The organism is Exiguobacterium sp. RIT341, assembly GCF_000632205.1.
Taxonomy (GTDB): Bacteria; Bacillota; Bacilli; order Exiguobacteriales; family Exiguobacteriaceae; genus Exiguobacterium_A.
The window spans coordinates 171,613-229,283 of the sequence record NZ_JFYW01000009.1 but is presented as its reverse complement, the minus strand read 5'-3'; the positions used below and the strand labels follow the sequence as shown (position 1 = coordinate 229,283).

Sequence of the window (57,671 nt, the reverse complement as noted above, 5' to 3'; positions counted from 1 at the left end):
TTGCTCGAAATCTTGGCGCGATGGATTTAACGTTTTTAGGAATTGGCGCCATCATCGGTACCGGAATCTTCGTTTTGACGGGAACAGGAGCGTTGACTGCAGGACCAGGACTTATCGTATCATTCATTCTATCTGCCATCGCCTGTGGTCTAGCTGCTCTTGCTTACGCTGAATTTGCATCAACGATTCCGGTCAGTGGATCCGTCTATACGTATACGTATGCAACGATGGGAGAGATCTTCGCTTGGATCATCGGTTGGAACTTGATTCTCGAATATGGACTCGCCTCCAGTGCCGTAGCAGCCGGTTGGTCAGGTTACTTCCAGTCTTTACTCGCAGGATTTAATATCCATGTGCCAACAGCTCTCTCAGCAGCTCCAGGAGCAGTAGAAGGAGCCAAGACATACTTCAACCTTCCAGCCTTCCTGATCCTCTTTGCCATTACGGCATTGTTGTCGATGGGAATCAAGGAAACGAAACGTGTCAACAACATCATGGTCGTCATCAAATTAGCAGTCGTCGTGTTGTTCATCGTCGTCGGTGTTGGCTACGTTGAACCATCAAACTGGACACCATTCACTCCATTTGGTTGGGGAGGCGTCTTCTCGGGTGCTGCGATCGTCTTCTTCGCGTACATCGGTTTTGATGCTGTTACATCAGCAGCGGAAGAAGTCCGTGATCCACAAAAGAACTTACCACGTGGTATCATCGGTTCACTTGCTGTCTGTACAATTCTTTACGTCATCGTCGCAGCCATCATGACAGGGATCGTTCCTTACAAACAATTCGCTGGTATCGATCATCCGGTCTCACTTGCGATTCAAATGGCAGGTCAAAACTGGGTCGCTGGTTTCATCGATCTCGGTGCGATTCTCGGGATCACAACGGTTATTCTCGTCATGACATACGGAATGGTGCGTCTCGCGTTTGCGATCTCGCGTGACGGGATGTTCCCTAAAGTATTCTCCGAAGTGCATCCGAAATACCAAACACCATTCAAGGCGACTTGGATGATCGGACTTGGTAGTTCACTCGTCGCTGGATTCGTTCCACTCGATGTCATCGCGAACCTCGTCAACATGGGTACACTCGCAGCATTCGTCTTAATCTCTGTCGCTGTCTTGATTCTTCGTAAAACACAGCCGGATCTCCCACGTGCATTCAAATGTCCGGGTATGCCATATGTGCCAATCGCAGCAATCGCTGCATGTCTCTTCTTGATGTTCAACTTGAAACTCGAGACATGGATTGCTTTCGGAATCTGGCTTGCAATCGGTTTAGTGCTTTACTTTACGTTTGCGCGTAAGCGTTCGAATCTACACCCAGGAAACATGCCGGCAGCGGAACTTGCTGCTTCAAAAGAAGAAGAGTAAACACATCAAAAGACCCGGTCGCCTTCAGGCGATCGGGTCTTTTTGTGTTAGGAAAGTGGAACAGGACCTTTGACGCGAACCGCATCAAATTCACGACGAATGCTTTCATTGGCTTTCGCTTCATCTTCTGCCGACCAGCCGAGTTCGCTACGCATCAGGGCAAGAACACCGTCTGCGTATTGTTCAGCATGTGGGAAATCAAAGAAGACGGCTGAAGCACGACGGTTCAAGAAGTCACCGGGTTGCATGACGAGCTCTGCTTCTAGACCATACAGAAGGGCACCGAACCAGTGTAACGGTAATTGATAACGAGCGGCTTCGTCACCGCGTGTCCGAATCAATTCGAAGACACGTTCGACATTCGTACCGTAGCGCTGGATGAGCCATGTCGTCTCATTCGGTGACAACCCAAGTGCTTCGCCTTTTGGTTGTTGTTCCTTCATGTAACGCGCGAATCCTTTACTTCCTTGTGGATGACCACCACCAAGCAAGATATCGTGCGTACGGGAAGCAAGATAAATTCGATTTTCTTCTGTCTTGAATTGCTCCGCGACCATATCGATGATTCGTTCTGCCATCTTCCGGTACCCAGTCAACTTACCACCGGCGATTGACATCAGACCGGATTTCGAAACGAAGATTTCGTCTTTTCGGGACAGTTCACTTGGATCTTTTCCATCTTCATGAATGAGTGGACGTAGTCCAGACCACGTTGATTCGACATGCTCAGGTCGTAACTCGACGTTGAACATTTGATTCGTCGCCTCTAGGATGTAATCCTGATCCTCGACGGTGACACCAGGCTCAAGAATATCTCCTTTATAGTTCGTATCCGTTGTTCCGACATACGTTTTCCCTTCACGTGGAATCGCAAAGATCATCCGACCGTCTGGAACATCGAAGTAAACGGCTTGTTGCAACGGGAAATGTACTTGATCGATGACGAGATGAATCCCTTTTGTCAGGTGTAATGACTTTCCGGATTTCGAACCGTCTTTTTCACGCAGTTCATCGACCCACGGACCCGTCGCATTAATGATTTTCTTCGCCCGAATCGTATACGTTTTGCCACTTAAGACGTCACGGACTTCGACACCGACGACTTTTCCATTGTGGTAGACAAGCGATTCCGCTTTCGTATAATTGACGGCACGTCCGCCGTAACCGATGGCTGCTTTTAACACTTCGACCGTCAGTCGAGCGTCATCCGTTTTATATTCGACATAACGCCCACCGCCGACTAAATGCTCTGAGCGTAACAGTGGTTCGTAACGTAATGTTTCTTCTTTGCTAAGCATCGTCCGACGTTCATGGCGTTTGACACCAGCGAGTTGGTCATAGACACGTAAGCCGATCGAGGTCGAGAAGCTACCGAATGTACCACCTTCGACAAGTGGAAGCATCATCCACTCCGGTGTCGTCACGTGCGGTGCGTTCTCATACACGATGGCACGTTCTTTCCCGACTTCGGCGACGAGTTTAATCTCGAACTGCTTCAGATAACGCAATCCACCATGGACAAGTTTCGTCGATCGGCTCGATGTCCCTTCGGCGAAGTCCTGCATTTCGATCAAGCCTGTCCGCATGCCGCGACTTTGTGCGTCAAGCAGAATACCAGCTCCCGTGATACCGCCCCCGATGACGAGGACGTCTAGAAGTTCTTGTCCCATTTCTTCTAACCATGCTGTCCGTTCCGTACTTGAAAACATCTTGTCTTCCCCCTGTTCGTCTGAAATGGATAGTTAGTCTACTTCTATCCATGTACCCACTTTTGCACTCTTTTGAGCACGATCAATGATTTTCATGACGAGTTCAGCCTGTTTCGCAGAGACAGGTGGTGTGGTTCGCTTACGGATGGCTGGAGCGAGATCCGTATAATAATCCCCAAAATGACCGGAAACAAAAGGGAAGTCTTGCAGAGGTCCATTTGCTTCAGCCAATTGATAGGTCGTCCGTTTTGTATCGACTTCATCAACGAAGTAACTCGCCTGTGTTCCGTGCACCATCAGGGAGGGACCAACAGCTGGAACGATGGAACCGATATGCAAAATAGCGCGTCGCGTGCCAAAGGCTAAAATTAGATGTGTATAGTCATCAACGATCCCATCTTGTCGTTGAATCGTTTGATCACAAAAGACACGGTCTGGAATTTCATCGAAGGCGACGAGTGCTTGATCGATCAAGTGTGAACCAAGGTCGTACAATAGTCCGGCACCAGGAACGTCCTGTTCGCGCCAACGCTCCTGCACATCGGGACGGTAACGGTCATAATGCGCTTCGAACGTCTGGAGCGTACCGAGTCGTCCAGATTTCAATAAGGTCATCAGCGTCCGAAAGTCCTTCGTGTACCGCCGATTATGATAAACTGTCAGTAACCGACCGTATGTCCGTGCTAGTTCTGTCAACGTTTCGGCTTCTTCGAGCGTGACGGTGAACGGTTTCTCGACAAGTACATCACAGCCCGAGAGCAAGGCGAGACGCGCGAGTGGATAATGCAGATCATTTGCCGTCGCGATGACGACTAAATCGATTTGTTCCGCTTCAAGTAATGCTTCAAGTGTCGGATAGACAGGGAGCGTCGCGTCGTACGCAGCGACCGCTTCCGGGCGACTCGACTGAACAGCTACCAACTGATAATCAGGTGCGTGTAAATAAGGCGCATGCAAATGTTCACCGGCAAGACCAAAACCAACTAATGCGGTACGAATCATAGAAAACACATCCTTTTCAAGTTCATACCCTCAATCTACCATAAGGAGGAATACAAGATGATTACCGAGCAACACATCATCGAAAAGATGCGCCAAGCGATGCAACGTATTGACCAAACAACAGGAGCTGCGCAGAAAGAACAGATTGCAGCGATGAAGGTTTACTGTGAACTACTGCTCGAATCCGATTCGACGTCGAGTTCGACAATATCGCTTCCTACGTCAACGCCTCAGGCAACCCCAGCGGTCGATCCGATGTTAGCGCGTTTCATGGGTGTTTCGCAGGAAAAAGAAGAAAAAGGCACTTCATTGCTCGATTTTTGAATGAAATGACGCAATTCAGGGAATAACCATCACAGTTAAAATGAGAAAGGGAGATACGTCATGAAAACAGTCATCGTCATTGGAGCAGGACCAGGAAACGGATATGAAATCAGTAAACGATTCGGGCAAGAAGGGTTTCAAGTCGTTTGTGCGGCGCGGACACAAGAAACGCTTGCAGCCGTCATCACGGAACTAAAAGAAGAAGGTGTAGAGGCGGTGGGGGTAGAATGTGATGCTTCTCGAAAAGCCGATATCGCATCACTCATCGAATGGACAGAGGAGCAGTATGGACAAATCGATGTCTTAGTCTATAATGCTTCGATTTTACATCAAGCATCTGTCCTTGAAGTCTCGGCAGAACAGATTACGAAAGAGTTCGAGATCGATGTTCTCGGTGCACTGCATGCCGCACAACTCGTTGCTCCTTCGATGCAGGAACGAAAAGACGGCGCCATCCTGATTACAGGAGGTGGCGCTGCGATGCAAGCTATCAAATCGTTACCAGGGCTTTCGATTGGCAAGGCAGGCGTTCGTCAAGTGACGCACATGCTCCATGATACGTTGAAGGAAGACGGTGTCTACGTCGGAACTGTCACGATTGCCGGAGAAGTGAAGCGTGGAACGGCACTTGATCCGAAAAACGTAGCGGAAGCGTTCTATACACTCTATACAAACCGTAACGAAGTAGAGACAGTTCTATCAGCAGACTAACTTATGAACAAGGTGACGTATGCGGGTTCGGACATTGACCGAATCCGTATTTTCATGGAAAGGAGAGAAATAGAAATGAGACGATCTGTATTCATAAGTCTACTTTTTTTATTCGTCCTCATCGGTTGTGCACCAGAAGAAACCGATCTGCTTGGCATCAAGCAACCAGACGATGAAAAGATTACGAAAGCGACGGTGCAACGCGTCATCGATGGGGATACATTAAAAGTGAGGCTAGCAGACGGGAAAACGGAGGATGTTCGTTTGTTGCTCGTCGATACACCGGAAACTGTTAAACCGGATACGCCGGTTCAACCTTATGGAACGGAAGCTTCAGCGTTTACAAAAGAGACATTACCGAGCGGGACAGCTATTCGGTTAGAGCGTGATCATTCCCGGACTGACCGATACGGACGACTGCTCGCATATGTCTGGTACGGCGATAAAATGTTGAATCAAGAGTTACTCCGAAAAGGTCTTGCGCGTGTGGCGTTCGTCTATGAACCAGACACACGTTATGTCGATGTGTTTGAACAGATCGAACAGGAAGCCAAGCAGGCAAAGAAGAAAATCTGGAAGCACGATGGCTACGTCACGAATCGCGGATTCAATGTTCAAGCGATTACAGAAACGAAATCCTGCGATATCAAAGGTAATATCAATCGGTCAGGTAAAAAAATTTACCATGTCCCGGGTGGTCAGTCTTACAATGAAGTGAAGCCGGAGCAACGGTTCTGTACGGAGAAAGAAGCACAAGAAGCCGGATTCGTCCGAGCAACACGCTGATAAACCCAAAAAAAGCCATCGCTAGCGATGGCTTTTATCTATCATACAGGTGGTGGCGGTGGTTGATACTGCTGTACGTTATCATCTTCATCAAAGGAGATCGTGACATCGGTGATTCCTTTAAGGATGCGAATTTGCAATTCGAGTCGATCTTTAATGTCGTCCGCTTGCGCAATTGTCAAGTTGGGATCAACTTCAATCTCCGTTTCGACATGGAAGTGATCTCCTTCCTTGATGACTTCAAGTTTTTCGATGTCCCGAACCGCTTCATCACGTAACAAGATTTCACCGATTTTGGCTGTCAGTACTTCATCAACCTCACCGAGCGCACCGGCAGCATTTTGAATAAAGACGTTGTAGACGACATAAAACATCATGAGTCCAATCAAGATGGATGCAATGCCTTCTGCTTGATAAAACGATGTATAATGCGAAATCAGGACAGCTATAATGGCGATGACGCCACCAAGAGTTGCGACAAGATCTTCCATGAAGACAAGACGTGTCGCCGGTTTGGCTTGTCCAAGATGGGCGAAGCTTTGACCAACAAGTGCCAGTCCGCTCGATTTGAGTCCCGTCTCATGCGCGATTTCTTTCATCGCTTTATAGAACACTCCGACTTCCAGTAAGACACCAATGCCAAGTGCCGTCAGGATGATCCACAAACCACTCGTTTTTTCGCCAGGACCGTGTGTGATATGCAAGATGCCTTCCCGAATCGTCTCGTAAGCAAGCAATGCAACGACGATGATCGCAGCAAGTAAGACGAGATTCACAAGGCGACCAAAACCATTCGGAAACCGTTTCGTTGGTGCTTTTTTACTGAGAGCAGAACCGATGTAGACGAAGAACTGGTTCGCTGCGTCACCGATCGTATGCATCATTTCAGCGAACATCGCTACATTCCCAGTTAAGATATAGGCGACGAACTTGATCGCGGCAATGATCGTATTGACGATGGCGGCAGCAAGGGCTGACTTATTTCCGCGACGGATCAATGAGAAAAAAGTGGTCATGAGCGGTTCTCTCCTTGTCTACTCAAAATAGGTTAACCGCGTCCTGCTTGGAAAGACGGATAAAGTGTCATGCCACCGTCGGCAAAGAGTGTGATTCCTGTGACATAACTTGCTTCGTCAGATGCAAGCCATGCGGCAACGGCAGAAATCTCTTCTGGTTTCCCGATGTTGCCCATTGGAATCATGCTCTCGACTTCTTTGCGTTGTTCTGGATCTTCGAATTTTTCAGCGTTAATCGGCGTATTGATCGCACCAGGTCCAATCGCATTAACCCGGATTCCTTTTGGTGCATACTCCATCGCAAGGGTTTGTGTCATCAATTTGACGCCACCTTTACTCGCAGCGTAGTGGACGAATGTCGGCCACGGAATGATTTCATGCACACTCGACATATTGATGATACTACCTTTGACATCATGTTCGACGAAGTACTTCAGTGCTTCTCGTGCCCCGAGGAAAGCTCCTGTTAAGTTGACGTCGATGACTTTTTGCCAATCTTCGAGCGACATCTCGTGGGACGCTGACGGCATCTCGATTCCCGCGTTATTGACGAAAACATCCAACTGACCAAAGTGAGCCACCGTCTCTTTCACAAGATTGATCATATCATCTTCCTTTGAGACATCCCCTTGGACGATAAAGGCTTCCCCACCTTTTTCTTGAATCGATTCAGCGATTTTTTTCGCTTCTTCCGGGTGGCTGCGATAGTTGATGACGACACGCATGCCTTCTTCTGCATAACGACGAACGATAGCTTCACCGATTCCCATTGATCCACCTGTTACGACGGCAACTTTTCCTTTTAAACTTTCATACATGATGCTTCACTCCTTCATTTATTGTTTCGTAAATCCAATCATGATTCCACCAGCAACGACTAAAATACAACCGATAATGACGAAGGTCATCTCTTTCTTCGTTTTCGTTTCTTTCAGCAAGAGGACGCCACCAATGGTTGAGATGACGACACCTGTTTGAGAAAGGGAGAAGCTTGTTGCGACTCCAACTTTTGCCGTAGCAAACAGTAAAGCGACGTTCCCGACAGCCCACATGAGTCCGCCGATGGTATTGCCAGCAGTTTTCTTCGTGAAGAGGTCTCCTTCTCGTAAAGAAAGAAGAATGGCGCTGACGACCATCCCGATCGCTTGCGGTAATACGGCTTCCCAGCCATTAATATCAAACCAGCGGGCGATGACGACGTAACCGACATACCCGACAGTCGAGATGAGAAGGAGCGTCAATCCTTTGCCGATATTCTCATCTTCTTTACTCTTATCTTCCTTATAAGACGTGAAAGCTGCTCCGGCAATGATCAATACAAGCGCACTGATTCCGAGAATCAAGGCAGTTGTCGTTGACCACTCTCCAAAAGCAAGAACACCGAACAACGATGTTCCGACGAGTTGCATCCCTGTTGAAATTGGCATCGTTTTTGAGACACCCATTTGACGAAATGCGGCAAATTGATTTTTTTGACCAAGTGCCCAAAAGGCACCAGAAAAGAATCCGGCAACCCAAGCGGTCGTCGACATCTCTGGGCTGACAAAAAAGAAGGTGACGATCGCGAAAAGTAACGCACCCAGAGTCGTACCGATGATTTGTTGCGCCGTTGAACCTCCGATTTTCGAAACGACAAGCGGCAACGATCCCCACATCAATGCGGGAACGATGGCAATTAGAATATCAATCAAGTGTTTCACCTCTCCTTACTATTATCTCTCTACTTGAAGCTGTACCCTGCAAGGCGATAGGAAAAACCTTATGGTGCGAAGATGAATTATTCTGGAATAAAAAACGTCCACCGAGGTGGACGTCTGCTCATGTGTTATTTAACGGAATGGTTCATCGGCGATCCGGACGATTTGTCGTCCGATCCGGCGACCGTTCCATAAAGCGATGACAGCGATCGTCAAGGAAATGCCCATGACGTCGTACTGCGTAAAATAATAGCCGAGATAACTAAAAGGCAGGCTGATAATCCCGACGAGCGAACTCGTCCACTGTCGGATTTTGAGTGACTCGATGTTCGCAACACGAGAGAACTTTTGTTGCTCCATGATCCGCCAACGTGTCGGTTCGCTTAAGGCATCGTTAACAAGACGCGGGAAGGCGAGCAATCGCGCGCCGTAAGAACCAGCAATCTGTAGGTAACGGTTTTGATTTTTCCCTTCGTCATCGAGCCAGCGTCGAACCATTGGTTTAGCGAGTTCCAGCAGGTTGATTTGCGGTGAAAGAATCTGAAGGATTCCAAGAATCGTTGATGCGGCACGTCCAAAGAAAGCAAACTCAGCAGGAAGCTGGATCGGTTCATTTCGGACGAGCAATTCGATATCGGATAAGACCTTCTCGATCAGTTTTGTATCCACGTTTTCCATATCACTTTCGAGATAGAACGTGACTGCTTTTTCAATTGCTTGTCGGATATTTTGCTTATTCGCATTTGGCAATAAGAATCGTAGATCTTCTAAACCATCGACGATTGCATCGTAATCCAATGTGACGAAGGACTGAAGAATCCGCTGGATCGCTCGCATATCATCGGGCGTCGTCGCTCCGATCATCCCAAAATCAAGCAAGACGATTTTGCCATCGGACTGGACGAGGACATTGCCTGGGTGCGGATCGGCGTGGAATTTCCCGCCGAACAATAATTGTTCTCCAGCGTTCAAAAATAAATTACGTGCTAGTTCTTCACGGTCAATCTGATGTTCGGCTAGATAATCCAGATCCGTGATGCGTGTTCCTTCAATCCATTCCATAACAAGCACCCGATTTGTACAATGTTCTTCATAATAGCTCGGGATATAAATGACAGGGTTTGTTTCATACATCTTTTTAAAGTAGAGACCGTTTTTTAATTCGGTACGGTAATTCAATTCATCACCGATTACGAAGACCATTTGGCGATATAAGCTTTGCAAATCAGTCGATTTGTTTAACGACGTCCGGCGCAACATGGCAATGACGATACGCATGGCACGGAAATCGGTTTTGATGATTTGTTCGATATTCGGTCGCTGTACTTTGATCGCGACTTTTTTACCGTTTGATTTTAAGGTTCCGCTGTACACCTCACCAATCGAGGCAGAAGCGACAGGACGGGAACTGATATCCGAGATGATTTCTTCGATCGGCATCCCCCAATCCTCTTCGATGATCTTTCGTGACTCTCCAAGTTTGCTAGAAGGCACTTTGTCGACGAGTTCGGTCAGTTCCATCAAAACGGATGGGGGGAACAAGTCAGCTCGAATCGATAAGAACTGACCGAGCTTGATCAATAATCCTTCTAACCGTAATGCTTTTTTCTTATAGTCACGCGCAATTCGGATCATGATGCGCTCAAACTCTTCATTGTTCGTACCTGGCCGGTTTTTCCGGGTGAATCGATAGATCGTAAAGATGTAACGTGCGAACATCGTCACGATGACGACGATGCGATAAAGCGCCCAACGTTTCATACGGTCACCTAGCTTCCTGTACAGTTTGTTTCAGTATAGGTTACTTTACCTAAAAACGTCACTCGCAAACGGTCGAAACGGTGACAGAAAATTAATGCTTTACGGAAACTAAAAAGAGAGTATAGTAAGTATTGGAATTTCTTTGTAGAAAGGTGAAATGTGCGCATGTCCTGGGACTTATTGAATATCATCGGCACGGTCGCTTTTGCGATGAGTGGTGCGATCGTCGCGATGGAAGAAAAATATGATTTATTCGGCGTTTGGTTACTTGCTTTGATCACAGCATTTGGTGGTGGTGCCATTCGTAATCTATTGATTGGTGTACCAGTATCTGCTCTCTGGTCGCAAGGTGGTCTCTTTTTAGTTGCGATTCTCGTTGCGTTGTTGATTTTCATGTTACCTCAGTTATTCTTGCCGCACTGGACACGTTGGGGGGTCCTCGCGGATGCGCTCGGATTGTCTGCGTTTGCGATTCAAGGTGCCCTGATGGCGACAGCAAAAGGACTGCCATTGTCAGCAACAATTTCAGCGGCTGTACTGACCGGTGTTGGTGGTGGTGTGATTCGTGATTTACTCGCTGGTCGGAAACCACTCGTCTTGCATAAAGAGATCTATGCGATGTGGGCTGTCATGGCAGCACTCGTGATTGATCGCTTCCAATTGACGAATCCTCTACATTTGTTCACATTGCTCGGACTCATCACCGTTTTACGTATGCTATCGTATTATTATGAATGGAATTTACCAGCACGACGGTTAGGGGGAGAATAAGTATGAAAGTATTCATTATGATTGGCGCGATCTCGATGATGCTATCGGTCGCACTAGGTGCATTCGGTGCACACGCCTTAAAAGATATGTTGACGGAGCGGATGCTTGCGAACTGGCAGACAGGCGTACTTTACCAGATGGTACACTCGCTCGGCATCCTAGCACTCGGAGGACTCCTATTAAAGGCATCGATCCCACAATGGTCATTAGCTGCATGGCTGATGCTCGCCGGAATCGTCTTCTTCTCAGGTAGTCTGTACGTCATGGCATTGACGAATGTAACGAAACTGGGTGCCATCACACCGATCGGTGGCGTCTTGTTCATCGCGGCGTGGATCTTTGTCGCAATTGGTGCCTATAAAGGATTATGAGAACGGACCGTGTTTCTTCAGTCATGGAGAAAGACGGTCTTTTTCATATGAAAAACGCCTACTCATGATAGAGTAGGCGTAGGTATCAAAACGGATTCACCGCTTTGTCGTTTGTGTTTTGTTTAGCTTCGATAATGCTTGCTCATAGCGATCCAGTACACGATCTGCAACCGGTTTCAGCTCTTTTGAAAGCACAGCGAATTGCAATTCACGCGATCGTGTCGATCGGTTCATAGCATTCCCCATGGTAATTCCTCCTTACGTCATTCAACTTACTGTTTTATAGCCGCAAGGAGTATATTCCCATGAGATATTTCAATCAAACGTCATTCAACACATTAAAGTGCAAAATGAGTATTTAATTGTTCACTTTCGAGACGGTTACCAATGAAGAACTCACCGAACTCGCCATATTTCGCGCTGACTTCATCAAAACGCATTTCGTAGACGATTTTCTTGAACTGAAGAATGTCATCTGAGAAGAGCGTAACGCCCCATTCCCAATCGTCAAATCCTGTTGATCCGCCGATGATTTGCTGAATCTTCCCAGCGTAACTCCGACCGATCATACCGTGACGATACATGAGCTCTTTTCGTTTCTCCATTGAGAGTGTATACCAGTTATCGCCATCGCGACGTGACTTGCTCATTGGATAGAAGCAGATGTGCTTCGCTTGTGGCAGGATCGGATAGAGGCGGTCACGCACATATGGATTCTCGTATGGGTTTCCTTCGCCTGAACCACGGTACGTACCAAGTTCGACGACAGAGACATAAGAATATGTTGGAACCAAATAATCATAGAGATCGAGTTTCTGCATCTTGACTTCGACGTCTTGAATTTGTTCCATCGTAGGACGAAGAACCATCAAGACGAGATCTGCTTTTTGACCAATGATCGTATAAAGTGCGTGGCTTCCGTCTTTAGCTTCTTCCACCCCAGAAAGCTCTGCGAGGAAGGCTTGGAACTCTTCAATCATGCGCGCGCGCTCTGTCGCGTCGACTTGTTTTAAGCGTGACCAATCGATCCGGCGAAAATCATGTAATGTATACCAGCCGTCGAGTGTTTCAGCGGCTTGTTGCGTAGCAGTCGGTTCAGATGTTTGGTGTTGCATGGGATGACCTCCTGAGTCTGAAATAAATTGTCTTTTTCCATATCCTATCTTATCACATTCTATATAAAAGGCTTTGTCTTAAAAATTTTTGTCCACGAGATCGTAACACATGAAAAGAGCAGGGAGTGGGTAAAAGGAGAAAGGGACAATATTTTACTTAAAAAAGTCTCTGTACTATTATCTAAAAGGACTGTAATAGTCAGGGAATATGGCTTCAGTGCTTTTGTTAGATAACTTTTTTGCAAATTGTTTTAACAACGATTGAGAACTGTGTATAATAAACGGTGGAAAAGAAAATGGATCAAATCGACGTCGTCGTGTTTACCTAAAAAAGGAGAGAAACTCATGCAATTATTCGATATGTTAGAACAAAAGATTAAAGCGCACCAACCGAAAATCGTCTTCCCAGAAGGAATTGACGCGCGTGTTCTCGGCGCAGCTGTCCGTTTGAAGAAAGACGGTCTTGTCACACCGGTCGTCATCGGACCGCGTGCACAAATTGAAGAAACAGCAACAGCGAACGGCATCGATGTAACTGGACTTGATACAATCGATCCTGTTTCTTACGCTGGCATTGATGAGCTCGTCGCATCGTTCGTTGAGCGTCGTAAAGGGAAAGCAACAGAAGAACAAGCACGTGCTGTCATCTTAAAAGACGTGAACACGTTTGGTACAATGCTCGTTCACACTGGACAAGCAGAAGGTCTTGTATCGGGTGCGATGCACGCTACAGGTGATACAGTTCGCCCGGCACTTCAAATCATCAAAATGCAAGAAGGCTATAAAAAAACATCTGGCGTCTTCATCATGGTTCGTGACGATGAGCAATACGTCTTCGCAGACTGCGCGATCAACATCGCACCGGATGCGAACGACCTAGCAGAGAACGCGATCGCATCTGCGAAAACAGCGAAAACATTCGGGATCGATCCGAAAGTCGCATTGCTCAGCTTCTCAACAAAAGGTTCAGCAAAATCAGCAGAGACAGAGCGTGTCGTTGAAGCAACGCGTATCGCAAAAGAACGCGCACCAGAACTTGCGATCGATGGCGAACTTCAATTTGATGCTGCTTTCGTTCCAAGTGTCGCAAAATCAAAAGCACCAGAATCAGATGTCGCGGGTCAAGCGAACGTCTTCATCTTCCCAAGTCTTGAAGCTGGAAACATTGGCTACAAAATCGCACAACGTCTTGGTGGCTTCGAAGCAATCGGTCCGATCCTTCAAGGTTTGAACAAACCGGTCAACGATCTTTCACGCGGTTGTAACGAAGAAGATGTCTACAAACTCGCGATCATCACGGCGGCACAAGCGGTCGAAGAACGCCAAGCCTAAGCACAGTGTGAAAAAGTCTTTACTTTTTCGCTAAACCCCGTACAATGGTAAACATCACGAAAATCACGAAACGTAAACGTATAGCAACGCTCGTATAATAGTGGGAATTGGCCCACGAGTCTCTACCGGATCGCCGTAACGATCCGACTACGGGTGGTGAGTTACTGCTCTCTTTTTTGGCGTACAGTGGCTGCCCCCGGGTAGCGGCTGTACGTTTTTTCGTTTTTTAAAGAGGAGAATGCATGTATGAAACGTCTACACGACATGATTAATCAAGAGGGAATCGTCTTGTCGGATCAAGTATTGAAAGTGGATGCTTTTTTAAATCATCAGGTTGATCCGACGTTGATGTGGGAAATCGCCTATGAGTTCATGGAACGCTTTCAAGATGCTGGTATCACGCGGATTTTGACAATCGAAGCGGGAGGTATTGCCCCGGCAATGATGACAGCACTTCGTCTTGGCGTGCCAATGGTCTATGCTCGTAAGACGAAATCGGTCACATTGAACGAAGGAACGATTTCAGCTGAAGTTTTCTCATTTACGAAACAACAGACGAATACAATCACGGTCGCAGAGAAATACCTGCAACCGGGTGAACGTGTTCTGATCATTGATGACTTCCTCGCAAACGGAGAAGCAGCATTTGGTCTCGCTCGTCTCGTTGAACAGGCAGGGGCAGAAGTCGCTGGATTTGGAATCGTCATTGAAAAGTCGTTCCAACCGGGACGTCAAAAACTGATCGAAGCTGGATTCCGTGTCGAGTCACTCGCGCGTGTTGAGTCATTGAAGGACGGAAAAGCGACATTCGTCGACTCGGTGACCGTATGAGACTATCAAACTTCAAAGCAGCCAGTCTCGGACTTCAGCATGTGCTTGCGATGTACACGGGAGCAGCTGTTGTTCCACTGATCGTCGGGAGTGCGATTGGATTGTCAGGAGAAGAACTTGCTTATTTAGTGGCGATTGATCTTTTCATGTGTGGCGTTGCGACCTTATTACAAGTACTCGTCACGAAATACACAGGTGTTGGTCTTCCAGTCGTACTTGGTTGTACCTTTACAGCAGTCGGTCCAATGATTGCGATTGGAAGTCTTCAAGGCATTACAGCGATTTACGGTGCTTTGATTGCCAGTGGGCTGATCATTCTCGTCATTTCAGGTTGGTTTAGTAAGATCGCAGTTCTGTTCCCACCGGTTGTCCTTGGTTCCGTCGTGACGATCATCGGGATTTCCTTGATTCCGGCTGCGATCAACGATATCGGAGGCGGACAGGGAGCGAAAGACTTTGGTGACTTACGTTACCTCGGACTCGCCGGATTAACGATCGTCTTGATTTTAATCTTGAATCGCTACGGTACGGTCTTCTCAAAAGCGGCAGCTGTCTTAATTGCTGTGATGATCAGTACACTCGTTGCATTTGGCATGGGAATGATCGACTTCAGTCCGGTGGCAGAAGCGTCATGGTTCCAAATGGTGACACCATTTTACTTCGGTGTACCGACATTCAATGCAACTGCCGTCTTGACAATGACGCTCGTTGGTCTCGTCTCGATGGTTGAATCGACAGGTGTGTTCTTGACACTTGGTGAAATCACGGACCGTCGTTTGACGGATAAGGATCTAGCGCGTGGTTACCGAGCAGAGGGTGTCGCGACGATCGTTGGTGGTATCTTCAATAGTTTCCCTTACACGACCTATAGCCAAAACGTCGGTCTAGTTCAGTTGACTGGCGTAAAGACACGCAAAGTCATTTTATTTGCGGGTGGATTTTTGATCTTGCTCGGTTTCTTACCAAAAGTAGCGACGTTTACGACATTGATTCCAAAACCTGTTCTTGGTGGAGCGATGTTGATCATGTTCGGAACGGTCGCGGCAAGCGGGATCCGTATCCTATCACGGGTCGATTTTTCGAAGAACGAGCACGTCATCACGGTGGCACTCGCGCTCGGAATTGGTCTAGGAATTAGCATGAATCCTGAAATCGTAGCAGGTCTCCCATCACAAATTCGCGTTTTGACGGATAGCCCGATCGTCGCTGGTTCACTAACAGCATTGCTATTGAACGGGATCTTCCGATTGACCGGGAAGTCCGAAACAGCAGATGTGCCACTTGCTAAAGTTGAATAACAATTGTAACTTTCCGAAAGGAGCTATCCTGTATACTACATAGTAGCAGGTAGTTCCTTTTTTATACTGCTAACGTAATCAGAATATTCCGAGTATGTGGATTTAGTGAAAAATATACATTGAAAACGTTTACAAAATCGACACATCTTCTTTATACTGACAACGTAGCGGTACGGGGAACTGCTAAGAAACAAACAGAGACTGGAAGGACGTCGTAAAAATGAAACAACAGACAGAGTTGAATCGGGGACTGGAAGAACGTCACATTACACTCATGTCGCTGGGGGCGGCAATCGGTGTTGGACTCTTCCTCGGATCAGCGAAAGCGATCCAATTGGCAGGTCCAGGGATCTTACTTGGTTATCTTATCGGTGGTGTCATCATTTTCATTATCATGCGAGCACTTGGGGAGCTTGCAGTGCGGGAGCCGATCGCTGGTAGTTTTGCGGAATATGCCCGAAAGTATGTCAGTCCATTAGCTGGTTTTTTAACGGGTTGGAATTATTGGTTACTCTGGATTTTTACGTGTATGGCGGAAATCACAGCAGTCGGTATTTACATGAAAGTATGGTTCCCGGATTCCCAGGGGTGGGTATGGGCGCTAGCAGCACTTGTTTTGATGACGAGCATCAACTTCATTGCTGTTAAATTTTATGGTGAATTCGAATTTTGGTTTGCGTTGATTAAAATCGTCGCGATCGTCGCAATGATCATCTTAGGGACATTGACGATCGTCATTGGTCTTGGAAACGGCGGCACACCGGTTGGGATTTCGAACCTGTGGTCACATGGAGGATTCTTGCCAAACGGTTTCACTGGTGTACTTCTTGCCATGCAGATGGTCATGTTTGCCTTCTTAGGGATTGAAGTGATTGGGGTCACAGCAGGGGAAGCGAAGAACCCGAAGAAAACGATTCGAAAAGCCGTCAATAACGTCTTCCTACGAATCTTAGTATTTTATATCGGAGCACTCTTCGTTATTTTATCGATTTATCCGTGGGATCAAGTCGGTGCGAACAACAGCAGTCCATTTGTTCTATTGTTTGAATCACTTGGTATTCCATCAGCAGCTGGTATTATCAACTTCGTTGTCTTAACGGCAGCACTATCATCATGTAATTCCGGTATCTTCTCGACAGCCCGGATGATGATGAACTTATCCGAGAACAGTGAAGCGCCACGTCGTTTCTCGAAAATCTCAAAAAACGGTGTTCCAGCACTTGCAACGATCTTGTCAGGTGTTGCCTTACTCGTTGGTGTCGCTTTGAACTACTTCTTACCGGAAGATGTTTTTGCGATTGTGACGAGTATCGCGACGTTCGGAGCCGTTTGGACATGGGCAATGATTTTGATCGCTCAGATGCGGGCGCGGAAAGTACACGGTTCAGCAGAATTTGGTGTTCCGTTCTTCCCGGTCGCCAACTACCTCGCACTCGCGGCGCTTGCCGGTGTCATCGTCTTGATGGCATTCGATGCAAGTACAAGAATCGCGCTGGTCGTTGGACCACTCTGGTACGTGATTCTGATTGCCGTCTATTATGCAAGAGGAATGCATAAAGAGACACGTCAATCGACGCGTCAGGCATCAGGAGAATAAGCGTATAGATGAATGGAATGGAAACGAGATACGAGATGATCTCGATAAACTGAGTCCGGTAAATACTGGACTCAGTTTTTTATCATTAAAATATATTTTGAAAGCGCTTCATAAATGAGTTGACGCCACACTGATTCCGTCGTATTCTAATAGGGAAAAGAATAAACCATTCAGGATTGTTACTGCAAAAGCAGGCAAAACCTAAATTGATATCTGTTGCGTGTTGCGGCGATAGATATGAATTTAGGTTTTTTCTTTTCAATTCGATGCTCAAGGGTGGAGGTGAAAGATTCCATGCAGATCGTGAAAGTGTTTAATAATAACGTGGTGGCGATTGAATCGAATGGGCAAGAACACGTCGTCATGGGGCGAGGAATCGCGTTTCAAAAACGAATGGGTGATGTGATAGACGAATCACGAATTGAAAAAACCTTTACGCTCGAGAGTAAAGAGAGTCGAGAACGATTTATCGATTTTTTAAATGAGATGCCACAAGCTGAAATCGAAACAGTCAAGGAAATCGTTAAGATGGCAGAAGCGAGGCTCAACAAATCGCTTCATGACACGATTTATGTAACGCTAGCCGACCACATTCATTATGCGCTATCACGATATGCGGAGGGAATTGTGATTCGAAATCCGCTCGTCTGGGAAGTCAAACGATTTTATGGTCCGGAATTTGCCGCTGGAAAAGAGGCAGTTCGACTCATCAATGAACGGCATGCAGTTCACTTGGAAGAAGAAGAAGCGGTCTCGATTGCGTTGCACTTCGTCAATGCGTCGATGTCTGGAGTCAAGGGGGAGAGCCTGCATATCGTTACGGAAATGACGAAAGCGACACAGGCGATCATGACGATCATCACGTATCACTTCCAAGTAGAATTGGATGAGGAATCTCACGCATACGCTCGCTTTTTAACGCATTTGAAATTTTTTGTACAACGGATTGTTTCAAAAACTATGCTAAAAGTTGGTGGAGACGAGGAATTATATGAAATGGTCAAATCCCGTTATCCACTCGCATTTAATTGCGTCGAGAAAATTGCTAATTTGATTACAGGTAAGTATGACTATGAAGTATCGAAAGATGAGCGACTCTATTTAATGATTCATATCGAAAATTTGATGAAACAGAATCAATCCTAAGGATGGTTACCGCATCGACGGGCCAAACCTAAATGATTGCAGGTGTTTTTCCACTTGCCGTCGTTTAGGTTTTTTTATTCTAAAAATACGAATGGAGTGAGTCATATGGGGAAGTATCAAGCTCTTGCGCAAGACATTGTGCGTTTAGTTGGTGGCGAAGACAACGTCAAAACAGTCTTCCACTGCGCGACACGGTTACGCTTCAAATTAAAAGACGAACAACAGGCAGATGCTGAAGCGCTAAAACAAGTCGATGGTGTTATTACTGTCGTAAAGAGTGGTGGTCAGTTTCAGGTCGTCATTGGCAACCACGTCGGTGATGTCTACAACGAACTAAACGGCATTGGTCAGGAGACGTCGGAAGAAGCAGAAAAAACGAGTTTATTTAACCGTTTCATCGATACGATTGCCGGCATCTTCACACCAATCCTTGGTCCGATGGCAGGAAGCGGACTATTAAAAGGCTTACTTGCAATCCTTGTAGCGACGGGGCTGTTGACGCCGACGATGGGGACGTACATCGTTTTAAATGCAACTGCGGACGCTTTGTTTTACTTCCTACCGGTCGTTCTCGGTCATTCAGCAGCGAAAAAGTTCGGTGGTAATCCATATATCGGGATGATTATCGGAGGAGCATTAGTTTATCCGTCGATTGTCGCCTTGCAGGCTTCTGGTGATAGCTTAACGTTCTTGACGATTCCAGTCGTCCTGATGAGTTACGCTTCGTCTGTCATTCCGATCATCTTGGCAACATTCGTTTCATCAAAACTTGAGAAGTTTTTCAATCGTCATTCGCATGAAGCAGTCAAAAACTTCACGACACCGATGCTCGTCATCATGTTGGTTGTCCCGCTGACTTTCCTTGCGATTGGTCCGCTTGCAACGTATGCCAGCCAAGGACTGGCAGCTGGTTACTCGTTCATCTATAACTTAAGTCCAGTCATTGCGATTGCTTTCATCGGTGCGTTTTGGCAAATCTTCGTCATGTTCGGTCTGCACTGGGGACTCGTACCAATCATTATCAATAACTTGTCTGTCAATGGATTTGATACCATCACAGTCGGTGTATTAATGGCAACTTTTGGTCAAGTGGGTGCGGTTTTCGCGATTACAATGCGAGCAAAGGATCCAAAAATCAAAGGACTTGGTACTTCTTCGACGATTGCCGGTATCTTTGGTATTACGGAACCCGCGATGTATGGTTTGACACTACCACGTAAAAAGCCATTCATCTTCGGTGTTGTTGGTGGTGCGGTAGGCGGATTAGTAGGTGGTGCGCTGGGAACAGCTTCCTATGCACTCGGTGGACTTGGAATTTTCGGGGTACCGGTCATGATTCCGCAAGATGGTATCAACCTCTCATTCTGGGGAGCACTTATCGGACTAGCTGTTGCTACAATAGTCTCATTTGGATTGACATATTTCTTTGCACGTGACAAGCAACAAATCACGGAAGAAGTACCGACGATTAGTGAACAAGTAGGTTTACCAGTACTTGCGCCGGTCAAAGGGCAAATTATTTCGTTGGATGAAGTGAACGATACCGTCTTTTCAAGCGGTGCGATGGGGAAAGGACTCGCGATCATTCCGGATGAAGGTGTCGTCTACGCACCATTTGACGGAGAAGTCGTGACCGTCTATCCGTCAAAACATGCGATTGGTTTACGATCTGACACTGGTGTTGAGATTTTAGTTCATATCGGTCTTGATACGGTTCAGTTGAACGGTCAATACTTCGAGTCGCTCGTTGAGAGTGGGAAGGCGATTAAGGTGGGAGATCCACTGATTCGCTTCGATATTGAACGAATTAAACAGGCAGGTTATGACGTGATTACACCAGTTATCGTCACGAATACGGCAAGTTATCTCGATGTATTGCCGACGTATCAAGGTACAGTCGAACCGTCGCGTGATGTTTTGCGTATCTTAGTCTAAACCAAATTAGAGGAGGAATTTTTCATGAAACAGATCAAATCCGATTTTTTATGGGGTGGCGCAACAGCGGCTAATCAACTAGAGGGTGCGTATGCGACAGATGGAAAAGGATTATCAATTGCTGACGTCATGCCAGGAGGAAAACACCGGATGAACGTCATCCACGATCCGCGATTCGATTTTGAATTGAAAGAAGAATACACGTATCCGAATCATGACGGAATCGATTTTTACCAGCATTATAAAGAAGATATCGCTTTGTTCGCTGAAATGGGTTTCAAGACATACCGGATGTCGATTGCTTGGAGTCGAATCTTCCCGAACGGGGATGAGACAGAACCGAATGAAGCAGGATTGCAGTTCTACGATAATGTCTTTGACGAGTTGTTGAAATATGGTATCGAGCCGCTCGTGACGATTTCGCATTACGAACTACCGCTTCATCTCGCAAAAGAATACGGAGGATGGCGTGATCGCCGACTCGTAACGTTTTTTGAACGATACAGCCGGGTATTATTTGAACGCTATCAAGGGAAAGTCAAGTACTGGTTAACGTTTAATGAAATCAACGGTGCCCAGTTCATGCCGATGCTCAGTCTTGGGATGGCAGTGCGTGAAGACGAAAACATGTTACAGTCGACATACCAAGGTCTACATCATCAATTCGTCGCGAGTAGTCTAGCAACGAAAGCGGCTCGCCAAATCGATCCATCGATGCAAATCGGATGTATGCTGATCGCTGCACCCGTATATGCGTACAGTTCGAATCCGGTCGATGTTCAGTTTGCGCTAGAGGAAGAACGGATGATGAACTATTTCTGCGGGGACGTCCATGTCCGTGGTGCTTATCCGGCATTTGCTGACCGTTTCTTTGCAGAAAACGGAATCGAGCTAGCGATCGAAGACGGTGATCTTGATCTGTTACGCGACTATACGGTCGACTTCTTCTCGCTCAGTTATTATATGTCGCGGACGGAAAAAGCAGAAAAAGATGGAGATGAGGCAGGCGGAAATATCATGAGCGGGGTCAAGAATCCGTATCTGAAAGCAAGTGATTGGGGCTGGGAAATCGACCCGGATGGCTTACGTATCATCTTAAATAAATTGTATGATCGTTATCAGATTCCGTTGTTCATTGTCGAAAATGGACTTGGTGCTTACGACGAAGTGGAGCCGGATGGTACGATTCATGACTCTTACCGGATTGCGTATCTTGAAGGTCACTTAAAGGCCATGATGGAGGCGATTCAAGACGGCGTTGAGATGATGGGGTATACGAGCTGGGGTTGTATCGATCTTGTCAGTGCGTCGACTGGTGAATACAGTAAACGATACGGTTTCATTTACGTTGATAAACACGATGATGGTTCGGGAACACTTGCCCGTTCACGGAAAGATTCATTCTATTGGTACAAAGAGATCATTGCTACGAATGGTGCTGCATTAACGCAGACTTCCATCTCAAAATAAAAAGATAAAGCCCTAAAAGCAGACTAGAAGCGTCTGCTTTTAGGGCTTTACTATGTAATGTGGAATTGAACTTAAATGAATCTATATCTTTGTTGTCGATCTCCGAATCATTTGGATTCTGCTTTATAAAATAAGGGGATTCCTATAATACGGTTTCGTTTCGTTTTAACAATAGATTTGCTACACTTACGACAGAACCATACAGGAGGTCATACGAGATGAAAACGATTCATGTAGATGAATTACAAGAGCGATTAGAGGCAGGTGAGGCGTTGCATGTCGTCGACGTCCGTGAGCAGGATGAATACGATGCAGGACATATTCCGAACGTCCGCCTCCTTCCGATGTCTGAGATCGGCGAACGCTATACGGAATTGCAAGAAGGCGAAACCTACTACTTGATCTGTAAAGCGGGTGCGCGGAGCGAAAACGTCGGTCGTTTCCTCGAGCAATATGGATACGACATCGTCAACGTCGAAGGCGGTATGATGAACTGGAAGGGCGATCAAGAAGCATAAGGGTAAACGTTACTAAGGAAGACGACTCGAACTGAGTCGTCTTTTTTCATGTGAACTAGTACACGTTTATCGATTTTTCTATGAACATTTTTCGTTATTCTTCCGATAGAGAAGGTAGAATAGCGAGTCCTTGCACTCGAGAATGGAGTGACACATGGAACAAAAGATCAAACGAACAATGAGCATCAAACAAAAATTAATCGTGACATCGATTCTACTTTTGATGATTCCTGCATTAGTAATCGGCTTTGTCGCATATGACCTCGCGAAACAAAAGATGACGGAACAGATTCTTCAATCTGCTCATAGTGGAGTCGACCGGATGAATGATGAGATTCAAAACATCATTGATCCGATGCGGCGCGATGTCGCCTTTTTTGCGGACCGAATTGACGGAACGCTCTATCAAAAAGGAAAACAAAATGCTGCGTTAAAGGAAAAAATGACTGAATATCTCGATATGCATCCGCAAGCTGCGAACATCTATTTCGCGACGACGGACGGGGATATGAATATTTTCCCGGAACAGGTCATGCCAGATGATTATGATCCACGGGAACGCTCGTGGTATCAATCGGCAGAAGCAGCAGGTGGCAAGGTCGTCATCACGGATCCGTACGTCGATGCTGCCTCGAACAAGATGATGGTCACGCTCTCGCAGACGACTGGTAACGGAAAAGGTGTCGTGGCGATTGATGTCGATGTCGACCGGATCGCGGAAATCGCGAAAAAGATCAAAATCGGAAAAGAAGGATACGTAATGATTCTTGATTCTACGAAAAAAATCGTTACGCATCCGACATTAAAACCAGGTGAGAAAGCGACAGGCAAATGGGTGTCATCACTTTACGCTAACCCAGCAGGGCAGTTTGGCTATGAGTTTGAAAACAAAGGCAAACAGATGGACTTCATGACGAACGACCTGACGAAGTGGAAGGTTGCCGGAACACTGTACGATCATGAAATCACGGATGCGACATCGAGTATTCTTTGGACGACGCTTGTTGTCATCGGCGGGATGTTGCTCGTCGCAGCCATCTTCATCTACTTCATTCTTCGCTCGATTCTTCGCCCACTCGGTCATTTAACACGTGGAGCAGAACGGATTCAATCTGGTGATTTGACGGAGCCCGTCATCGTTGAATCAAATGATGAGGTCGGTCAAGTCGCCCAAAGCTTTAACGTCATGGTTGACTCACTTCGTTCGATCATCATTAATCTCGATCAGTCGATTACACAAGTAGCTGGCTCTTCTCAGGAATTGATGGCGAACTCTGCCCAAACGACTTCCGCTTCTGAGCAAATCGCGGGATCGATTCAACAAGTCGCAGCAGGGGCGGATCAATCGAAACGCCAACTCGATGCGAATGCTGTTTCGCTCCAATCGATTACAGCAGGCATCATGCGAATCGCTGAGAGCTCAACCGATGTCTCGGAATTGTCACGTTCAACGGCAACAGAAGCCGAGAATGGAACAGTTGCTGTGCTGAAGAACGTTGAGCAGATGAAAGAAATCGATGCTTCTGTTCAGAACTTCGGTGGTGTCATCAGCTCACTCGCCCATCGTTCGAATGAAATCGGAAAAATCGTCGATGTCATCAACGGTATCGCTGAGCAAACGAACTTGTTAGCACTGAACGCAGCGATCGAAGCAGCACGCGCAGGCGAAAATGGAAAAGGATTCGCTGTCGTCGCGAGTGAAGTGCGTAAACTAGCAGAGCAATCACAGGATTCAACGAAACAGATTGCACAGCTGATTCAAAACATTAAACAGGAGACGGATCAGTCGGTCACGATGATGAAGGAAGTCTCAGGACAGACGAAAGCCGGTTTGTCGACGACAGAAGCATCAGCAGAGCGTTTCCAAAAGATTCTCGAACGAACGCAGGAAATGACGCCACGGATCGAAGACGTGACGGCGACTGTCGAAGAAATTGCAGCGAACGTCCAAGAAGTATCTGCGTCAGCGACGGAAATCGCACATATCGCGCAAGAGAATTCGTCCGCTTCGAAACAAGTCGCAGCGACGACGGAAGAACAGTTGAGTGCGATGGAAGAGATTTCGCAATCCGCCAAAGTATTATCCGATATGGCGGAAGAACTACAGGTACTCGTTGCCCGTTTCCGTGTTTAAATGATCAAATCAAAAAAAGGCAAGGAAGCCCGTCTTCCTTGCTTTTTTGTCTGTCAACATTCGGTGACAAACGGAACAAATAGCTTATAATCCCTGTGAATCTGGGCTTGAGACAGTGTTAAATCGGGAATTTAATTAGTATCTAACACTTCGAAGGAGGTGGGTACGGTGAAGCAGTTTCGTAAAATAAGAGAGTGGCAAGATGCAGGTCTTTTGGATGAAGCAACTGTTGAACGAATTCTGAACTATGAAAATCAACGTTCAACAAAACAACGTCTGCCTTTGTTATTAATCATTGGAGGTACCTTCGTCGTATTGGCTGTATTCAGCTTTTTGGCTGCTAATTGGCAAGCGATGCCAGTCGGCTGGAAAATCGGACTCGTCGTAGTACTCATGTGGAGCTGTTACATCGTGGCAGATCTTTCGGAACGTCGTCATATTCTTCATCCGATTGTCTTTCGAATCGGTGGAATCCTAGCATTTGGTGCCTCAATTCTCGTCGTGGTTCAAAGTTTTCATTTGCCGATGGAAGGATCATTACTCGGTTGGTGTGTGTTTGTCGCCGCGTTAGTACATTATGTACTTTGGCGTCATGAGGCATACGGTGTCGTCGCCCTTCTTTCCGGATGGACGATCTTCACGAGTCTTGGGGGATTTGGTCAGGATCAGGCGAGTTATCTTGACTGGACGTCCTTTAGTCTTATGATTATACTTTCGTTCAGCTGGTTTTACTTCAGTCAACAGCTGCCGTCGCTTTTATTTAGCTGGCTGTTTCTTTTTTTCAGCGGTCTATCCTTGTTTCTCCTCGTATCATATGACGGATTCCTGTGGCCGATTTGGACGCTATTTTTGCTTGTTCCAGTTCTCTGGCTTGTTCGTGAGGAATCCAATCGCCGTATCGTCGAGATGGTCTATCTGGTCGTCGCTGCTATCAGTTCGATCATCTATTTATCCGTTCGTGCGGAATCAAACGTCGTATTACCCTCCGTGACAGAAGCGGTACTGTTAGCTATCGTCTCCACCGGTCTAGGAATCTTTCTCTATCAAAAACGTCGTGGATTGTTGTTCATCGTACCGCTTGGATTCGTCGGAGTACTCTGGATTGATGAACAGGCAATTCTACTTGCCATTCTCTTTGAATTATCCGCGCTACTGTATCTGTTATATCAAGAACGCCGTCATGCAGTCGTCTGGCCAGCCTTTCTCTATTTCATTCTCGTTCAAATTGCGATATATGTCATATATGCATGGGATCGTTTAAACATGTCCTTATTTTTCCTCATTGGTGCGCTACTCATCTTCTTATTGTCCGGTGTCTTATGGTGGTTACGCCGTAAAGGAGGTGTGGCGTCATGAAGCGTTATCTGATACCAGTATTGCAGACATGCGCCGTCGGTCTGTTGATCGTCAGCTTTTTTGCGACCTCCTGGTTCGGGACATCGTACCGTTTTCGGGCAGAACCGTTTGATCCGTTTGATCCCGTTTACGGCGAATACGTGATGCTTCAGTACCCAGATTTAAAACCTGGTCCGAGGATTCAAAACGGACGTGTCTATGTCAGCTTCAAGACAGATGCTTCCGGTTATGCTCAAATCGATCGGATTTCGAATGAACGATTCTTCGGAAGTGTCGCCGGCGATTATTACGAGCAATATGTATCGATTCCGCAGTTGACGCAGTATTATGTCGAACAGGGAAGCGGAAAACAATACGAAAAAGCAAAAGCACTGGAAGTCCGAGCGGATGTGTCACCATGGGGAACGATCCGGACGACGAATTTAAAGATTTCTGAGTAAAAAACCTTGCGCCAGGAATAAAACGGTTGTACTATTAATTTAAATTTTCAGACAACTGAATCTGTATGTGTAGATGGGAAGAGTAAAGTGATTGGAAATCGATAGAGAGTCTCTGTTGCTGGAAATGAGACGATTTCGATACTTGAAGATGGTCCCGGAGCAGTCGGAAGAACGTGAACCGTGTTCATCAGTAGAACCGACCGGTAGGAAGGATACCGTTAGCATTCCATGGAGTCTCGTACTCCTAGAGGTGGCTGAGCGTGAGTTGAGTCATGAACGAAGGTGGTACCACGTGATCAGACATCACGTCCTGAGAAATAAGGGCGTGGTGTCTTTTTTTGTGGAGACGTTCCCGCAGGAGGAGGATGACGAGATGACAGAGGCATTGGTATTGCAATCAGACTTTGGTGTGAGTGACGGGGCGGTCAGTGCGATGTATGGGGTGGCCCATAGCATCAATCCGGAGATTCGGATTTTTGATTTAACGCATGACATTCCGCCATTCCACATTTGGGAAGCGTCCTATCGGTTACTACAGACGGTGCCGTACTGGACGGAGCAAACGGTGTTCGTTTCTGTCGTCGATCCGGGTGTCGGGTCGAGGCGAAAGAGTGTCGTCGCGCGAACACGGACCAATCAATACATCATTACACCGGATAATGGGACGTTGACGCATCTTTGGCAAGCCGGGTACATTGCGGAAGTGAGACAACTCGATGATCGACGGCATCGTCTGCCTCGGATGGGTGAATCGTATACGTTTCACGGACGAGATATCTTTGCCTTCACGGGTGCGCGATTATCGAGTCACGTCATCACGTTCGAAGAGGTGGGACCGCTTTTACCTACTGAAGAACTCGTCTTACTCGACCGGACATTTGCTTCATCGTCGGACAACGGTGTTACCGGTATCGTCGAGATTCTCGATGTTCGCTTCGGAAACGTCTGGACGAACATCCCGGTCACGCTCGTCCGCCAGGTGGGTCTTGATATCGGCAACCACGTCAAGGTAAGGGTTTCGTACCGAGACCGGATCGTCTACGAACAAACACTGCTCTTCGGTCATTCGTTCGCCGATGTGCCGGTCGGTTCAGGAGTCGTCTACATCAATTCGCTGGATCAGATTGCTCTTGCCTTGAATCAAGGTTCGTTTGCACATGCATTTGAAGTTGGAATCGGAAATGATTGGAGTGTTAGCGTACAACACATTAAAGGAGGAGATCGAACATGAAAGGATTTACGACAAAACAAATCGTCGCAACTGGGATCGGAGCAGCTGTATTCATCATTTTAAGTCGATTCGTTGCGATTCCGACAGGCGTACCGAACACGTCAATCGAGACAGCCTATGCATTTCTCGCATTCATGGCGGTCTTGTTCGGACCGGTTACAGCCGGCTTGATCGGTCTGATCGGTCATGGCTTAAAAGATGCGATTTTATACGGTTCCCCGTGGTGGAGTTGGGTCATCGTCTCCGGGTTCGTCGGGTTTGGTATCGGATTGATTGCTAACCGAATTCGTTTAGAAGAAGGCGGATTGACGACTCGTAAAATCGTTTTATTCAACGCCACACAAGCCATCGTGCAAGCGATTGGTTGGATCATCATCGCACCTGTACTCGATATTTTAATTTACACGGAGCCGGCGAATAAAGTCTTCGTTCAAGGTGCGGTCGCTGCGACATCAAACATCTTGACAGTCGGTGTCATCGGAACGTTATTACTCGTCACGTATGCCAAAACAAGAAGTAAAGCAGGCAGCTTGAAACGCGAAGTTTGACCGAATGAGCTATGATCCTGTGCGAAGAAACGGCAGGGACATAGCTCATTTAGCTTGGGGGGAGAAAGACATGACAAACGTGATTGAATTTCAGGATTTTTCATTTACATATCGGAGTCAGTCGGAACCGACACTCCGGCAGATTCAGTTAACGATTCAAGCAGGCGAACGCATCTTAATTGTTGGACCTTCGGGTTCAGGAAAAAGTACGCTTGCTCAGTGCATCAATGGGTTAATTCCATTCTCGTACCCGGGAACGTGGAAAGGACAGGTTCTGATCAAAGGGCAGGATGCCCGGACGTTATCGTTATTTGATCGTTCGCTGCATATTGGCACGGTGTTACAGGATCCAGATGCGCAGTTCGTTGGTTTATCGGTTGGCGAAGACATTGCCTTTGCGCTCGAGAACAAACAGACAGGGCGACCGGAAATGCACGAGATCGTCGAACGCGTCGCACGAATGACGGACGTCGAGACGCTTTTGCAAGCGCGATTAAATGATTTATCAGGAGGTCAGCGACAACGGGCGGCATTGGCTGGAGTTCTCGTCGAAGATGCGGATATCTTATTGTTTGATGAACCACTCGCAAATCTCGATCCGGTAGCGGGTCAAGAAGCGATGATGTTAATGGATCGACTGCAACGCGATACGAACCGAACACTGATCGTCGTTGAACACCGAATCGAGGATGTACTGGTCATTCCATTTGATCGCATCATCGTCATGGTCGACGGAGAAATTATCGCCGATCATCATCCTGACGTCATCTTAAGTAACGGAAAACTGCAACAAGCAATATTGCGTGAACCCCTCTATGTCAGTGCCGCACGCTGGGCTGGCATGACCGTGGAGTCTGTAGATCAGCCGAGCCGCATCGATCCTTTTTTAGAGCAGTTCAACCAGAAAGACGTGTTAGAACGTTTAGAAGAAGCTCCTCAAAAAGAGGCTGCAATCTCTGATTCATTGCTTGAACTTGAGCAGTTGGCGTTTCATTATCATCAAGGAACGCCAGTGCTTGAAGATGTGACGGCGACTTTTCAAAAAGGAACACTGACAACGATCGTCGGTCAGAATGGTGCAGGAAAATCAACGCTTGCGAAAGTGTTGAGTGGTTATCAACGGACAACACGTGGTCGGATCCTACTTAACGGGACCGACATTACGCACCAACCGATCGCCGAGCGGGCAGGGTCAATCGGATTCGTCCTGCAAAATCCGAATCATATGATTTCGAAGCACCTCGTGCAGGAGGAAATTCGCTACGGGATGCAGACACTCGGATTGAGTGAAGCGGAAGAAAACGAGCGTCTCGAGCAGACGTTACGTCGCTGCGGATTATATCCGTTTCGCAATTGGCCGATCCAAGCACTAAGTTTTGGTCAGAAGAAACGGGTGACGATTGCTTCGATTCTCGTTCGACGACCGGATATCTTGATTCTCGATGAACCGACAGCTGGTCAAGATTACCGGCATTATTCGGATATGATGGGCTTTTTAGAAGGATTGAAACAAGAGGGGATGACGTTACTCATCATCACGCATGATATGCATCTCGTCTTAGAGTACAGCGATCAAGTCTGCCTGGTGCAAGCTGGACGCATCCGTTACGCCGGAACGTCATTTGGACTGCTAAATCAAGAACAGTTGCTGCATCATGCCCATTTAAAGCAAACATCGCTCTTTACGATAGCGAAACATCTCGACATCGATGCGGAACGATTCGTCGAGTCCGTGATTACGGCGGAGCGAAAGGAGCGGGAACAATGGCTGTAGAAATGCTTGGCTATATTGAAAAAGCGTCACCGATTCATCGATTGACGGGAACGACGAAACTAATCGGATTCTTGTTATTTACGACAGCAACGATGTTTACCTATGATACGCGTGTCTTACTTGTTCTTGGTTTAGTCAGCATCGTGTTATTCCGATTGTCACGTATTCAGTTTCGGGAAGTCCGATTCGTTTTGATCTTTACAGCAATATTTGTCCTGATTAATGCACTCGCCGTTTATCTATTCGAACCAGAGCAGGGCGTTGAAATCTACGGTTCGCGTCACGTTTTATTTGAAGGCGTTGGTCACTTTACGATAACATCAGAACAATTGTTTTATCTGTTTAATCTCATCTTAAAATACAGTGTGATCGTTCCGATTGCTGTGTTGTTTCTCGTCACGACCCATCCGACGGAATTCGCGTCCTCGTTGAACCGGATTGGTGTACCGTATAAAATCGCCTTCGCTGTCTCATTAGCGCTCCGTTACATTCCAGACGTACAAGCGGACTTTCGGACGATTGCGAACGCTCAGGAAGCGCGGGGAATTGCCGTCTCGCATGGTTCGCTTTGGCAACGGGCGCGTAATAGCATCCAGATTTTACTTCCGTTGCTGTTTACGAGTCTCGAACGAATTGAAACCGTCAGCAATGCGATGGATCTCCGTGGATTTGGTGCGGGACGAAAGCGGACGTGGTACAACCAACAGACGATGACACGCATCGATTATGTCGCCATCAGTTGTGTAGTACTTTTGACAATTTTCTCGTTTGTCGTCACTTTCCATGACGGCAATCGATTTTATAATCCGTTCTAAGCATGAGATACGAAAAAGGCAGTGGATGCGTCCACTGCCTTTTATCATATAACTAATCCGCTTACGCAGAACGTTTTTGATTTTCCCAACGTGGTGAATTCAATAGTTCAATCCATTTCTTGACGGCTGAGATCGTAATGACGATCGCGAGCAGTCCCATCGTTACGGATAAGACGGTATTCAAGACGCTAAATCCTGGAGAATCTGGATTTGCATAAACGTTTGCGACCATCCAGATATCAGCAAATGTTACTGTGATCAGGAGGTAGACGAGCGGGATGAACGTCGTCAGGGCATAGACTTTTTTATCGGCGATTTTCAAGATGATCGTCGTTCCGATGATCAAGCCGATTGAAGCCATCAGCTGATTTGATACCCCGAATAATGCCCAAATCGAACCGATGTCACCTGAGAACAGGAGATAGCCCCAGAAGAACGTACCGAGTGCTGAAGCAAAGATTGCACCTGGAATCCAGTCGACGCGTTTGAGTGGTTTATAAAATTCACCGAAGAAATCTTGAATCAAGTAACGGGCGACACGTGTTCCTGCGTCGATTGCAGTTAAAATGAAGACCGCTTCGAACAGAATGACGAATTGGAAGAAGAAACCGGCAATTTCTTTGAACCATGGGATGGCGCGGAAGATGAACGTCATACCGACGGCGAGTGAAACGGCACCACCCGTTCGACCTGCAAGGTCGAGTCCGATTTCACGAGATAAATCATCCAAGTAGACCGTGCTCATACCTAGAGTTGCGAATACTTCTGGTGTTGAGTTGATGGCAAAGTAATCACCGACTTCAAGAGATGTCGCAGCAATCAATGCCATGACGGCAACAAGACATTCAACAAGCATGGCACCAAAAGCAACCGGTTTGATGTCACTCCACCGATTGATCATCTTCGGTGTCGTACCAGAACCAACGAAAGCGTGGAAACCAGAGATTGCACCACAGGCAATCGTGATCGAGATGAATGGCCAGACTGGACCAGCGATGATTGGACCACCGCCATCAACGAACTTCGTGAATGCTGGGAATCGAATGTCCGGGTTGATGATGAAGACACCAACGATTAAGGCAAGGAAAACACCGATCTTCATGAAACTTGATAGATAGTCGCGTGGTGCGAGCAAGAGCCATACAGGCAGTGCCGCAGCGAAGAATGCATAAATCGGTAGAGCGATTGCGAGCTGACGAGAGGACAGGTCGAACCAGTCACCGATGAATGTTTCCGTCAACTGAGGACCAAAACCAATCGCAGCTAAGATGAGTAGAAAACCGACTGTTGAAGCAAGGGCTAGGTTACCACCTTTACGTAAGTAAATCCCAACGAGCATCGCGATCGGAATCGTCGAGAAGACAGCGAATGTGCCCCATGGGTTATGTTCAAGTGCGTGCAGGACGACCATCGATAGTCCCGCCATCGTAATCGTGATGATGAAGAGCATCGCAAGACCGGCACAAAAACCAGCGACGGGACCTAATTCTTTTTTAGCGACTTCGGACAACGATTGACCATCTTGACGCATCGAGGCAAACAGGACGACCATATCATGGACCGCTCCCCCGATGACGGCACCGATCAAGAGCCACAGTAAGCCGGGTAGGTAGCCGAACTGAGCAGCAAGGACAGGTCCGACGAGTGGACCAGCAGCAGCGATTGCCGCAAAATGGTGTCCGAATGAGACCCATTTGTTCGTTGGAACGTAATCTTTTCCGTCCGCTAGTTTATGAGCAGGCGTTTCGCGATCATCTTTGATTTTTAAGACTTTCGCGGCCATGAATGTACCGTAGAGACGATACGCGATTAATAAGATACAGATGACAGCAATGACGATGGGAGTAGCGCTCATCTAAAATTCCTCCTCTTGAATGAACTATGATGGATTTAGTATACAAGTTGTGGAAGCGCTTTCTTTGATTTTTAGATGAGTTGTCGATTTTGTACGACGAAAGGTTGAAAAAGGACCTTGAATCACAAAAAAGAAGCGCTCAAATACCGAGCGCTTCTTTCAATAGTTTGACATACGTCCGACTGACCGGCACATCGATTTGGTGAATCTTTAAGTTGTAAGCCCCGTTAAACCAAGGTTCGATCGCGTCAATCGCTGATAAGTTCACGAGATACGAGCGATGAACCCGTAAAAACCGATGATCTTGAAGCTTTCGTTCAAGTTCGAGTAAGGTCTCGTTTGAAGGATACGCTTCATGTTCCGTTACGATTTTCGTTTTCCCATTTTCAGCGACGATGTAATCAATATCTTGCGGAGATAAGAGTTTGAGTCGATCTCCCGTTTCGACAGCTAAACGTTCAAGTCGAGGTGCTTTTTTGGGAAGCGGTCGTGCGACTTTTTCGATGGCGCGCACGATCCGTGCCGGATCATACGGTTTCAAGATGTAGTCATAGGCATTGAGTTCAAAGGCTTCAAGTGCATGAGCATCATATGCCGTTACAAACAAAAGAGCCGGAGGACGTGGCATCGACTTCAATCGTTTGGCGACTTCAAGACCGCTTCCGTCCGTCAGCTCGATATCGAGAAAGACTAAGTCGGGTTGAAGGGAGCGGACGAGTCGTTCCGCTTCTTCGACACTACCAGTTTCTCCGACGACTTCAAGACCGGCTGCGGTCACGTGATAACGGAGCTCGTCACGTGCGAGCGGTTCATCTTCAATCAACAAGGTGCGCATGCTGGTTCTCCTTTCTAACTTCAATGGGAAGGCGAATTGTAATCGTCGTTCCGTTTTGACCGTCACTCGTGATCGTAAACTGTCCTTTTTCACCGTACAGGGTTCGAATCCGTTCTGCCGTATTGAATAACGCGGTACCGGTACCAGAAGATGGAACGACTTCTCGACCGAGACGAGCAAGACGAGAGGCTTCAATCCCGCGTCCGTTATCGACGACTTCGAGGTAAAGTTGATCTGCCTCACACCACGCCGTCACCCCGACATATCCCGTCTGCTCATTCAAAAAAGCATGAAGGAACGCATTCTCGATCAACGGTTGTAAGATAAACGGTGGAACGAGTAAAGACGTCGTCTCTTCCGCTAAATCGATATCGAGGAACGGTCGATTTGGAAAACGAGCAGCTTCAAGGGATGTATACGCTTCGATATGCTCGAGTTCCTTTTGGAGCGGAATTTTCGTCGAGCGTGCTCCTTGGAGGTTACTACGGAAAAACGTTGATAATTCGAGCAACAATGTCCGTGCCTGTTCGACATCCGTTCGGCACAGTGCATAAATCGTATTGATGGCATTGAACAGGAAGTGTGGATGAATTTGTGCTTCGAGTGCCCGGATCTCGGCATCCTTCAGTAAATCAGCTTGGCGCTGTGCGTTCCCGAGTGCCAGTTGTGTAGAAAACAGTTTTGCTAATCCTTCAATGAGTTCGACTTCCACGGCGTCGAGCAGTTCGGCATGCGGATAGTAGACTTTTAACGTTCCAATCGTCGTTTCCCCGACGATGAGCGGAGCGATGATGCCCGCTTGAAGTGGGCAATCCGTTACGGGACAGCCGATATCGAGTCGTTCCGTCACAAGACGAACTTGTCCATCCTGTAAAACATGTTCGGTTGGTTTTGTCGTCCAGTGACTACCTGCTTGATGGTGATCACTTCCGATACCGAGGTGAGCAAGGATAACGGATTGATCCGTCAAGGAGACGGCTTCGGCTCGTGTTTGTTGCAACAGAATTTCCGCGACAGCTTCTGCCGTATGGATATGTAGACCACGCGTCAGGTGCGGAAGCGTCAAATCGGCGATATGCAACGACCGTTCTGCTTCTCGTGCACGGACGGTTTCTTCTTCTCGCGCAGCAAGACGGATGATCGATAAAAATAACCAGACGCCAAGGACGTTGATGAGTGTCATCGGCAAGAAGATAAACTGGACGAGTTCAACAGCCGCGTCAAAGGGGCGGGCGAACAGTAAAATCAATGACATTTCAAATAGCATCAAAAAAGCGGTCAGACAAACAGGTAACAAGGCTTGGCTGCCGAGTCGGTCACGCCAGTAAGGGCGAAGTAATCCACTGACACCACCGGCAATGACGGTCGAAAGCGTACAAGCAAATGCTGTGAACCCGCCGAGGGAATACCGATGAATCCCGACGATCAGTCCAGTCATCAATCCACCAAGCGGACCAGCGAGTAACCCACTGATGACAACGATCATCGTTCGTGTATTCGCGATTGCCGATGTTCCGTCGACCTCTTCGAGCCAAGCATGGGGCAAGAATTCTGCTAAGTCGACTTTGACCCCTGTATAGTTACTTAAGATCCCATACGTCGCAAAAAACAGGACAAGGACACGGAATTGCCAACCTGCTTCCGGTTGACGCAACAAGCGTCGCGTTGGTCCCCACTGGGCGAGGATGAACGCTAAGATGATCATGATACCAAGTCGCTCGAGTAAAAAAGGAATCAGTTCCAACATATGTATTCCTCCATTCGAGTTAAGTGTAAACGCTCGCAAAACGAAGGGCAATGCCGATAAACAAAAAAGCCGTACTCCCTCTAGTGGAGAGGAAGTACGGTGAGCTTGCTTATTGTGCGTCTTTATCGAACGTGATGCGTGCGATTGCATCATGTTGGTGAATCGTTTCTTCGTTGCGACATTCGACGTAGAACGAAGCAATTGGATCCATTTCGTATAGGTCAGCAGCAATCAAGCGCACCATGTCTTCTACGAAACGTGGATTTTCGTATGCCATCTCTGTCACGCGTTTTTCATCCGGACGTTTGAGTACCGGGTGAAGTGGGGCAGAAGCATTTGATTCAGCCGCATCAAGCAATGATTGTTTCCAGTCAAAGTCTTCTGCTTCATCACGTAACGAAGCTTCCATCGTGACGTAGCCACGTTGGTTGTGGGCACTGTACTCGCTGATTTCTTTCGAACATGGGCAAAGTGTCGTGACATTGATCGTCAAGCCGACAGATAATGTCGCTTCATTCGTTTCCGTGTTGACGCTGACCGTTTGCCATACTTCGGCATTCATCAACCCACTAAGTCCCGTTGCAGGTGCTTTACGTGTAAAGAACCATGGGTAACGGATCGTCAATTGACCTTCTGTTTGTTCCATACGGTCCGCTAAATCACGCGCGAATTGAATGAGTGATTCATTCGTAACTGTCCAACCTTCGTTGTGGTATTGATCAAGTTGTTCCGTTAAGCGACTCATGTTGATCCCTTTACGGTCTTGTACGAGTGACGTCGACAACTCGAACGTTGCGACTGTCGCTTGTGTTTTGTCCCCGTCTTGGATGACGACAGGATGTTTAACGTTTGAGATTCCAACAGCGTCAAGTGCGAACAGGAAGTTCTTCGGTGTATTTTGCAAGTCGACCATTTTATCTTTTTCAGTCGGTTTTGTTCCTTTGATTGGTGGTACCGAACCGAACAGCTTATGGCGCTCTTCTTTCGTTGGTAACGTAATCGGGTAGGTAGACATATTTATGGGCCCCTTTGTCCTTTTGTAGTGTTTCAATAGTAATAACATGACAGGAATGCTAGAGACGAGCAAGTCTGATGATTCCGCAAATGTGTTTCATCGTTTCATTACTAGAAGTGTTGTCTTGAATTTTATCACGAACGTTCGATAAACGAAACTCGCACGACTTAAAATCGACACATTCCATAGCCGGAGGAATAACATGCTTGCAATCGGGTATATTATCCTATAGTATATGTTCAGGTGAACGTGTAATTATTGTTTTTGTCATAGTCATACAATGTATTTTTGATTTTACAGATAGTCAGAGAAAGGGATGACAGAGATGGATTGGCAGTTATTACTTCAATATGCCTGGGTCGTACTTGTCTTGATCGCGCTTGAAGGATTACTTTCGGCAGATAATGCACTCGTACTCGCGGTCATGGTTAAGCACTTACCAGGAGAACAACAAAAGAAAGCACTTTTTTATGGATTAGCTGGAGCATTCGTTTTACGGTTCGCGGCACTGTTCGCGATTTCATTCCTCGTCGATATTTGGCAAATCCAAGCACTTGGAGCAGCGTACTTGCTCATCATGGGATTACGGCATATTTATAAGACCGCTAAGGCAAGGAAACTCGGTGAGAATCATGGCGCCGAAAATGAACTCGATGCAGAGCCGAAGTCGGAAGAGCCAGTTTCAAAAGGTGAATTCTGGCGGACAGTCGCGAAGATTGAATTCGCTGACTTAGCATTTGCTGTCGATTCGATTCTTGCTGCAGTTGCTTTAGCAGTCGCACTTCCGAACTGGGGATCGGGCGAAATCGGTGGTTTGAACACCGGTCACTTCATCGTCATCTTAACGGGTGGTTTAATGGGTGTTGTCCTCATGCGTTTCGCGGCCCGTGTCTTCGTGAAATTACTTGCAGAACGTCCAGGTCTTGAAACAGCAGCCTTTGCAATCGTTGCCTGGGTCGGTGTGAAGCTAGCTGTTCTTGCGCTCGAACATCCGAAATACCATGCATCAATCGAAGGAACAGTCTTCGAAGCCTTAAAACTTCCGGAAGGATTTGCTCACAGTACACCGTGGCAGGCATTCTTCTGGACGGTCATGGTCGGTCTTGCCCTTTGGGGTTGGTTCTCTTCACCAAAAACGAAAGCAAATCCAGATGCTGAAAAGAAAGTTGATCAAAACTTATAAGAAATGGAACGATCCGTCGATGACGGGTCGTTTTTTGGTGTTAGGTTTTCTTAAACAATGGGAATAAAACACAAGGTTAAGTACTTCAGTCGAGCTTTCATCTTTTTCTTTCCGATCGACCGGCATATAATGAATAGACTGAACAAAAAAGGGGATTCGTTAGTATGGATATTGGATTAATTACACAGTATGCGACCGTCGGGCTCGTACTGATTATTTTGCAAGGGTTATTATCTGCCGACAATGCGATGGTCATGGCTGTCCTAGTCCGACCGTTACCAGACGATCAGCGCAAAAAAGCACTTTTCTATGGTCTCGTCGGGGCACTCGTCTTACGTTTCGTCGCAATCTTCTTTGCCTCGTACCTAGCGACGATTTGGGAGCTTCAGGCACTCGGAGCGATATACCTCTTTTACGTGGCGTTTAAAGGAATCGTTGAGGCACGATCGAATAAACACCAAGTACCGGACTCGATTGCTTCACAAAAAGCCTCACCGAATTTTTGGTGGACGGTTGTTAAAGTCGAATTCTCTGATTTAGCGTTCGCTGTCGACTCGACACTTGCCGCTGTCGCCATGGCAACGACACTACCGATGATCGGAGGAACGATTGGTGGTCTGAATACAGGTCAATTCTGGGTCGTCTTCTTCAGTGGGATCATTGGTCTCGTCATTATGCGTTACTTTGCGAGTTGGTTCGTTGTCTTGCTCCAAAAGCGACCAGGTATCGAAGAAGCAGCGTTTTGGCTTGTCGCTTGGGTTGGCGTAAAACTCGTCGTCATGACACTTGCGCATCCGTCAATCGACGTCTTGCCGCATGAGTTTCCAGAGAGTACACTATGGCAAACGATCTTCTGGGTCGTACTTGCCCTGATTTTAATCATTGGTTGGTTCCGTAGCGGAAGTAGTTCAACCAAATCAGCAAAATAATACAATGGCGGGCAGGGTACTCTCTGTCCGTCTTTCGTTAGGAGAGATTTTATGCAAAACGGTAATTTCATTCGGATGCTGACGCGGATGCAAAACGTTCCACGGTGGGATGAATATGCACCACGTTTTCCGGATAACGCAGCCAGTCATAGCTTTCGTGTTGCCTTATTCAGTTTGATGGCAAGCTATTTAGAAAAAGCAGACGGGCAAACATCAGTCCACCGTCTGACATTGCTCGGAAAAGCCCTATTCCATGACATGAACGAGGTCATCACCGGACCAATCAAACACCGGACGAAAAAAGAGCCGACGTTACATGCACACATTCAGGCAATGGAACAACAGGCGAGTGAACAGCTCGTCGCCTTACTCTCGAAGTCGCTTCAACCAGCCTTTACGACGTATCTTGTTCATGCAGAGGATGATTCACCGGAAGGACGAATCGTTGAAGCCATCGATACGTTTGATGCGATGTTATATGCACGCCGGGAAGCACGGATGACAGAGTCCGTCTTTTTCGAACAAAAAGCAGCGGAATTACAGGCTGTTCTGGAACGACACCCACTCGCTTCAATCCGTCGCTTGACACAGTCGGTCATGGAAGAGGACGAGATGTCTCATTTTATCGAAAACGTCTTGATGATGGATACGATTCGGCGCTGGAAAGGACGTTTTAATACAATTGATGATAACGACGCGACACATGCGTTTCGAGCAGCTTCGCTTGGTATCTTCAATGGATTGATTGAATCAGAAAAATACGGCGTCACGATCGACATTGAAGAAGTCGTCTCCCGTCTCTTGTGTCATGATCTCGTTGAAGGAACGACGGGAGATGTTCTTGGACCTGTCAAACATGCGACGCCGGTCACGGCAGCAGCCTTCGAAGCTTATGAACGGGCAGAAGGAGAGACGTTGATCAACAATTTACCAGAAGACATCCGAGCACCGTTCCGTCGATTCGTCGTTGAAGCAAAAGACGAGACGTACGAAGGGCAAATGGTCGATGTGATCGATAAACTCGATGCGTTGATCAAAATGAACATGGAACGAAAGTTAAATGGTGTCGAGTATGAGACCGGTTATCGGGCCCAACTCAAAAAGGTACAGATGACATATGAAAATCCATCGGTCGTCTTTTTCCTCGCTTATGTCTTGCATGATTTGGATTACGTGACGTCATGACAAAGACAACGATGACACCAGGCCGCTTGACGTTGATCTTGATCCTCGGTTCACTCGCTGCACTCGGACCGCTCTCGATCGACATGTATCTACCTGCTTTTCCGGATATGTCACGCTCGTTTGATGCGAGTGCGTCACTGATCCAATTGAGTTTGACGGCTTGTATGCTCGGAATGGCGCTCGGACAATTGATCGTTGGTCCGCTCAGTGATGTTCGTGGACGTAAGCGTCCGTTAATGATTGCTTTACTTGCGTATCTGCTCGCTTCTCTTGCGTGTGCGATGGCACCGACGATTGAAGTGTTGATTGCGCTGCGCTTCATCCAAGGGGCAGCCGGAGCGTCAGGAATTGTCATTTCCCGGGCAATCGTTCGCGATCTATTCGAAGGACCGGAATTAACGCGGTTCTTTGCTGCCTTGTCCCTCGTCAACGGAACGGCACCGATTCTCGCACCCGTCATCGGGGGACAGTTGCTTCGGTTCGGTGACTGGCATTTTGTCTTTTACTTGCTGGCGATTTTAAGTACGTTGATGTTGCTCGCTGTTGCACTGCGTTTGCCAGAAACACTTCCACTCGAAAGACGCGTTGAAGGGAATTTGACGACGACGTTGAAGACATTCGGACGTTTGTTGACGGACCGTGTCTTCATCGGCTATGCGTTTGCGCAAGCATTCGTCATGGGCGCGATGTTTGCCTACATCTCCGGTTCACCGTTCGTCTTACAAAATATTTATGGCGCTTCGCCGCAACAGTTCAGTTTTTTGTTCGGCTTAAACGGAATCGGAATCATTTTAGCGGCTCAAATCGCTGGACGTCTTGCTGGTCGAGTTGATTCAGAACGTCTGATGCGAATCAGCTTGACGGTTGTTGCGAGTGCAAGTATCTTTTTGTTCCTCGCTTTAACGTTAACGGACCAATTGATTTTCGTCATGATTCCACTTTTCTTCGTCGTCTCAAGCGTTGGTTTGATCTCAACGCTCGGTTTTACCTTAGCGATGCAAAACTACGGAGCAACGGCTGGAAGTGCCTCGGCACTTCTTGGTTTACTCCCGATGCTCGTCGGTTCGCTCGTGTCACCACTCGTCGGCATCATGGGGGAGCAATCGGCCGTTCCGATGGGGCTGATTATCATGACGCTTGATTGTTTGGCACTCGTCCTTTATTACGGACTAATCGTCCGACGTCCCGACCGCTCATAAATACTTGTTAGTCAAAAACGTTTGTCCTATTTATGGGACGAACGTTTTTTTATTTAATGAAAGGAAAAGAAATGGAATTCATTTTGAAACATTTTCTAGATGGTTTGCGTAGAAGAGGGAGAAAGCCAGTACTTCAGAAAGGAGTGGAGCGATGAAACAGGAGTTGCCGCGTGAACGAGAACCGTCGATTGAGGCAAGATTAGCACGTCATTTTGCCGCGCAAAAAAAATACTTACGTCGTCAAGAAGAGGCGATTGATCAGCGAGACAAAGAGTTGGCTCGTTTATTGTATGAAGAAAACCGGACTGCGTATCAGCGGGCTTATCACGAACTGTATGGTTCACATCCTTACATCGAGGTGAACGAAAATGGACGTTAGTACACTTTATTTATATGCGTTAGCGGCCGCTGCTTGTGGTGTGTTTGTGTCCATCCTATTCTCAGACGTCATTCCGGGTGTCGATCAAATTTTCCATCCTACGTTGATCTTATCTTTCGTCATCATCACGTCAGCGATCGGCTTCGGACTCGAACAACTGAGTCCGCTTGGTTCAATTTTGATTTTGATCATCAGCAGTGTCATCGCGTTGTTGGTGACGACGCTGATGCATATTTTTTTGTTCGTTCCGATGGCACAAGCCGAACAGTCGCTTGGATTTTCGGAACAGATGCTAGAAGGGCGTAGCGCAACCGTCATCGTGCCGATTCCGACTGAAGGATATGGTGAAATTTTACTTGATGACGTCTCAGGACGTGTATCGAAGTCAGCCGTCCTGTTTGAAGGTCCTGCCTTACCACAAGGAACAAAGGTACTTGTTATCGAGATTAAACAAGGCGTCGCGTCTGTCGTGACGTACCCCCAACAATGGAAAAAGGAGATGTTTACATGAATCCAGTGTTAATCGTATCGATCGTTGCAGTCGCATTGATCGTTGCATTGATTGTCCTATTCATCACGAAGTACCGAACGGTTGGTCCGGAAGAAGCATTAATCGTATCCGGTAGTTATCTTGGAGGACGCAACGTTAATACCGATGAGTCCGGCAACCGGGTGAAGATTATTCGCGGCGGCGGAACATTCGTGTTACCTGTCTTCCAACAAGCAACACCACTGAGTTTGTTATCGAGTAAACTCGAAGTCACAACACCAGAAGTGTACACGGAGCAGGGTGTACCGGTCATGGCTGATGGAACAGCGATCATCAAGATCGGCAGTTCGATTTCTGAGATTGCAACAGCAGCAGAGCAGTTCCTCGGAAAATCAAAAGAAGAGCGCGAAGGGGAAGCGCGTGAAGTTCTTGAAGGGCATTTGCGTTCGATCCTCGGTTCGATGACAGTCGAAGAAATTTATAAGAACCGCGATAAGTTCTCGCAAGAAGTCCAGCGGGTCGCATCACAAGACCTGGCGAAGATGGGACTCGTCATCGTTTCGTTTACGATCAAAGACGTCCGAGATAAAAATGGATACTTAGAATCACTCGGGAAACCACGGATTGCACAGGTGCGCCGGGATGCGGACATCGCAACGGCAGACGCGGAAAAAGAGACACGCATCAAACGAGCGGAAGCTTCAAAGGATGCGAAAAAAGCAGAACTCGAACGTGCAACGGAAATCGCTGAAGCGGAAAAAGAAAATCAGTTGAAGATGGCAGACTACCGCCGCGAACAAGATATCGCGAAGGCGAAAGCCGACCAAGCATATGATCTTGAGAACGCACGTGCACAACAAGAAGTCACCGAGCAACAGATGCAAATCAAAATCATCGAGCGTCAAAAACAAATCGAGCTCGAAGAACGTGAAATCCTCCGTCGTGAGAAACAATACGATGCGGAAGTCAAAAAACGTGCCGATGCCGATCGTTACTCGATTGAGCAAGCTGCCCAAGCGGACCGTGCGAAGCAATATGCGGAAGCAGATGCAACGAAATACCGGATCGAGGCATCGGCAAAAGCGGATGCAGAACGAATTCGTCTGGATGGTCTTGCGAAAGCGGACGCTGAGCGAGCACAAGGGGAAACAGAAGCAGACATCATTCGTTTGAAAGGTCTTGCCGAAGCGGAAGCGAAAGAAAAAATCGCGCAGGCGTTCGAACAATTCGGACAAGCAGCAATCCTTGACATGGTCATTCGGATGATGCCAGAGTACGCGAAAGAGATTGCAGCACCACTCGGTAACATCGATAAGATCACGGTCGTCGATACAGGTAGTGGTGAAGGTGGCGGTGCGAACCGTGTCACAGGGTACGCAACGGATTTGATGGCGTCACTGCAAGAGACGTTAAAAGCGTCGTCAGGATTAGATGTCAAAGAGTTGATCGAGAACTTCTCTGGTAAAGGAACAGCAAAGCCGTTAACGGTCAACTTGAATTCTCATGATGCGGTGGCAGCGTCGAAAACAGAAGACTGATATCATTACTATGTACTAGTAGAAGTAGTTTCTGAAAGGATATCTCATCATGGATGGTTTAGCGTTACTGCAAGAGCGTTGGATGTTGTTGCTCCCGTTCGTTGTCGTCTTCTTGATCAACGTCGGGTTATTGACAGCCCTTCTAAAGAAGCGACGTGATTTACCGAAGATGCTGGTCTTCGGAATGGGTGGGATGGCGATCGTGTTCATCGTCTCCTCGCTCGGCTTAAGCGTAGCACTGCTATTCTTTGGCTATAATTCCTAAAAAAACGGGACAGACTCGATTAAGAGTCTGTCCCGTTTTAAATGAAGTAAGAATGAATGCTGTTAACGTGGAAGGTCGTAACCAATGACGACGAGTCCCGGTCCAGTATGTGAACCGATGGCTGCGCCGGCGATCGTCAAGATGACTTCGCTTGGTGAGAATTGTGCTTCAATCAATTGTTTTAACTGTTCTGCCCGTTCGATCGAATCCCCGTGACCAATCATGATTCGGTGTCCGTCAATCGCAGGACGTGCTTCTTCCATCCACTCGACGATCCGGTTCATGACCTTTTTCTGACCTCGGATTTTTTCTTTCGGAATCAGCTTCCCATCTTCGACGGTCAACAGTGGCAAGATCGATAGGAGACCACCAATGAAGGCGCTAGCTCGCGAAACGCGTCCACCGCGCATCAAATATTCGAGTGATTCGACTGTAAACAGATGACGAATCGTATTCACCTTGGCTTCAGCGTAAACCACTGTTTCTTCAAACGAATGCGTTTGTGCATACTCTGCAACGTCGAGAACGAATAGTCCTTGTCCCGTTGAAGCGGTTTTCGTATCGAGCACGAGATAGGGGACGTTCGGATATTTTTCGGCGAGTTCATCTGCGAGCATCTTCGCGGTTTGGTATGTTCCAGATAACTCACTTGAAAAAGCGAGATAGAGGAAGGGATCACCTTGTTCGAAGTGACGCGTGAACACCTCGACCATCCGGCTGACTTCTACTTGGAATGTCTTTGGTGCTGCGCCATCGCGCATCTTATCATACAGTTGTTTTGGAGATATCGATTCTCCGTCGAAGAACGTGTCTTCGTCGATCAATACGCCGAACGGCATGATCGTAAAATCATAAGCATCTAACATGTCTTTTGGTGCATCAGCACCACTGTCTGTGATCAATCGGATCATCACGTTCTCTCCTTTCTTAACCTAGGGCTTTTTCATTTCGATCAAGCATTCGACTCAAGTTGACACCGAACCGCTCGTTCTCGAGTTCCGTCAAAGTCGCTGGTGTTAAATCAGCGCCGAGCGCAAGTAATGCCTCATAGGCACGACGTAAACATTTCTCAATCGTCAATGAGGTACCGAGTAATTCTTCAAGCGAAGCCATCGTTTCCGGGACAATGGTTGGATAGACGAATTTCGTCGCCTCGCCTTGAAGCGCTGCCGCGTAAAAGTCGCGGACTAAAGCGGCGCGCTGACTCCCGCTTCCGTTAACACAGAGGTAGATTTGAACGGCAACTCCACCGCGGACACGACGTTGTGAGATACCGGCGAACTTTTTACCGGCGATCGACAGGTCGTAAGAACCGGGACAATACGATCCAACGACTTCACCGGCGACGATCGCGTCCGTTTCTTGAGCGAACATGCCACGGACGAGCGCAAGCATCGCTTCGTAACCACTGTCGATATCGATGCCGCCACGTTCGGGTAGGACTAACGAAATATTCAAGACACCGGCGTCAAGGACGACAGCAAGACCGCCTGAGTTACGGACGACGGGCGAGAAACCATGTTCGTGCAAAACAGCTACGCCGTCAGCAAGGTGAGGAAGGCGGGCATCCTGGATGCCGAGGACGACAGTTTCGTGGTGAATCCAAGAGCGGAGTGCAGCTCCTTCTGTTGCAACGGAAGCGCATAATGTGTCGTCCATCGCAAACGATTGTGTCGCATGAAAAGCAGTTCCGAGTGACGTTTGATCAAAAATACGATAATATTCTTGTTTTAAGAGTTCGATTCCCATAGGCTCGTTCCTTTATTGTAGATTTGCGACATCATTATAGCACAGGGTGTATAAAGTTTCTGTGCGAAGCGCCGCAGGAGACAGGAATCCTTGGAGACAAAACCGAACAACAACGACATAGACACGATTTAAAGGAGAGAAACATATGTATCAATCATTAGGTCAATTAAAGGAAACGAAGGTCTTCAAAGATCCTGTTCATCGGTATATCTATGTCAGTGATCAGTTGATTTGGCAATTGATTGGTACACGTGAGTTTCAACGACTACGTCGAATCAAACAACTGGGAACATCCTTTTTGACGTTTCATGGGGCGGAACACACGCGATTCCATCATTCACTCGGCGTCTATGAGATCACGCGCCAACTGATCGACGTCTTTAACGGTCGCGCCGATTGGGATGATCAGTACCGGGAGTTGACGCTGGCTGCGGCACTCTTACACGATGTTGGTCATGGTCCGTTTTCGCACGCGTTCGAGAATGTCTTCGGTGTCAACCATGAAACGTGGACAGAGCGAATCATCCTCGGGGATACGGAAATCAAGAAAGTTCTCGACCAAGTGGGAGAGGGATTCGCGGAAGAAGTGGCGTCGATCATCAATAAAACGCACCCGAATCAACTGCTCGTCACGATGATCAGCTCTCAACTCGACGTTGATCGAATGGATTATTTATTACGCGATGCGCACTTTGCTGGCGTCAGCTACGGAAAATTTGATCTTGAGCGAATGCTTCGGGTATTGCGTCCGGCGCCGAATCAAATGGTCGTCAAGCAGTCCGGGATGCATTCGATTGAAGACTACATCATGCGTCGGTATCAGATGTATTGGCAAGTCTACCTGCATCCGGTGACACGATCGAGTGATTACCTATTAAAAGCCATTCTCGAACGAGCACAGGAGCTGTACCTTTCCGGTTATCCGTTTGCGATTGCACCGATTCATTTAATGCCGCTGTTTGATCAGAAGATGGAGTTGCGTGATTTCCTTGGACTCGATGAGACGATCGTCTACTTCTATTTTCAGCAGTGGGCGAACGAACAGGATCCTATCCTTTCTGATCTATCAGAAAGATTCGTTGACCGAAAGTTGTTCAAGTATGTTGATTATCCTGCTGAAAAACGTGAACTCGTCCATGAAAAATTATGCGAGCTGTTTGACGCGATCGGCTTGAATCCGACGTATTATCTGCTAGAAGATAAACTCAGTCGTCTTCCTTACGATTTATATGGAGATAATGGTGAAATCAGCAAACAACCGATCATGCTACAGATGAAGGGTGGGCAGATGAAAGAGATTTCGCAAGTTTCACCGCTCGTTCAAGCCATCGCGACGTCACGCCAAACGGATGAGAAGCTGTTCTTCCCGCAAGAAATTTTGCACGACTTGCGCGAACATGCGAATGAGAAGATGCAAATCGACCAGTTATTGATTGGTAATGTGACATCATGATATCGTCCGTTGTCCTTACGAAAATCTTGCAACAGCTTGGACAGGAGGGAGGAGAGGTCGAAGTCTTAAAAGGCGCGACATCCTCCCTTGTTTTTCGGGTCGGTGAGGGAATTCTTCGCGTCCATACGAATCAGGATTGGCTACATGAGGAGCCTGATCTTGTCTTGCACGAGGTGTTTGCGTTACGAGCAGCAGGTGACTTAGCACCAGATGTGTTGGACTATCAAACAGATGTTAGGGACGAAATACCACCTTGGTTATATATGACGCGTTCACCGGGAGAGATCCGGCTTGATCAGGTGGATGAGCAATATGTCGAACGACTAGCACAGATGCTTGTGGCAATCCATACACTGCCCGTACCAGAATCTCTTTATGTCTATCAGCCGTATGCGACGGAACGTTACGTTCCGACGTGGACGCAGCATCCGGAGAGATGGCGTCAGCTACTGGCGGTCGAACCGATCGAAAGTCAAACAATCCGATTTATTCATCGGGATTTCCATCCGGTCAATGTGTTATACGAAATGGATGGAACGTGTCATACGATTGATTGGATTAATGCGTGTTTAGGTCCCATTGAAGTCGACCTTGCGCATTGTCGTTTGAATCTTGCCTTGCTCGAATCCGTCGAGATGGCGGATCATTTTTTAAAAAGTTACCTTAAACAGACGAACCGTTTGTACGATCACGCGTGGGATATTCGAGCTGTTTTTGATTTTGGACCTGAAACAATTGACGTCTATTCGGGGTGGAAAGCATATGGAAGGCAAAACCTCAGTCAGGACAATGTTCGGGAACGCTTGGAAAAGTTTGTCTTGAAAGTCTATGAAAATAACGAAAGCGGTTACTAAATGAACTTTTTCTCTTGTAGTTCTTCGAAATATTGATTATTCTATTACTTGGAAAGAGATTAAACGTCAGACATCGTACGAATGTACAACTGATAAACAACTAATAGATAGAGGGGTACTTCATGAAATATCTTATCGCACTACTCGGACTGGCTATCGTTTTCGGCTTGGCACTCCTTGTCAGCAGCAATCGTAAAGGCATCAAATTGAAACCGCTTGCGGTCATGCTAGTTCTTCAGCTCGTACTTGGGTTCATTTTACTCAATACATCGTTCGGATATATCGTCATTCGTGGCGTCGCGAAAGTCTTTGAAAAACTGCTGAGTTATGCGGCAATCGGGATTGATTTCGTCTTTGGTGGACTAGCGAACGAAGGTGCACAACCGTTCTTCATTAACGTCTTGCTACCAATCGTTTTCATCTCTGCCTTGATCGGAATTTTGCAATTCACAAAGATTTTACCGATCTTGATGCGCGGAATTGGTTTCGTCTTGTCGAAAATCAACGGGATGGGGCGTCTCGAGTCTTACAACGCGGTTGCTTCAGCTGCGATCGGACAATCAGAAGTATTCATCACAGTAAAAAAACAAATTGGTCAATTACCAGCAAACCGTCTTTACACATTGTGTGCATCAGCAATGTCGACGGTTTCGATGTCAATCGTCGGTGCGTACATGACGATGGTAGAACCAAAATATGTCGTTACAGCAATCGTCTTGAACTTGTTCGGTGGTTTCATGATCGTCTCAATCATCAACCCATACACGGTTGACCCGGAAGAAGATATTCTTGAAATCGTCGAAGAGAAGCAAACGTTCTTCGAAATGCTCGGCGAATACATCATGGATGGATTCAAAGTCGCAATCATCGTTGGTGCGATGTTGATCGGTTATAATGCTTTGATCGGAATGGTCAACGATATCTTCCTGATGGTTCTCGATATCTCGTTCCAAGAAATTCTCGGATACATCTTTGCACCATTCGCATTCATCATGGGTGTTCCATGGGCGGAAGCCGTCAGTGCCGGTAGTGTCATGGCCACGAAATTGATCACGAATGAATTTGTCGCGATGTTAAGCCTTCCTGAGTACACGAAAGAGTTCTCGGAACGTACACTCGGAATCGTTTCTGTCTTCTTGATCTCGTTCGCGAACTTCTCGTCGATCGGAATCATCGCTGGTGCGGTTAAAGGATTGAATGATCGCCAAGGAAGCGTTGCAGCTAGTTTTGGTTTGAAATTACTGTATGGTGCAACTCTCGTCAGCGTCTTGACGTCAATCGTCGTCAGCGTCTTGCTGTAATCGTTACACATGTAAAAGAGCAATGGATCAGCAGATCCATTGCTCTTTTTGTCTATTATTTCGTTTCACCGTGCGAAGCAATTCCGACGCGGACGCGATGGTGGGTTCCGTCACGGTAGACTTCGTAAGCGAACTGCGCGACGTTTTCCCGGGGAATCGGTCCTGTCGATGCAGTGAAGCGTGTCGTCTCAATCAACAAGTCGTCAGCAGCAAGTGCTTTATCTTCCGTCAATTGTGTTGGGCAGATGACGGTGAAGTCGACGTCTGCATCCTTTAAAGTCAAATAAGCTTTCAGGTGATCCTCTGCTGCGATTGTCGAGCGGCGACGGGATTCACTCGATTGGAAACGATACTTTCCAGGCTCTTCTGACGCATCGAGAATACCTGCTGTACCAATGAAGACGATCCGTTCGATACCTGCTTCCTTCATCTTGGTGACGAGATGTGGAATTGCTGTCGAGAGAACCTGCTGTTGATCAGTTCCGAGACAACTGAAGACAGCGGCACTTCCCGCGAGTGCTTGTTCGAGATCGTCCGGATTTGTCGCGTCTCCCGTCAGGATATGAAGGCAATCGTGAACTGGTAAGTCCGATGACACGGAACGCACGAGTGCTTGGACATCGTAGCCATCTTTTAATAAACGATCGATTAGAGGGCGACCCGTTCGACCGGTCGCACCAAGTACAGTAACAGTAGTCATAAGAATTCCTCCTTGGAGATCAAGTAGATGGGAAAAAGAGACGTGCGGTAGCGACCGGACGTCTCTTGTTGATTATTTATCTGCAAACATGACGCCAGCTTGACCATAATCTGTTTTTTCCATCTCTTCGATGAAGACCGTAATGTTTTCTTTTGGAGCATTTGTCGTTTCTGATACCGCTTCCGTGACTTTTTCAATCAAGGCGCGTTTTTGTTCAACTGTTCGACCCGATAACATTTTAACCGTAACATATGGCATGACTTCATTTCCCCCTCTAGCATGATGACGATACGCCATCAGTATAGCGCATTCGATAGGGGATTCGTCAATTCGAACATCGTTTTCGAAAAAGAAGGGTATAAGGTAGGAGCTATTCTTGTCGGAAGCGAAGAAGGTCATACACATACGGCAGAAAAGGAGAGACATAATGGACGCGATCATACGAAAAAAAATTCATACGCTACTGATTTTTGATCGGACGTTACCAGAAGATACAGCTTATCCATTGTCTGGCCCTAAAGGACTCGAGGTTGCAGATATCGTCTTTGAACAGAACATCCCGTTCGGTCGACTCGTAACGGATAAAGAACTCGCTCAACTGCTGAATCAAAAAGAAGCAAAGCGATACGGGATGCTGACATTGCTTGAGGACGATGTACGTTTCAAACCGTTATTTCAAAATCGAAAACCGACAGCCGACATGGAAGAAGAGGTTGAGGCAAAGGTGCGAGAACTGGCGCATCAGTTACGTGCGATTCGGTCGCGGTGTTCTTCGCTGGAACGTCTCTTTTTATTCGGTCGTGCAGCGCAAACCCTGTTTGATCGTGCTTTGCTTCATCTCGAAGAGGTCAATCCCCCAGCCCACGAGGAGATTGCATCCATGACGTGTTATCGTCTCCCGACGATTCGCCGAGCGACAGAGGATCAATTACAGCTACTCCGTTACGAGTGACTGGTTGCAGACACCTCGGAATGCGGTATGATAGAAGCAACAGGAATAAAAGGGGACAAAACACGATGGAAAAAAAGATTAACTTCAATATCATTTCAGATAACTCTACAGACGGTCACGGAGGATTCGGTGTCGGAACACTCAGTTTAAATAGTATGTCACCAGTCATCATTTCTCCGGAAGACGGCGAAGCTTACATTGATATGGGTGCGATGCACGCAAAAGCAGCAATCGAAAAACGCGTCAAGTTCACGACGGATAAAGCCGATACGCCAAACGGTAAACTGTACTGGATCGTCTGGGTGACGGTTGGTCGTAAACCTGAAGGCTTCTATTACGGTGGTGTGGCTGCTTGTGATCTGCTAGTCGATGCAGAAGCACGGCGCGGATTCAAGATTCTCGCTGATCACGTCAATAAGATGGATAAATCTCTCAAAGGACGGATCGTCGTCGATCACATGGATGAGCGTTCAAAGGAATTGTTACGTGATTTCTTGCAGACTCATAAACCTGAGATGTGGGAAAATGCTGACGCTGCTTTACATGAAGCGTTGGTCTAAACAAAAGAACGTGTGCCGCGGCACACGTTCTTTTTTCATGGTCGTTTCAGCGTCAAGACGACGAGTTCTGGATGATTGAACAGACGAAACGGAAACAGGCTGTTCCCAAGACCACGACTGACAATCAGTTCAGTCTGCTGTTCCTGATAGCGGCCTGCCGTCACGGTTGGAAAGAATCCTTGACCAGGCGCATACAGACCTTCCGTAAACGGTAAGCGGATCTGTCCGCCGTGGGCGTGACCGGATAAGACGAGATCAACGGAACGCTCTGCATACAAGGATTTATATTCCGGACGATGCGCAAGCAGGAGCTGGAACGCATCAGGCGATACGTCTTGCAGTGCTTGATCGAGACTTTGACGAATCCCATCCGGTTCTGATAGTCCTTCGCGCCAACGTGTCGTCGTCGGATCATCGATACCGAGTAACGAAATCGATTGTCCTTTATACTCGATGACACGCGTTTCATTCCGAAGAACGGTGACACCGAGCTGCTCAAGCTTCGGTAAAATCGTTAAGTTTCGTCGGACTTCATGATTCCCGGTGACGAAGTAGACAGGGTATCGATCGACGAGCGCTTTCATGAGTGTAAGGGCAGCTTCTTCTCCGTTTCGCCTCGAGTCAATCAAATCGCCAGTCATGACAACGAGATCTGGTGATTTACGACTAATTTTTTTCAATAGTCGTTTTTGATCCGATCCGAACGTTTTGCCATGTAGGTCGGCGATTTGAACGACGCGATAGCCATCAAATGATTTTGGCAAGCGACCCGACGTGACTGTGATCTCTGAGACGTCGATGACGTTATTTTCACGATATAAAAACCAACTACCTAGCGCTAGAATCCCAAGGGATACGAGCCAACGTGTACGTTTTCGCATGAGTCACCTCATTTCTTTCTGTTCAGCATAATTCAGAATAACAAAAAAGACCTCCTTCCGTATGCGACGGAAGGAGGAGTTCAAAACAATTTAAGCATCTTGCTTTAAATCCGTGACTTCTTTTTGGGCATCAGGTTCATCTGATAACTCCTTAAATAGAGCGATAATCATCATACCGACGACGAAGATGAACGGAAAGGCGGCAAGAACTGAAGCAGCCTGCAAGGCGCTCAATCCTCCGGCATAAAGTAAGACAGCGGCAATCGAAGACTGGAGAACACCCCAAGCGAGCTTGATGCGTAAGCTTGGCATGAGACTACCACCAGACGAAAGCATCCCGAGAACATATGTCGCGGAGTCAGCCGAAGTAATGAAGAACGTCGTGATCAAGAAGACGGCGACGATACTGAGGAATGTGCCTAATCCACCGAATGTCTCAAACAGAGCGAACATGCCGGTTTCGACTCCTTTATCGTTAACCGTCGTGATCAAATTGACGTTTTGGAACAGTTCATTCCAAATTGCTGATCCACCAAAAACAGAGAACCAAAGCAATCCGAAAATCGTTGGGACGAGCATGATTCCGATGACGAACTCACGAATCGTTCGTCCCTTCGAGACACGAGCAATAAACGTACCGACGAATGGTGACCATGAAATCCACCACGCCCAGTAGAAGATCGTCCAATCGTTGATCCAACCGCGTTCATCTGGATTAAAAGCAGATGCGCGGAAGCTCATGACTGGTAAATTTTGCAGATAAGCTCCTGTCGTTTGGACGAAGAGGTCCATGATGAAACTAAACGGTCCGAGGAAAAGGACGGCGACCATCAATAGAACAGCAAGAACAATGTTGGCGTTACTGAGACGAACGATTCCTTTATCAAGACCAGATGCGGCACTCATCATATAAAGGACCGAGACGATCACGATAATGATCATTTGTGTAGCAAATGAGTTCGGAATACTACTTGTCAAGAAGTTCAGTCCACCTGAGATTTGTTGCGCACCGAGACCAAGTGACGTCGCGACACCGAACGCCGTTGCGACGATGGCGAGTACTTCGACGGTACCTTTACCGGCTGAAGCGAACTGAGGCTTCATCAATGAAGCGACCGTGTCGCCAATCGTAGCAGGACGTCCTTTTCGGAATGTCGAGTACGCGATGGCAAGTCCGACGATCGCATACAAGGCCCACGGATGTAATCCCCAGTGGAAGAACGAATAGCGCATCGCGAGTCGTGCCGCTTCCGTCGGATCATCCGTTGCGACCGGCGGTGTATGGAAATGCGTCAAAGGCTCTGAGACACCCCAGAAGACAAGACCAATTCCCATACCAGCGCTGAAGAGCATGGCAAACCAAGAAATGAGACCATATTCAGGTCGGTCCGAATCCTTACCGAGTCGGATGGAACCGAAGCGGGAAAAGATTAAAAAGATAGCAATGATTAAAAAAGCACTCATGCCGAGAAGATAAAGCCAGCCAAATCCGCCAGAGACAAAGGATTGTGCTTTAGCTGTGACATTTCCGAGACTAGCTGCACCGATTAGGGATTCCGGTAAGATTCCCCATATGGTAAAGAGCACACAGAAAATGACGGATACCATAAAGACTTTTGTAATCTTACTTTTTCGATTATTTTCCATCGTGTTCCACACCTTCTTTCGAATTTTACATGGTTGTTCTGTATCAAATGATGACAACGACATTATCATTACCCCGTGCATCCGATAACAAAACCTAATCACGCAGGGTACTACCGTAACAAACACTTTGGTGAAAAAGCAAATCGTTTGGGAAATGAAACCATAGAAACTAGGGAATTACCAGAGAGGAAAGGTGTAAAATGGCGGATAATCAAATGTTTAAAATGATTTTTAAATAGTGAAAGGAAAGACGTTAATATTCTTATTTCCCGTTTTACTTAAAAACTAACGTAATGACTAATCTGAGCAAATCAGAGGCGGTCCGAAATTGGATTTGATATAACAAAAGCAGTCATCATTTTAAAGGAGGCATTTCTTATGGGAAAACAACAACAAAAACAAGCGATTCTCGAAGCATTTCAATCTCGTCATGCGACAAAAGCATTTAATGGTCAAATGATCCCAGAAGACGATTTCCGGTTCATTTTAGAAACGGCGCGTCTGTCACCGAGCTCGTTCGGATATGAGCCATGGAACATGCTCGTTATTCAAAATCCAGAAATCCGAGAAGCCTTAAAAGAAATTTCTTGGGGCGCACAAGGACAATTACCGACAGCGAGTCACTTCGTCTTGTTTCTTGCCCGTACCGGAGAACAAATGCAGGCAGATGGTCCGCATGTCACGCAGATGATGGATTTCCTTGGTCTATCCGAAGAAGCGAAAGCCGGACGGACGAAGCGTTACGGTCTGTTTTTAGAAGAGGATTTTGCGATCGGTGATAACCCGAAAGCGATGGAAGACTGGGCAGCTAAACAAGCCTATATCGCACTTGGGAACATGATGTCGACGGCAGCACAAATCGATGTCGATTCATGCCCAATCGAAGGATTCGACCAGCAAGCTGTCGAGCAATTACTCGTCGATCGTGGACTGCTCGATCGTTCTGTTTTCACGGTGCCGGTCATGGTCGCATTCGGTTACCGGGCAGAAGAACCAAAACGTGAGAAGCAACGTCGTCCGCTTGAGGAAATCGTGACGTTCGTCGAGTAAAGACGGAAGACAAAAATTTTCGAATTATATAGAAGTTTCTTTCGAAATTCGGTATACTCGCATTTGTATGATTAAGAAGCGCCGTAAACGCCACTCGCATACGAACAACTTTTGTCTTGATGAAAGAAAGGGGTTCTATCGCAAATGGAACAAAAATTAAAGTTATGGTTCACGGAACACCAAACGGAAGATTACGGTATCACATTCCGTGTCAACCACGTTTATGAGAGCGAACAAACGGAGTTTCAACGCCTAGAGATGGTTGAAACGGACGAGTTCGGTACGATGTTGTTACTTGACGGAATGGTCATGACGACAGATAAGGACGAGTTCGTTTACCACGAGATGGTCGCGCACGTCCCATTGTTCACACACCCGAATCCAAAATCGGTTCTGGTCGTTGGTGGAGGAGACGGCGGAGTCATCCGTGAAGTCTTGAAACACCCGTCCGTCGAAAAAGCTGTTTTGGTTGAAATCGACGGAAAAGTCATCGAGTATTCGAAAAAATACCTCCCGAACATTGCAGGTGGATTGGACGATGCACGCGTCGAAGTCATCGTTGGGGATGGATTCATGCATATCGCAGAAGCAGAAAACGAGTATGATGTCATCATGGTCGACTCGACAGAACCAGTTGGTCCAGCGGTCAACTTGTTTACGAAAGGCTTCTACTCTGGTATTTCAAAAGCATTGAAAGAAGACGGCATTTTCGTCGCACAATCGGATAACCCATGGTTCACACCAGATTTGATCCGTGATGTTCAACGCGACGTCAAAGAAATCTTCCCGATCACGAAGCTCTACATCGCTAACGTTCCGACATACCCAAGTGGTCTTTGGACATTCACGATCGGATCAAAGAAACACGATCCGCTTGCTGTCGTACCAGAGCGTTTCCACGAGATCGATACGAAGTATTACACGCCTGAGCTTCACACGGCAGCATTCGCGCTTCCGAAGTTCGTTAAAGATTTGACGAACGGCTGAGCTCAGTCACTATAGCACACATGAACAGAGCGGTTTCGATCTTCGAAATCGCTCTGTTGTCAGGTAAACAGGCGTTTGCATCAGCAAGCGGCAAATGAACAGGGGGAATGGATCATGCGTTTTGATGAAGCATATTCAGGAAAAGTCTTTATCGCGAGTCAACCGACTCACGAAGATGCAAAAGGAATTTTGTACGGCATGCCGATGGACTGGACGGTCAGTTTCCGTCCGGGTTCACGATTCGGTCCGGCACGTATCCGTGAAGTCTCACTTGGTTTAGAAGAATATAGCCCGTACTTAGATGGTGACATCGCTGACGCAAAATTGTTTGACGCGGGAGATATCCCATTACCATTCGGGAATGCACAAAAATCACTTGATATGATTGAAGAATACGTCGATTCGTTACTGACAGCAGGCAAGTTCCCGCTCGGTATGGGTGGCGAACATTTAGTCACGTGGCCAGTCGTCAAAGCGTTCGATAAACACTATGATGATTTTGTTGTGCTTCACTTTGATGCGCATACGGACTTGCGTGACGAGTACGAAGGTGAGCCATTGTCGCACTCGACACCACTCAAGAAGATCGCGAACTTGATCGGACCAGAGAACTGTTATTCATTCGGAATTCGTTCAGGGATGAAAGAAGAGTTCGAATGGGCGAAGACGTCAGGCTACAACCTCTTCAAATACGAGATCGTCGAGCCGCTTCGTCAAGTTCTTCCAACACTTGCCGGTAAAAAAGTCTACGTCACGATCGATATCGATGTTCTCGATCCGTCAGCAGCACCAGGGACAGGGACACAAGAAATCGGTGGAGTGACAACGAAGGAATTACTCGAAGTCGTTCACATGATTGCACGAGCAGACGTCGACGTCATCGGCGCGGATTTGGTAGAAGTATGCCCAGCGTACGATCAATCCGACATGACAGCGATCGCGGCAGCGAAAGTATTACGCGAAATGATGATTGGATTCATTAAATGAAAAAGCAAAAGAGACCGGACGTGATGTCGGTCTCTTTTGTTTTGCTCAGAAGAAGAACTGAATGACCCCGAACGCACCGAATCCGATGATCAGACTGACAGATGTCTATTGGACGACGCGCAGAACGGACGTCGCAATCTGGTGTTTAAGCAGGTGTGTGATGTTTGCCAGGATGCTCCCCCAGGTGGCAGAACCAAGAAAAATACCGATTAGAAACAAAACGGCATCCTGTCCGCTCGTCATCGGATTCAAGAACGTCAGAAGTAAAACGGACAGGTAGGCACTTAACCGTGACGAGGCTGTATCATAACTAACCTTCTTTTCAATTGATTTGTTATGTATTTTATTTCGAAAACAAAAAGAAGGTCAGTGTGTTTTCAAAACAAGTTCATAGCACACTGAAATCTTTACACATATACGGAAGTATCTTAAGTTTAAGATGTCACCACGACGGAAATATTCTGAAGTGTAAGAACATTGGTTTGAGAGCGATGTACATTTGACAATCAGAAAGGTGGAAAAAAGATGAAGAAACTCTTATCGTTTGTGACTGCTACGTTACTGTTTGCACTATTCGTGCTTCCGGTAGGCGCAGCAGATGACGCAATGGTTCGTGTCATTCATGCTTCACCAGATGCTCCGGCAGTCGATATCGCGGTCGATGGCAAAAAAGCCGTATCAGGAGCAAAATTCAAAGATGTTACAGATTACCTCACACTACCAGCTGGCGAACATAAAGTAGAAGTATTCGCTGCAGGAACAACAAAAGATCCTGTGCTCTCTCAAACACTCAATGTGGAAGCTGGTAAATTCTATTCTGTCGCAGCAATCGGTAAACTTGCTGATATTAAACTTGCTGTCATGGAAGA

56 protein-coding genes and 1 riboswitch (2 of these 57 only partly in view) are annotated in these 57,671 nt (G+C 47.1%); of the genes, 38 read left to right on the top strand and 18 right to left on the bottom strand.

Features of this window, described 5'->3' with window-relative positions; genetic code table 11:
- Positions 1-1,373, top strand: partial view of an amino acid permease gene (locus tag BW42_RS12085; RefSeq protein WP_035411480.1) — the 3' portion only. 64 nt of this gene lie to the left of the window's left edge; 1,373 of the gene's 1,437 nt are visible here — the last part of the coding sequence; its start codon lies off the left edge, out of view; the stop codon is at positions 1,371-1,373.
- Positions 1,374-1,420: 47 nt separating this feature from the next.
- Here the strand turns inward: BW42_RS12085 and BW42_RS12080 are convergent, their stop codons facing one another.
- Together BW42_RS12080 and BW42_RS12075 are read right to left on the bottom strand one after the other, a co-directional pair.
- Positions 1,421-3,082 carry a glycerol-3-phosphate dehydrogenase/oxidase gene (locus BW42_RS12080; protein WP_035411477.1) on the bottom strand — a complete coding sequence of 554 codons (1,662 nt, stop codon included), beginning with the start codon at positions 3,080-3,082 and terminating at the stop codon, positions 1,421-1,423.
- A 33-nt stretch (positions 3,083-3,115) separates the two neighbouring features.
- Complete coding sequence (locus BW42_RS12075) at positions 3,116-4,084, bottom strand: Gfo/Idh/MocA family oxidoreductase (RefSeq protein ID WP_035411475.1); 969 nt, start codon at positions 4,082-4,084, stop codon at positions 3,116-3,118.
- Between the two features lie 57 nt (positions 4,085-4,141).
- On the opposite strand from BW42_RS12075, the gene BW42_RS12070 reads away from it, so the two are divergent.
- The 3 genes from BW42_RS12070 (at position 4,142) to BW42_RS12060 (ending at position 5,905) form a co-directional block, all read left to right on the top strand.
- The gene (locus tag BW42_RS12070; protein WP_035411472.1) at positions 4,142-4,408 is read left to right on the top strand and encodes a DUF5327 family protein; all 267 of its coding nucleotides are present in this window, start codon (positions 4,142-4,144) and stop codon (positions 4,406-4,408) included.
- 60 nt (positions 4,409-4,468) lie between these two features.
- On the top strand, positions 4,469-5,119 hold the full coding sequence (locus BW42_RS12065) for an SDR family oxidoreductase (RefSeq protein WP_035411468.1): 651 nt from the start codon (positions 4,469-4,471) through the stop codon (positions 5,117-5,119).
- Between the two features lie 75 nt (positions 5,120-5,194).
- A complete protein-coding gene (locus BW42_RS12060) occupies positions 5,195-5,905 on the top strand; it encodes a thermonuclease family protein (protein WP_035411464.1) in 711 nt (236 codons plus the stop codon).
- Between the two features lie 41 nt (positions 5,906-5,946).
- Here the strand turns inward: BW42_RS12060 and BW42_RS12055 are convergent, their stop codons facing one another.
- From BW42_RS12055 to BW42_RS12040, 4 genes are all read right to left on the bottom strand, one after another.
- Positions 5,947-6,921, bottom strand: coding sequence for a cation diffusion facilitator family transporter (locus BW42_RS12055; protein WP_035411462.1), 975 nt, complete (start codon positions 6,919-6,921; stop codon positions 5,947-5,949).
- Between the two features lie 32 nt (positions 6,922-6,953).
- Positions 6,954-7,739: an SDR family oxidoreductase gene (locus tag BW42_RS12050; protein ID WP_035411459.1), complete on the bottom strand. Its 786-nt coding sequence runs from the start codon at positions 7,737-7,739 to the stop codon at positions 6,954-6,956.
- 18 nt (positions 7,740-7,757) lie between these two features.
- Positions 7,758-8,609 (bottom strand): GRP family sugar transporter, encoded by an 852-nt coding sequence (locus BW42_RS12045; protein WP_197026242.1) that lies wholly within the window; start codon positions 8,607-8,609, stop codon positions 7,758-7,760.
- A 141-nt stretch (positions 8,610-8,750) separates the two neighbouring features.
- Positions 8,751-10,379, bottom strand: a complete 1,629-nt coding sequence (locus BW42_RS12040) for an AarF/ABC1/UbiB kinase family protein (RefSeq protein ID WP_035411453.1) — start codon at positions 10,377-10,379, stop codon at positions 8,751-8,753.
- 165 nt (positions 10,380-10,544) lie between these two features.
- On the opposite strand from BW42_RS12040, the gene BW42_RS12035 reads away from it, so the two are divergent.
- Both BW42_RS12035 and BW42_RS12030 read left to right on the top strand, forming a co-directional pair.
- Entirely contained in the window at positions 10,545-11,150 is a 606-nt protein-coding gene (locus tag BW42_RS12035; protein ID WP_023466752.1) for a trimeric intracellular cation channel family protein, read from the top strand.
- 2 nt (positions 11,151-11,152) lie between these two features.
- Positions 11,153-11,521 (top strand): DUF423 domain-containing protein, encoded by a 369-nt coding sequence (locus BW42_RS12030; RefSeq protein ID WP_023466753.1) that lies wholly within the window; start codon positions 11,153-11,155, stop codon positions 11,519-11,521.
- 96 nt (positions 11,522-11,617) lie between these two features.
- On the opposite strand, the gene BW42_RS16455 is transcribed toward BW42_RS12030, so the two are convergent.
- On the bottom strand, positions 11,618-11,767 hold the full coding sequence (locus BW42_RS16455; protein WP_023466754.1) for a hypothetical protein: 150 nt from the start codon (positions 11,765-11,767) through the stop codon (positions 11,618-11,620).
- 92 nt (positions 11,768-11,859) lie between these two features.
- Entirely contained in the window at positions 11,860-12,636 is a 777-nt protein-coding gene (hemQ, locus tag BW42_RS12025; protein WP_035411450.1) for a hydrogen peroxide-dependent heme synthase, read from the bottom strand.
- Positions 12,637-12,981: 345 nt separating this feature from the next.
- Between hemQ and pta the strand changes: the two genes are divergently transcribed.
- From pta to BW42_RS11950, 15 genes are all read left to right on the top strand, one after another.
- Positions 12,982-13,968 (top strand): phosphate acetyltransferase, encoded by a 987-nt coding sequence (gene pta / locus BW42_RS12020; protein ID WP_035411447.1) that lies wholly within the window; start codon positions 12,982-12,984, stop codon positions 13,966-13,968.
- A gap of 70 nt (positions 13,969-14,038) precedes the next feature.
- Positions 14,039-14,138: riboswitch (purine riboswitch) on the top strand.
- 76 nt (positions 14,139-14,214) lie between these two features.
- On the top strand, positions 14,215-14,799 hold the full coding sequence (locus BW42_RS12015; protein WP_035411444.1) for a xanthine phosphoribosyltransferase: 585 nt from the start codon (positions 14,215-14,217) through the stop codon (positions 14,797-14,799).
- Positions 14,796-16,097 (top strand): nucleobase:cation symporter-2 family protein, encoded by a 1,302-nt coding sequence (locus BW42_RS12010; RefSeq protein ID WP_035411441.1) that lies wholly within the window; start codon positions 14,796-14,798, stop codon positions 16,095-16,097. Before BW42_RS12015 ends, BW42_RS12010 begins: the two co-directional genes overlap by 4 nt.
- Before the next feature lie 220 nt (positions 16,098-16,317).
- On the top strand, positions 16,318-17,694 hold the full coding sequence (locus BW42_RS12005) for an amino acid permease (protein ID WP_035411438.1): 1,377 nt from the start codon (positions 16,318-16,320) through the stop codon (positions 17,692-17,694).
- Between the two features lie 294 nt (positions 17,695-17,988).
- Entirely contained in the window at positions 17,989-18,840 is an 852-nt protein-coding gene (licT, locus tag BW42_RS12000; protein ID WP_035411435.1) for a BglG family transcription antiterminator LicT, read from the top strand.
- Positions 18,841-18,945: 105 nt separating this feature from the next.
- Positions 18,946-20,775: a beta-glucoside-specific PTS transporter subunit IIABC gene (locus BW42_RS11995; RefSeq protein ID WP_035411432.1), complete on the top strand. Its 1,830-nt coding sequence runs from the start codon at positions 18,946-18,948 to the stop codon at positions 20,773-20,775.
- Positions 20,776-20,799: 24 nt separating this feature from the next.
- The gene (locus tag BW42_RS11990; RefSeq protein WP_035411429.1) at positions 20,800-22,245 is read left to right on the top strand and encodes a glycoside hydrolase family 1 protein; all 1,446 of its coding nucleotides are present in this window, start codon (positions 20,800-20,802) and stop codon (positions 22,243-22,245) included.
- A gap of 218 nt (positions 22,246-22,463) precedes the next feature.
- Entirely contained in the window at positions 22,464-22,763 is a 300-nt protein-coding gene (locus BW42_RS11985; protein WP_035411426.1) for a rhodanese-like domain-containing protein, read from the top strand.
- Positions 22,764-22,917: 154 nt separating this feature from the next.
- Entirely contained in the window at positions 22,918-24,897 is a 1,980-nt protein-coding gene (locus BW42_RS11980) for a methyl-accepting chemotaxis protein (RefSeq protein ID WP_035411423.1), read from the top strand.
- A 168-nt stretch (positions 24,898-25,065) separates the two neighbouring features.
- Positions 25,066-26,253 carry a DUF2157 domain-containing protein gene (locus BW42_RS11975; RefSeq protein ID WP_035411421.1) on the top strand — a complete coding sequence of 396 codons (1,188 nt, stop codon included), beginning with the start codon at positions 25,066-25,068 and terminating at the stop codon, positions 26,251-26,253.
- On the top strand, positions 26,250-26,693 hold the full coding sequence (locus BW42_RS11970) for a GDYXXLXY domain-containing protein (RefSeq protein ID WP_035411417.1): 444 nt from the start codon (positions 26,250-26,252) through the stop codon (positions 26,691-26,693). The genes BW42_RS11975 and BW42_RS11970 overlap by 4 nt, the downstream gene beginning before the upstream one ends.
- 373 nt (positions 26,694-27,066) lie before the next feature.
- On the top strand, positions 27,067-27,924 hold the full coding sequence (locus BW42_RS11965; RefSeq protein ID WP_035411414.1) for an S-adenosyl-l-methionine hydroxide adenosyltransferase family protein: 858 nt from the start codon (positions 27,067-27,069) through the stop codon (positions 27,922-27,924).
- On the top strand, positions 27,921-28,472 hold the full coding sequence (locus BW42_RS11960; protein WP_035411411.1) for an ECF-type riboflavin transporter substrate-binding protein: 552 nt from the start codon (positions 27,921-27,923) through the stop codon (positions 28,470-28,472). The genes BW42_RS11965 and BW42_RS11960 overlap by 4 nt, the downstream gene beginning before the upstream one ends.
- A 70-nt stretch (positions 28,473-28,542) precedes the next feature.
- Positions 28,543-30,246, top strand: coding sequence for a DUF3744 domain-containing protein (locus BW42_RS11955; RefSeq protein ID WP_035411408.1), 1,704 nt, complete (start codon positions 28,543-28,545; stop codon positions 30,244-30,246).
- A complete protein-coding gene (locus tag BW42_RS11950; RefSeq protein WP_035411405.1) occupies positions 30,237-31,061 on the top strand; it encodes an energy-coupling factor transporter transmembrane protein EcfT in 825 nt (274 codons plus the stop codon). The genes BW42_RS11955 and BW42_RS11950 overlap by 10 nt, the downstream gene beginning before the upstream one ends.
- A 61-nt stretch (positions 31,062-31,122) precedes the next feature.
- Here the strand turns inward: BW42_RS11950 and BW42_RS11945 are convergent, their stop codons facing one another.
- The 4 genes from BW42_RS11945 to folE2 form a co-directional block, all read right to left on the bottom strand.
- Positions 31,123-32,916: a carbon starvation protein A gene (locus BW42_RS11945; RefSeq protein WP_035411402.1), complete on the bottom strand. Its 1,794-nt coding sequence runs from the start codon at positions 32,914-32,916 to the stop codon at positions 31,123-31,125.
- Between the two features lie 139 nt (positions 32,917-33,055).
- Entirely contained in the window at positions 33,056-33,751 is a 696-nt protein-coding gene (locus tag BW42_RS11940; protein WP_035411399.1) for a LytTR family DNA-binding domain-containing protein, read from the bottom strand.
- On the bottom strand, positions 33,732-35,498 hold the full coding sequence (locus BW42_RS11935; RefSeq protein WP_035411396.1) for a LytS/YhcK type 5TM receptor domain-containing protein: 1,767 nt from the start codon (positions 35,496-35,498) through the stop codon (positions 33,732-33,734). Before BW42_RS11935 ends, BW42_RS11940 begins: the two co-directional genes overlap by 20 nt.
- 109 nt (positions 35,499-35,607) lie before the next feature.
- Positions 35,608-36,513 carry a GTP cyclohydrolase FolE2 gene (folE2, locus tag BW42_RS11930; RefSeq protein WP_035411393.1) on the bottom strand — a complete coding sequence of 302 codons (906 nt, stop codon included), beginning with the start codon at positions 36,511-36,513 and terminating at the stop codon, positions 35,608-35,610.
- Between the two features lie 325 nt (positions 36,514-36,838).
- Between folE2 and BW42_RS11925 the strand changes: the two genes are divergently transcribed.
- The 8 genes from BW42_RS11925 to BW42_RS11890 all read left to right on the top strand — a co-directional run bounded on the left by BW42_RS11925 (position 36,839) and on the right by BW42_RS11890 (position 43,681).
- Positions 36,839-37,696: a TerC family protein gene (locus BW42_RS11925; protein ID WP_035411391.1), complete on the top strand. Its 858-nt coding sequence runs from the start codon at positions 36,839-36,841 to the stop codon at positions 37,694-37,696.
- A gap of 164 nt (positions 37,697-37,860) precedes the next feature.
- The gene (locus BW42_RS11920) at positions 37,861-38,625 is read left to right on the top strand and encodes a TerC family protein (protein ID WP_035411388.1); all 765 of its coding nucleotides are present in this window, start codon (positions 37,861-37,863) and stop codon (positions 38,623-38,625) included.
- A gap of 51 nt (positions 38,626-38,676) precedes the next feature.
- A complete protein-coding gene (locus BW42_RS11915; RefSeq protein ID WP_035411385.1) occupies positions 38,677-39,810 on the top strand; it encodes a YfbR-like 5'-deoxynucleotidase in 1,134 nt (377 codons plus the stop codon).
- On the top strand, positions 39,807-41,009 hold the full coding sequence (locus tag BW42_RS11910) for a multidrug effflux MFS transporter (protein ID WP_035411382.1): 1,203 nt from the start codon (positions 39,807-39,809) through the stop codon (positions 41,007-41,009). Before BW42_RS11915 ends, BW42_RS11910 begins: the two co-directional genes overlap by 4 nt.
- A 151-nt stretch (positions 41,010-41,160) precedes the next feature.
- A complete protein-coding gene (locus BW42_RS11905) occupies positions 41,161-41,388 on the top strand; it encodes a hypothetical protein (RefSeq protein ID WP_035411379.1) in 228 nt (75 codons plus the stop codon).
- Entirely contained in the window at positions 41,378-41,899 is a 522-nt protein-coding gene (locus tag BW42_RS11900) for a hypothetical protein (RefSeq protein ID WP_035411376.1), read from the top strand. Before BW42_RS11905 ends, BW42_RS11900 begins: the two co-directional genes overlap by 11 nt.
- Positions 41,896-43,416 carry a flotillin family protein gene (locus tag BW42_RS11895; RefSeq protein WP_029343201.1) on the top strand — a complete coding sequence of 507 codons (1,521 nt, stop codon included), beginning with the start codon at positions 41,896-41,898 and terminating at the stop codon, positions 43,414-43,416. Before BW42_RS11900 ends, BW42_RS11895 begins: the two co-directional genes overlap by 4 nt.
- 49 nt (positions 43,417-43,465) lie before the next feature.
- Entirely contained in the window at positions 43,466-43,681 is a 216-nt protein-coding gene (locus BW42_RS11890; RefSeq protein ID WP_035411372.1) for a hypothetical protein, read from the top strand.
- Between the two features lie 62 nt (positions 43,682-43,743).
- Here BW42_RS11890 and BW42_RS11885 read toward each other — a convergent pair whose 3' ends face one another.
- Both BW42_RS11885 and BW42_RS11880 read right to left on the bottom strand, forming a co-directional pair.
- Positions 43,744-44,592, bottom strand: a complete 849-nt coding sequence (locus tag BW42_RS11885) for a DegV family protein (protein WP_035411370.1) — start codon at positions 44,590-44,592, stop codon at positions 43,744-43,746.
- Positions 44,593-44,608: 16 nt separating this feature from the next.
- Entirely contained in the window at positions 44,609-45,430 is an 822-nt protein-coding gene (locus BW42_RS11880) for a biotin/lipoate A/B protein ligase family protein (protein WP_035411367.1), read from the bottom strand.
- Between the two features lie 145 nt (positions 45,431-45,575).
- Here BW42_RS11880 and BW42_RS11875 point away from each other — a divergent pair, with 145 nt between their 5' ends.
- The 3 genes from BW42_RS11875 (at position 45,576) to BW42_RS11865 (ending at position 49,038) form a co-directional block, all read left to right on the top strand.
- Entirely contained in the window at positions 45,576-46,883 is a 1,308-nt protein-coding gene (locus BW42_RS11875; RefSeq protein WP_035411364.1) for an HD domain-containing protein, read from the top strand.
- Positions 46,880-47,737, top strand: a complete 858-nt coding sequence (locus BW42_RS11870) for a phosphotransferase family protein (protein ID WP_081780423.1) — start codon at positions 46,880-46,882, stop codon at positions 47,735-47,737. Before BW42_RS11875 ends, BW42_RS11870 begins: the two co-directional genes overlap by 4 nt.
- Positions 47,738-47,859: 122 nt before the next feature.
- Positions 47,860-49,038 (top strand): NupC/NupG family nucleoside CNT transporter, encoded by a 1,179-nt coding sequence (locus BW42_RS11865; protein ID WP_035411361.1) that lies wholly within the window; start codon positions 47,860-47,862, stop codon positions 49,036-49,038.
- Positions 49,039-49,093: 55 nt separating this feature from the next.
- Here the strand turns inward: BW42_RS11865 and BW42_RS11860 are convergent, their stop codons facing one another.
- A complete protein-coding gene (locus BW42_RS11860; protein ID WP_035411358.1) occupies positions 49,094-49,738 on the bottom strand; it encodes an NAD(P)-dependent oxidoreductase in 645 nt (214 codons plus the stop codon).
- Between the two features lie 72 nt (positions 49,739-49,810).
- The gene (locus BW42_RS11855; protein WP_023466792.1) at positions 49,811-49,996 is read right to left on the bottom strand and encodes a 2-hydroxymuconate tautomerase; all 186 of its coding nucleotides are present in this window, start codon (positions 49,994-49,996) and stop codon (positions 49,811-49,813) included.
- 169 nt (positions 49,997-50,165) lie between these two features.
- Between BW42_RS11855 and BW42_RS11850 the strand changes: the two genes are divergently transcribed.
- Positions 50,166-50,690 carry a hypothetical protein gene (locus BW42_RS11850; protein WP_035411354.1) on the top strand — a complete coding sequence of 175 codons (525 nt, stop codon included), beginning with the start codon at positions 50,166-50,168 and terminating at the stop codon, positions 50,688-50,690.
- Between the two features lie 65 nt (positions 50,691-50,755).
- Positions 50,756-51,250, top strand: a complete 495-nt coding sequence (locus tag BW42_RS11845; RefSeq protein ID WP_023466794.1) for a YwhD family protein — start codon at positions 50,756-50,758, stop codon at positions 51,248-51,250.
- A 35-nt stretch (positions 51,251-51,285) separates the two neighbouring features.
- Here the strand turns inward: BW42_RS11845 and BW42_RS11840 are convergent, their stop codons facing one another.
- Together BW42_RS11840 and BW42_RS11835 are read right to left on the bottom strand one after the other, a co-directional pair.
- Positions 51,286-52,131, bottom strand: coding sequence for a metallophosphoesterase (locus tag BW42_RS11840; protein WP_035411351.1), 846 nt, complete (start codon positions 52,129-52,131; stop codon positions 51,286-51,288).
- A 90-nt stretch (positions 52,132-52,221) separates the two neighbouring features.
- Positions 52,222-53,778 carry a BCCT family transporter gene (locus tag BW42_RS11835; RefSeq protein ID WP_035411348.1) on the bottom strand — a complete coding sequence of 519 codons (1,557 nt, stop codon included), beginning with the start codon at positions 53,776-53,778 and terminating at the stop codon, positions 52,222-52,224.
- A gap of 378 nt (positions 53,779-54,156) precedes the next feature.
- On the opposite strand from BW42_RS11835, the gene BW42_RS11830 reads away from it, so the two are divergent.
- The 4 genes from BW42_RS11830 to BW42_RS11815 form a co-directional block, all read left to right on the top strand.
- Positions 54,157-54,828 (top strand): NAD(P)H-dependent oxidoreductase, encoded by a 672-nt coding sequence (locus BW42_RS11830; RefSeq protein WP_035411345.1) that lies wholly within the window; start codon positions 54,157-54,159, stop codon positions 54,826-54,828.
- Between the two features lie 144 nt (positions 54,829-54,972).
- The gene (gene speE / locus BW42_RS11825) at positions 54,973-55,815 is read left to right on the top strand and encodes a polyamine aminopropyltransferase (RefSeq protein WP_035411343.1); all 843 of its coding nucleotides are present in this window, start codon (positions 54,973-54,975) and stop codon (positions 55,813-55,815) included.
- Positions 55,816-55,929: 114 nt separating this feature from the next.
- Entirely contained in the window at positions 55,930-56,802 is an 873-nt protein-coding gene (gene speB / locus BW42_RS11820; RefSeq protein WP_023466800.1) for an agmatinase, read from the top strand.
- A gap of 525 nt (positions 56,803-57,327) precedes the next feature.
- On the top strand, positions 57,328-57,671 hold the start of the coding sequence (locus BW42_RS11815; protein ID WP_035411338.1) for a DUF4397 domain-containing protein. The gene runs 445 nt beyond the window's last position; only the first 344 of its 789 coding nucleotides appear in the window; it begins with the start codon at positions 57,328-57,330; its stop codon lies beyond the right edge, outside the window.

Excerpts from the sequence above, each read along its gene's own strand:
- BW42_RS11880 (WP_035411367.1), bottom strand. The coding sequence starts at position 45,430 with ATGGGAATCGAACTCTTAAAACAAGAATATTATCGTATTTTTGATCAA.
- BW42_RS11875 (WP_035411364.1), top strand. The coding sequence starts at position 45,576 with ATGTATCAATCATTAGGTCAATTAAAGGAAACGAAGGTCTTCAAAGAT.
- BW42_RS11900 (WP_035411376.1), top strand. The coding sequence starts at position 41,378 with ATGGACGTTAGTACACTTTATTTATATGCGTTAGCGGCCGCTGCTTGT.
- BW42_RS12075 (WP_035411475.1), bottom strand. The coding sequence starts at position 4,084 with ATGATTCGTACCGCATTAGTTGGTTTTGGTCTTGCCGGTGAACATTTG.
- BW42_RS11920 (WP_035411388.1), top strand. The coding sequence starts at position 37,861 with ATGGATATTGGATTAATTACACAGTATGCGACCGTCGGGCTCGTACTG.
- BW42_RS11910 (WP_035411382.1), top strand. The coding sequence starts at position 39,807 with ATGACAAAGACAACGATGACACCAGGCCGCTTGACGTTGATCTTGATC.
- BW42_RS12060 (WP_035411464.1), top strand. The coding sequence starts at position 5,195 with ATGAGACGATCTGTATTCATAAGTCTACTTTTTTTATTCGTCCTCATC.
- speE (WP_035411343.1), top strand. The coding sequence starts at position 54,973 with ATGGAACAAAAATTAAAGTTATGGTTCACGGAACACCAAACGGAAGAT.
- BW42_RS11840 (WP_035411351.1), bottom strand. The coding sequence starts at position 52,131 with ATGCGAAAACGTACACGTTGGCTCGTATCCCTTGGGATTCTAGCGCTA.
- BW42_RS11850 (WP_035411354.1), top strand. The coding sequence starts at position 50,166 with ATGGACGCGATCATACGAAAAAAAATTCATACGCTACTGATTTTTGAT.
- BW42_RS11870 (WP_081780423.1), top strand. The coding sequence starts at position 46,880 with ATGATATCGTCCGTTGTCCTTACGAAAATCTTGCAACAGCTTGGACAG.
- BW42_RS12070 (WP_035411472.1), top strand. The coding sequence starts at position 4,142 with ATGATTACCGAGCAACACATCATCGAAAAGATGCGCCAAGCGATGCAA.
- BW42_RS11925 (WP_035411391.1), top strand. The coding sequence starts at position 36,839 with ATGGATTGGCAGTTATTACTTCAATATGCCTGGGTCGTACTTGTCTTG.
- BW42_RS16455 (WP_023466754.1), bottom strand. The coding sequence starts at position 11,767 with ATGGGGAATGCTATGAACCGATCGACACGATCGCGTGAATTGCAATTC.
- BW42_RS11935 (WP_035411396.1), bottom strand. The coding sequence starts at position 35,498 with ATGTTGGAACTGATTCCTTTTTTACTCGAGCGACTTGGTATCATGATC.
- BW42_RS11995 (WP_035411432.1), top strand. The coding sequence starts at position 18,946 with ATGGGGAAGTATCAAGCTCTTGCGCAAGACATTGTGCGTTTAGTTGGT.
- pta (WP_035411447.1), top strand. The coding sequence starts at position 12,982 with ATGCAATTATTCGATATGTTAGAACAAAAGATTAAAGCGCACCAACCG.
- BW42_RS11895 (WP_029343201.1), top strand. The coding sequence starts at position 41,896 with ATGAATCCAGTGTTAATCGTATCGATCGTTGCAGTCGCATTGATCGTT.
- hemQ (WP_035411450.1), bottom strand. The coding sequence starts at position 12,636 with ATGCAACACCAAACATCTGAACCGACTGCTACGCAACAAGCCGCTGAA.
- BW42_RS11960 (WP_035411411.1), top strand. The coding sequence starts at position 27,921 with ATGAAAGGATTTACGACAAAACAAATCGTCGCAACTGGGATCGGAGCA.
- BW42_RS12080 (WP_035411477.1), bottom strand. The coding sequence starts at position 3,082 with ATGTTTTCAAGTACGGAACGGACAGCATGGTTAGAAGAAATGGGACAA.
- BW42_RS11985 (WP_035411426.1), top strand. The coding sequence starts at position 22,464 with ATGAAAACGATTCATGTAGATGAATTACAAGAGCGATTAGAGGCAGGT.
- BW42_RS11940 (WP_035411399.1), bottom strand. The coding sequence starts at position 33,751 with ATGCGCACCTTGTTGATTGAAGATGAACCGCTCGCACGTGACGAGCTC.
- BW42_RS11990 (WP_035411429.1), top strand. The coding sequence starts at position 20,800 with ATGAAACAGATCAAATCCGATTTTTTATGGGGTGGCGCAACAGCGGCT.
- BW42_RS11945 (WP_035411402.1), bottom strand. The coding sequence starts at position 32,916 with ATGAGCGCTACTCCCATCGTCATTGCTGTCATCTGTATCTTATTAATC.
- BW42_RS12055 (WP_035411462.1), bottom strand. The coding sequence starts at position 6,921 with ATGACCACTTTTTTCTCATTGATCCGTCGCGGAAATAAGTCAGCCCTT.
- BW42_RS11845 (WP_023466794.1), top strand. The coding sequence starts at position 50,756 with ATGGAAAAAAAGATTAACTTCAATATCATTTCAGATAACTCTACAGAC.
- BW42_RS12040 (WP_035411453.1), bottom strand. The coding sequence starts at position 10,379 with ATGAAACGTTGGGCGCTTTATCGCATCGTCGTCATCGTGACGATGTTC.
- BW42_RS11885 (WP_035411370.1), bottom strand. The coding sequence starts at position 44,592 with ATGATCCGATTGATCACAGACAGTGGTGCTGATGCACCAAAAGACATG.
- BW42_RS11855 (WP_023466792.1), bottom strand. The coding sequence starts at position 49,996 with ATGCCATATGTTACGGTTAAAATGTTATCGGGTCGAACAGTTGAACAA.
- BW42_RS11905 (WP_035411379.1), top strand. The coding sequence starts at position 41,161 with ATGAAACAGGAGTTGCCGCGTGAACGAGAACCGTCGATTGAGGCAAGA.
- BW42_RS11865 (WP_035411361.1), top strand. The coding sequence starts at position 47,860 with ATGAAATATCTTATCGCACTACTCGGACTGGCTATCGTTTTCGGCTTG.
- folE2 (WP_035411393.1), bottom strand. The coding sequence starts at position 36,513 with ATGTCTACCTACCCGATTACGTTACCAACGAAAGAAGAGCGCCATAAG.
- BW42_RS12030 (WP_023466753.1), top strand. The coding sequence starts at position 11,153 with ATGAAAGTATTCATTATGATTGGCGCGATCTCGATGATGCTATCGGTC.
- BW42_RS11950 (WP_035411405.1), top strand. The coding sequence starts at position 30,237 with ATGGCTGTAGAAATGCTTGGCTATATTGAAAAAGCGTCACCGATTCAT.
- licT (WP_035411435.1), top strand. The coding sequence starts at position 17,989 with ATGCAGATCGTGAAAGTGTTTAATAATAACGTGGTGGCGATTGAATCG.
- speB (WP_023466800.1), top strand. The coding sequence starts at position 55,930 with ATGCGTTTTGATGAAGCATATTCAGGAAAAGTCTTTATCGCGAGTCAA.
- BW42_RS11835 (WP_035411348.1), bottom strand. The coding sequence starts at position 53,778 with ATGGAAAATAATCGAAAAAGTAAGATTACAAAAGTCTTTATGGTATCC.
- BW42_RS11915 (WP_035411385.1), top strand. The coding sequence starts at position 38,677 with ATGCAAAACGGTAATTTCATTCGGATGCTGACGCGGATGCAAAACGTT.
- BW42_RS11965 (WP_035411414.1), top strand. The coding sequence starts at position 27,067 with ATGACAGAGGCATTGGTATTGCAATCAGACTTTGGTGTGAGTGACGGG.
- BW42_RS11890 (WP_035411372.1), top strand. The coding sequence starts at position 43,466 with ATGGATGGTTTAGCGTTACTGCAAGAGCGTTGGATGTTGTTGCTCCCG.
- BW42_RS11830 (WP_035411345.1), top strand. The coding sequence starts at position 54,157 with ATGGGAAAACAACAACAAAAACAAGCGATTCTCGAAGCATTTCAATCT.
- BW42_RS12050 (WP_035411459.1), bottom strand. The coding sequence starts at position 7,739 with ATGTATGAAAGTTTAAAAGGAAAAGTTGCCGTCGTAACAGGTGGATCA.
- BW42_RS12005 (WP_035411438.1), top strand. The coding sequence starts at position 16,318 with ATGAAACAACAGACAGAGTTGAATCGGGGACTGGAAGAACGTCACATT.
- BW42_RS11955 (WP_035411408.1), top strand. The coding sequence starts at position 28,543 with ATGACAAACGTGATTGAATTTCAGGATTTTTCATTTACATATCGGAGT.
- BW42_RS11980 (WP_035411423.1), top strand. The coding sequence starts at position 22,918 with ATGGAACAAAAGATCAAACGAACAATGAGCATCAAACAAAAATTAATC.
- BW42_RS12010 (WP_035411441.1), top strand. The coding sequence starts at position 14,796 with ATGAGACTATCAAACTTCAAAGCAGCCAGTCTCGGACTTCAGCATGTG.
- BW42_RS12035 (WP_023466752.1), top strand. The coding sequence starts at position 10,545 with ATGTCCTGGGACTTATTGAATATCATCGGCACGGTCGCTTTTGCGATG.
- BW42_RS12015 (WP_035411444.1), top strand. The coding sequence starts at position 14,215 with ATGAAACGTCTACACGACATGATTAATCAAGAGGGAATCGTCTTGTCG.
- BW42_RS12065 (WP_035411468.1), top strand. The coding sequence starts at position 4,469 with ATGAAAACAGTCATCGTCATTGGAGCAGGACCAGGAAACGGATATGAA.
- BW42_RS11970 (WP_035411417.1), top strand. The coding sequence starts at position 26,250 with ATGAAGCGTTATCTGATACCAGTATTGCAGACATGCGCCGTCGGTCTG.
- BW42_RS11860 (WP_035411358.1), bottom strand. The coding sequence starts at position 49,738 with ATGACTACTGTTACTGTACTTGGTGCGACCGGTCGAACGGGTCGCCCT.